Source organism: Candidatus Palauibacter soopunensis (assembly GCF_947581735.1).
In the GTDB taxonomy this organism is placed as follows: Bacteria; Gemmatimonadota; Gemmatimonadetes; order Palauibacterales; family Palauibacteraceae; genus Palauibacter; species Palauibacter soopunensis.
This window is the reverse complement of record NZ_CANPVT010000027.1, coordinates 1-57,671: the sequence shown is the minus strand read 5'-3', so window position 1 is coordinate 57,671 and position 57,671 is coordinate 1. Positions and strand designations below refer to the sequence as shown.

52 protein-coding genes (1 of these 52 running past the window's edge) are annotated in these 57,671 nt (G+C 68.5%); 21 read left to right on the top strand and 31 right to left on the bottom strand.

The window, feature by feature from the left end:
* The 5 genes from RN901_RS08490 to RN901_RS08470 all read right to left on the bottom strand — a co-directional run.
* Positions 1–340: the 5' portion of a hypothetical protein gene (locus RN901_RS08490; RefSeq protein ID WP_310757844.1), read on the bottom strand. It extends 749 nt beyond the left edge of the window; the window shows 340 of its 1,089 coding nt (coding positions 1–340); it begins with the start codon at positions 338–340; its stop codon lies off the left edge, out of view.
* A gap of 142 nt (positions 341–482) precedes the next feature.
* Positions 483–1,658 carry a hypothetical protein gene (locus RN901_RS08485; protein ID WP_310757843.1) on the bottom strand — a complete coding sequence of 392 codons (1,176 nt, stop codon included), beginning with the start codon at positions 1,656–1,658 and terminating at the stop codon, positions 483–485.
* A gap of 16 nt (positions 1,659–1,674) precedes the next feature.
* Positions 1,675–2,421: an outer membrane beta-barrel protein gene (locus RN901_RS08480; RefSeq protein ID WP_310757842.1), complete on the bottom strand. Its 747-nt coding sequence runs from the start codon at positions 2,419–2,421 to the stop codon at positions 1,675–1,677.
* 105 nt (positions 2,422–2,526) lie between these two features.
* Positions 2,527–3,198, bottom strand: a complete 672-nt coding sequence (locus RN901_RS08475; RefSeq protein WP_310757841.1) for a hypothetical protein — start codon at positions 3,196–3,198, stop codon at positions 2,527–2,529.
* 57 nt (positions 3,199–3,255) lie between these two features.
* Positions 3,256–5,322 carry a PQQ-binding-like beta-propeller repeat protein gene (locus RN901_RS08470; RefSeq protein ID WP_310757840.1) on the bottom strand — a complete coding sequence of 689 codons (2,067 nt, stop codon included), beginning with the start codon at positions 5,320–5,322 and terminating at the stop codon, positions 3,256–3,258.
* A gap of 199 nt (positions 5,323–5,521) precedes the next feature.
* On the opposite strand from RN901_RS08470, the gene RN901_RS08465 reads away from it, so the two are divergent.
* Genes RN901_RS08465 through RN901_RS08455 form a run of 3 tightly spaced genes read left to right on the top strand, consistent with a single transcriptional unit; the run spans position 5,522 to position 9,983 of the window.
* Positions 5,522–6,916, top strand: a complete 1,395-nt coding sequence (locus tag RN901_RS08465) for a cytochrome c (protein ID WP_310757839.1) — start codon at positions 5,522–5,524, stop codon at positions 6,914–6,916.
* 8 nt (positions 6,917–6,924) lie between these two features.
* On the top strand, positions 6,925–7,800 hold the full coding sequence (locus RN901_RS08460; RefSeq protein ID WP_310757838.1) for a hypothetical protein: 876 nt from the start codon (positions 6,925–6,927) through the stop codon (positions 7,798–7,800).
* A 20-nt stretch (positions 7,801–7,820) separates the two neighbouring features.
* Positions 7,821–9,983, top strand: coding sequence for a prolyl oligopeptidase family serine peptidase (locus RN901_RS08455; RefSeq protein ID WP_310757837.1), 2,163 nt, complete (start codon positions 7,821–7,823; stop codon positions 9,981–9,983).
* 72 nt (positions 9,984–10,055) lie between these two features.
* Here RN901_RS08455 and RN901_RS08450 read toward each other — a convergent pair whose 3' ends face one another.
* Together RN901_RS08450 and RN901_RS08445 are read right to left on the bottom strand one after the other, a co-directional pair.
* On the bottom strand, positions 10,056–11,285 hold the full coding sequence (locus RN901_RS08450) for a TCR/Tet family MFS transporter (RefSeq protein WP_310757836.1): 1,230 nt from the start codon (positions 11,283–11,285) through the stop codon (positions 10,056–10,058).
* Positions 11,286–11,348: 63 nt separating this feature from the next.
* Positions 11,349–12,356 (bottom strand): DUF6569 family protein, encoded by a 1,008-nt coding sequence (locus tag RN901_RS08445; protein ID WP_310757835.1) that lies wholly within the window; start codon positions 12,354–12,356, stop codon positions 11,349–11,351.
* A gap of 127 nt (positions 12,357–12,483) precedes the next feature.
* On the opposite strand from RN901_RS08445, the gene RN901_RS08440 reads away from it, so the two are divergent.
* Entirely contained in the window at positions 12,484–13,167 is a 684-nt protein-coding gene (locus tag RN901_RS08440; protein WP_310757834.1) for a MerR family transcriptional regulator, read from the top strand.
* 21 nt (positions 13,168–13,188) lie between these two features.
* On the opposite strand, the gene RN901_RS08435 is transcribed toward RN901_RS08440, so the two are convergent.
* Positions 13,189–14,463, bottom strand: coding sequence for an FAD-dependent oxidoreductase (locus tag RN901_RS08435; protein ID WP_310757833.1), 1,275 nt, complete (start codon positions 14,461–14,463; stop codon positions 13,189–13,191).
* Positions 14,464–14,543: 80 nt separating this feature from the next.
* On the opposite strand from RN901_RS08435, the gene RN901_RS08430 reads away from it, so the two are divergent.
* A complete protein-coding gene (locus RN901_RS08430) occupies positions 14,544–15,209 on the top strand; it encodes a DNA-3-methyladenine glycosylase (RefSeq protein ID WP_310757832.1) in 666 nt (221 codons plus the stop codon).
* A 9-nt stretch (positions 15,210–15,218) separates the two neighbouring features.
* Here the strand turns inward: RN901_RS08430 and RN901_RS08425 are convergent, their stop codons facing one another.
* The 8 genes from RN901_RS08425 to RN901_RS08390 are packed head-to-tail and all read right to left on the bottom strand — an operon-like array spanning position 15,219 to position 23,602.
* A complete protein-coding gene (locus RN901_RS08425) occupies positions 15,219–16,025 on the bottom strand; it encodes a tetratricopeptide repeat protein (RefSeq protein WP_310757831.1) in 807 nt (268 codons plus the stop codon).
* Positions 16,022–17,893, bottom strand: coding sequence for a BatD family protein (locus RN901_RS08420; protein ID WP_310757830.1), 1,872 nt, complete (start codon positions 17,891–17,893; stop codon positions 16,022–16,024). Before RN901_RS08420 ends, RN901_RS08425 begins: the two co-directional genes overlap by 4 nt.
* Positions 17,893–18,645 (bottom strand): tetratricopeptide repeat protein, encoded by a 753-nt coding sequence (locus tag RN901_RS08415; protein ID WP_310757829.1) that lies wholly within the window; start codon positions 18,643–18,645, stop codon positions 17,893–17,895. Before RN901_RS08415 ends, RN901_RS08420 begins: the two co-directional genes overlap by 1 nt.
* Complete coding sequence (locus tag RN901_RS08410; RefSeq protein ID WP_310757828.1) at positions 18,642–19,673, bottom strand: VWA domain-containing protein; 1,032 nt, start codon at positions 19,671–19,673, stop codon at positions 18,642–18,644. The genes RN901_RS08415 and RN901_RS08410 overlap by 4 nt, the downstream gene beginning before the upstream one ends.
* 18 nt (positions 19,674–19,691) lie before the next feature.
* Complete coding sequence (locus RN901_RS08405; RefSeq protein WP_310757827.1) at positions 19,692–20,687, bottom strand: VWA domain-containing protein; 996 nt, start codon at positions 20,685–20,687, stop codon at positions 19,692–19,694.
* Entirely contained in the window at positions 20,684–21,712 is a 1,029-nt protein-coding gene (locus RN901_RS08400; RefSeq protein ID WP_310757826.1) for a hypothetical protein, read from the bottom strand. The genes RN901_RS08405 and RN901_RS08400 overlap by 4 nt, the downstream gene beginning before the upstream one ends.
* Positions 21,709–22,584, bottom strand: coding sequence for a DUF58 domain-containing protein (locus RN901_RS08395; RefSeq protein ID WP_310757825.1), 876 nt, complete (start codon positions 22,582–22,584; stop codon positions 21,709–21,711). Before RN901_RS08395 ends, RN901_RS08400 begins: the two co-directional genes overlap by 4 nt.
* Before the next feature lie 28 nt (positions 22,585–22,612).
* Positions 22,613–23,602 (bottom strand): MoxR family ATPase, encoded by a 990-nt coding sequence (locus tag RN901_RS08390; protein WP_310757824.1) that lies wholly within the window; start codon positions 23,600–23,602, stop codon positions 22,613–22,615.
* Positions 23,603–23,758: 156 nt separating this feature from the next.
* Here RN901_RS08390 and RN901_RS08385 point away from each other — a divergent pair, with 156 nt between their 5' ends.
* Positions 23,759–25,081 carry an alpha-hydroxy acid oxidase gene (locus RN901_RS08385; protein ID WP_310757823.1) on the top strand — a complete coding sequence of 441 codons (1,323 nt, stop codon included), beginning with the start codon at positions 23,759–23,761 and terminating at the stop codon, positions 25,079–25,081.
* On the opposite strand, the gene RN901_RS08380 is transcribed toward RN901_RS08385, so the two are convergent.
* The 8 genes from RN901_RS08380 to RN901_RS08345 all read right to left on the bottom strand — a co-directional run bounded on the left by RN901_RS08380 (position 25,040) and on the right by RN901_RS08345 (position 35,079).
* Positions 25,040–25,612: a hypothetical protein gene (locus RN901_RS08380; protein ID WP_310757822.1), complete on the bottom strand. Its 573-nt coding sequence runs from the start codon at positions 25,610–25,612 to the stop codon at positions 25,040–25,042. The genes RN901_RS08385 and RN901_RS08380 overlap by 42 nt on opposite strands.
* Positions 25,613–25,653: 41 nt before the next feature.
* Positions 25,654–26,121: a hypothetical protein gene (locus RN901_RS08375; RefSeq protein ID WP_310757821.1), complete on the bottom strand. Its 468-nt coding sequence runs from the start codon at positions 26,119–26,121 to the stop codon at positions 25,654–25,656.
* Positions 26,122–26,271: 150 nt separating this feature from the next.
* Positions 26,272–28,125 (bottom strand): hypothetical protein, encoded by a 1,854-nt coding sequence (locus RN901_RS08370; RefSeq protein ID WP_310757820.1) that lies wholly within the window; start codon positions 28,123–28,125, stop codon positions 26,272–26,274.
* A 39-nt stretch (positions 28,126–28,164) separates the two neighbouring features.
* Positions 28,165–28,809, bottom strand: coding sequence for a DUF305 domain-containing protein (locus tag RN901_RS08365; RefSeq protein ID WP_310757819.1), 645 nt, complete (start codon positions 28,807–28,809; stop codon positions 28,165–28,167).
* A gap of 25 nt (positions 28,810–28,834) precedes the next feature.
* Positions 28,835–30,484, bottom strand: coding sequence for an amidohydrolase family protein (locus RN901_RS08360; protein ID WP_310757818.1), 1,650 nt, complete (start codon positions 30,482–30,484; stop codon positions 28,835–28,837).
* A 28-nt stretch (positions 30,485–30,512) separates the two neighbouring features.
* Complete coding sequence (locus RN901_RS08355) at positions 30,513–32,726, bottom strand: ATP-binding protein (RefSeq protein ID WP_310757817.1); 2,214 nt, start codon at positions 32,724–32,726, stop codon at positions 30,513–30,515.
* A gap of 17 nt (positions 32,727–32,743) precedes the next feature.
* Positions 32,744–33,922: an ABC transporter substrate-binding protein gene (locus tag RN901_RS08350; RefSeq protein WP_310757816.1), complete on the bottom strand. Its 1,179-nt coding sequence runs from the start codon at positions 33,920–33,922 to the stop codon at positions 32,744–32,746.
* Entirely contained in the window at positions 33,922–35,079 is a 1,158-nt protein-coding gene (locus RN901_RS08345) for a SpoIIE family protein phosphatase (RefSeq protein ID WP_310757815.1), read from the bottom strand. Before RN901_RS08345 ends, RN901_RS08350 begins: the two co-directional genes overlap by 1 nt.
* 231 nt (positions 35,080–35,310) lie before the next feature.
* On the opposite strand from RN901_RS08345, the gene RN901_RS08340 reads away from it, so the two are divergent.
* A complete protein-coding gene (locus RN901_RS08340; protein ID WP_310757814.1) occupies positions 35,311–35,754 on the top strand; it encodes an ATP-binding protein in 444 nt (147 codons plus the stop codon).
* Positions 35,744–36,079, top strand: coding sequence for an STAS domain-containing protein (locus tag RN901_RS08335; RefSeq protein ID WP_310757813.1), 336 nt, complete (start codon positions 35,744–35,746; stop codon positions 36,077–36,079). The genes RN901_RS08340 and RN901_RS08335 overlap by 11 nt, the downstream gene beginning before the upstream one ends.
* A gap of 96 nt (positions 36,080–36,175) precedes the next feature.
* Here the strand turns inward: RN901_RS08335 and RN901_RS08330 are convergent, their stop codons facing one another.
* On the bottom strand, positions 36,176–37,213 hold the full coding sequence (locus RN901_RS08330; RefSeq protein WP_310757812.1) for a porin: 1,038 nt from the start codon (positions 37,211–37,213) through the stop codon (positions 36,176–36,178).
* A gap of 205 nt (positions 37,214–37,418) precedes the next feature.
* Here RN901_RS08330 and RN901_RS08325 point away from each other — a divergent pair, with 205 nt between their 5' ends.
* The 6 genes from RN901_RS08325 to RN901_RS08300 are packed head-to-tail and all read left to right on the top strand — an operon-like array spanning position 37,419 to position 45,379.
* Positions 37,419–38,828, top strand: a complete 1,410-nt coding sequence (locus tag RN901_RS08325; RefSeq protein ID WP_310757811.1) for a hypothetical protein — start codon at positions 37,419–37,421, stop codon at positions 38,826–38,828.
* A gap of 24 nt (positions 38,829–38,852) precedes the next feature.
* Entirely contained in the window at positions 38,853–40,352 is a 1,500-nt protein-coding gene (locus RN901_RS08320) for a circularly permuted type 2 ATP-grasp protein (RefSeq protein ID WP_310757810.1), read from the top strand.
* 24 nt (positions 40,353–40,376) lie between these two features.
* Positions 40,377–41,360 carry an alpha-E domain-containing protein gene (locus tag RN901_RS08315; RefSeq protein ID WP_310757809.1) on the top strand — a complete coding sequence of 328 codons (984 nt, stop codon included), beginning with the start codon at positions 40,377–40,379 and terminating at the stop codon, positions 41,358–41,360.
* Positions 41,357–42,229 (top strand): transglutaminase family protein, encoded by an 873-nt coding sequence (locus tag RN901_RS08310; protein WP_310757808.1) that lies wholly within the window; start codon positions 41,357–41,359, stop codon positions 42,227–42,229. Before RN901_RS08315 ends, RN901_RS08310 begins: the two co-directional genes overlap by 4 nt.
* On the top strand, positions 42,220–42,936 hold the full coding sequence (locus RN901_RS08305) for a hypothetical protein (RefSeq protein ID WP_310757807.1): 717 nt from the start codon (positions 42,220–42,222) through the stop codon (positions 42,934–42,936). The genes RN901_RS08310 and RN901_RS08305 overlap by 10 nt, the downstream gene beginning before the upstream one ends.
* 31 nt (positions 42,937–42,967) lie before the next feature.
* Positions 42,968–45,379 (top strand): efflux transporter outer membrane subunit, encoded by a 2,412-nt coding sequence (locus tag RN901_RS08300; protein ID WP_310757806.1) that lies wholly within the window; start codon positions 42,968–42,970, stop codon positions 45,377–45,379.
* 6 nt (positions 45,380–45,385) lie between these two features.
* Here the strand turns inward: RN901_RS08300 and RN901_RS08295 are convergent, their stop codons facing one another.
* Complete coding sequence (locus RN901_RS08295) at positions 45,386–46,429, bottom strand: DUF3500 domain-containing protein (RefSeq protein WP_310757805.1); 1,044 nt, start codon at positions 46,427–46,429, stop codon at positions 45,386–45,388.
* A 130-nt stretch (positions 46,430–46,559) separates the two neighbouring features.
* On the opposite strand from RN901_RS08295, the gene RN901_RS08290 reads away from it, so the two are divergent.
* From RN901_RS08290 to RN901_RS08270, 5 genes are read left to right on the top strand one after another with little or no spacing between them, the layout of a single operon-like run.
* The gene (locus RN901_RS08290; protein ID WP_310757804.1) at positions 46,560–47,708 is read left to right on the top strand and encodes an ABC transporter ATP-binding protein; all 1,149 of its coding nucleotides are present in this window, start codon (positions 46,560–46,562) and stop codon (positions 47,706–47,708) included.
* A 2-nt stretch (positions 47,709–47,710) separates the two neighbouring features.
* On the top strand, positions 47,711–48,835 hold the full coding sequence (locus RN901_RS08285; protein ID WP_310757803.1) for an ABC transporter substrate-binding protein: 1,125 nt from the start codon (positions 47,711–47,713) through the stop codon (positions 48,833–48,835).
* A complete protein-coding gene (locus RN901_RS08280; RefSeq protein WP_310757802.1) occupies positions 48,825–49,928 on the top strand; it encodes an ABC transporter substrate-binding protein in 1,104 nt (367 codons plus the stop codon). The genes RN901_RS08285 and RN901_RS08280 overlap by 11 nt, the downstream gene beginning before the upstream one ends.
* Entirely contained in the window at positions 49,925–51,127 is a 1,203-nt protein-coding gene (locus RN901_RS08275) for an ABC transporter permease (protein ID WP_310757801.1), read from the top strand. Before RN901_RS08280 ends, RN901_RS08275 begins: the two co-directional genes overlap by 4 nt.
* A 5-nt stretch (positions 51,128–51,132) precedes the next feature.
* A complete protein-coding gene (locus RN901_RS08270) occupies positions 51,133–51,942 on the top strand; it encodes an ABC transporter permease (protein ID WP_310757800.1) in 810 nt (269 codons plus the stop codon).
* 33 nt (positions 51,943–51,975) lie between these two features.
* Here RN901_RS08270 and RN901_RS08265 read toward each other — a convergent pair whose 3' ends face one another.
* Both RN901_RS08265 and RN901_RS08260 read right to left on the bottom strand, forming a co-directional pair.
* On the bottom strand, positions 51,976–53,193 hold the full coding sequence (locus RN901_RS08265) for a serine hydrolase domain-containing protein (protein ID WP_310757799.1): 1,218 nt from the start codon (positions 53,191–53,193) through the stop codon (positions 51,976–51,978).
* Positions 53,194–53,315: 122 nt separating this feature from the next.
* Complete coding sequence (locus RN901_RS08260; protein WP_310757798.1) at positions 53,316–53,681, bottom strand: hypothetical protein; 366 nt, start codon at positions 53,679–53,681, stop codon at positions 53,316–53,318.
* On the opposite strand from RN901_RS08260, the gene RN901_RS08255 reads away from it, so the two are divergent.
* A complete protein-coding gene (locus RN901_RS08255; protein ID WP_310757797.1) occupies positions 53,662–54,240 on the top strand; it encodes an aminotransferase class IV in 579 nt (192 codons plus the stop codon). The two genes, RN901_RS08260 and RN901_RS08255, sit on opposite strands and share 20 nt — an antisense overlap.
* 15 nt (positions 54,241–54,255) lie before the next feature.
* Here the strand turns inward: RN901_RS08255 and RN901_RS08250 are convergent, their stop codons facing one another.
* Entirely contained in the window at positions 54,256–55,416 is a 1,161-nt protein-coding gene (locus RN901_RS08250) for a PQQ-dependent sugar dehydrogenase (protein ID WP_310757796.1), read from the bottom strand.
* Positions 55,417–55,631: 215 nt separating this feature from the next.
* On the opposite strand from RN901_RS08250, the gene RN901_RS08245 reads away from it, so the two are divergent.
* Positions 55,632–56,042: an NAD(P)-binding protein gene (locus RN901_RS08245; RefSeq protein ID WP_310757795.1), complete on the top strand. Its 411-nt coding sequence runs from the start codon at positions 55,632–55,634 to the stop codon at positions 56,040–56,042.
* On the opposite strand, the gene RN901_RS08240 is transcribed toward RN901_RS08245, so the two are convergent.
* Both RN901_RS08240 and RN901_RS08235 read right to left on the bottom strand, forming a co-directional pair.
* Entirely contained in the window at positions 56,002–57,165 is a 1,164-nt protein-coding gene (locus RN901_RS08240) for a site-specific integrase (RefSeq protein WP_310757794.1), read from the bottom strand. The two genes, RN901_RS08245 and RN901_RS08240, sit on opposite strands and share 41 nt — an antisense overlap.
* Positions 57,146–57,574, bottom strand: coding sequence for a hypothetical protein (locus RN901_RS08235; RefSeq protein WP_310757793.1), 429 nt, complete (start codon positions 57,572–57,574; stop codon positions 57,146–57,148). Before RN901_RS08235 ends, RN901_RS08240 begins: the two co-directional genes overlap by 20 nt.
* Positions 57,575–57,671 lie beyond the last annotated feature (97 nt).

Below are 57,671 nucleotides of genomic sequence, written 5' to 3'. Positions count from 1 at the left end.
CCCGGTGTTCACCGCCCGGCGGCAGCGGCCGGTCCGGGTCGACGGGAGCCGTCCGTTCGGCGACGGTCTGCGCCTGTCCACCTTCGATGGCAGCGACTTCTTCCGGGCTCAGCACGGGTCCCTGGCCTTCGGGACGTTCGAAGGGGGTCAGCGTCTGGTTCGTCCAGTTCCCCTGCAGGTCGGGGTGGCCGTGCGCGGTGAGCGGGGGCTCCCAATCGCCGGAGGTGGTCTGCGTGCGGGCCGCGTCGGGGCGAAGGAGTACCGCGGCGGCAGCCGCAAGTCCGAGGACGCCGATCGCGACGTAGGTGAAGGGGCGCGCGGCGGGTCGGTCCACGTTCATCGTTCCTCCTCGGTGCCGGCATCGGAATCGACCGCATCGGCAATCTGCGCTTCGCGAGCTTCGGGCGCGAGACGTGGAACGCGAAAGGGCCCGGAAGACCGGGCCCTTTCGAAGAGCTGTCCGCTGCGTCGGAGAGCGGGACTCAGAGACCTCCGCCGCCGCGCCGCCGCGCCGTCCGTCCCGTCGAGCTCCCCCCGCTCGACCGGCCTCCCGAGGTGCCGATCGACGCCGTCCCCCGCGAAGACCCGGTCGGACGCGTTCCGATTCTGGAAGTTCCGCTGCTGTAGCCGCGTCCGCTGATCACCCGACCGCCGCTGTTCGCGGGCTGTGTGCGGATGATCGTCGGTCCGTAACCATAGCCGTAGCCGTACCCGAAGGGCGAGTAGCCGCCAAAACCGAAGGGCGAGTAGCCGTAACCGTAACGGTAGCCGAAGCGGCCGTAGTAGGGATAACCCCAGCCGTAACCCCCGTAGAACGGGTCGTAGTAACCGGCCGTGCCAAGCCAGGGCCGTTCGCCGCCGTCGCCGCCTGTGGACACCGCGAAACGCTCCGGATAGCTCCGCGCGATCATCATGTCGATGACGCCTTCCGACACGCCGGCATCGGAGAGTTGGACAAGCCGGTCGGCGTCGACCTCCAGAGGCGTCTCGTGTTCGACGATCCAGGCCTCCACCGCGTCGGGATCCACATGAGCCTGCGCCTCGATGATGTCGTCGACCGAATACCGTCCGGACGCGGCGAGCCGCAGCGAGCGCACGGCCATGCTCCGGTCGGCCGCAATGTCGCCCAGGCCGACGGCCTCGGCCTGGCTCTGCGTGGCCAGCCGGTATCGCGTCACCCACGTCAGCTTCTCGCCGCCGACCGTGACGACCCGCGCGTCGATCCAGGCGTTGGATGAGATCATCGCGAACATCCCGCTCGACGATCGGTCGACGCCGCCCTCGCAGACCTGGTCCATGTCCATGAACACCCGGCCCGGGCGCGAGGCGAAGACCGCGCGGCGCGATCCGCTGCAGCCCTCCAGGGTCGCGTCGTGGGGCTGTCCGTCCGCCCGCACGACTTCCCGGCCCGCGATCTCGCCGTCTTCGACCGCGATCATCTCGACGCCGGCCTCGTCCGCGCTCGGCCGGAAGCAGAGCAGCGATTCGGGCGCGTCCGCGCTCGTCGAGGTGCGAACGGGCTGCCAGCAACCCATCCAGGCGAGCCAGCGTTCGTCCATCTCCTGCGCCGCCGCGGTCGACAGCGGTCCGGCCGCGAGCATCATGCCGGCCGCCACGAAAAGGGCGGAGCCGATTCCAGCAGTTCGCTGTTTCATCATGTGACCAACCTCGAGTTTACAGCCGTACCGAGAAGCCGAACGCGGCACGGAGTCCGTTCAGGTCGATGTCGTCGAACCCGATGAACGGCCCGCCCATATCCGCGCTGGCCCAAGAATAACGCGCTTCGGCGGTCAGAATCCACCGCAGCCCGAGCGAGTAGTCGAATCCGGCCGTCACGTAGGCGAGCGACGATCCGGCTCTGGACGAGAAGTAGTCGTAGAAGATGTCCAGCGTTTCGTAGTCGACGAACTCGCCCTCCTGCTCGAATTCGTACCACATGAAGCCGACGCCGCCTCCGACGAAGGGGGCGAACTTGCCCGGAATCCAGGCCAGATCGCTGATCCTCCGTCCCCGCTCCGTGAGGTAGGCTTTCAGTCCGACGGTGAACGGGACGCGGCGGAAAGCCGTCGTCTGCAGGATCGGCAGGTCGTCCGTGCCGATGAACTCGCGGGACTCGGAGTCGATCTCGCTGTTCTCGTACCCGAGGCCCAGCGCAAGATCGATGCGGTCGGAGAGCCGGATGCCGAGGTCGGCGCCGAGCGCCACCGCGTTGAAGTCCTCCTTCTCGACCGTCAGTTCCCTGCGCGTCAAATCGAAGATCTCGCTGTCCGCGCGGGGTATCGCGTACCCGATTCGGGCGCCGAGCGTGACGGAAGGACGGCCGAAAAGGAAGTCCTGCGCCGCGAGGGCCTCGGCCGCCCAGGCTCCCCCGATGACGGCGAGGACGGCCGCCATCGAGGACTGTCTGAATCGGTACTTCACGTTGCCTCCTTCAAGGCGCCTGAGCGGAACTCGTTCGCTTGCGCCCACCGGGTTGTCCGTCTACCACTCCTAACACGAAGCAATCCCCGGACGGGTCACATCCCGCTAGCGGCTTCTCACGACGACCGGCGTCTGCTGCTGGACTTCGCCGCCGTCCGAGTCCTGAGCCGTGACCGTGATCGTCGTGCTCCCCACCGTCACGCCGACCACCGTGAGGGTGCTGCCGGACACCGCCCCCACCGCGACAAGCGTGTTCGCGGTCGTGACGCTGAACGTCAGGTCGTCGCCCTCCGGATCACTGAAGTACTGCGACAGGTTCAGCTGGCGTACCTGCCCCGTGGTCAGGCTCAGCGCCGGGAGCGACTGTGCCGCGACCGGCGGCTGGTTCGGCACCGTGATCAGGAAGTTCTGCACGGCTTCGCCGCCGGCCTGATCGCGAGCGAAGAGCAACCCGGCGGCCCGCCCGGTCCCGACTCCGACCACGGTCATCATGCTGCCCGAGACGGAGACGCCGGCCACGAGCGCGTCCGAGGTCCCCGCGCCGTACGCGAGCGGGTCGCCGTCCGGATCCTGGAAGAAGCCCGACACGTCCACGATCACGTGGTTGCCGGCCGCCACGGTCACCGGCGGCACGACGCCCACTGCGACCGGCGCTTCGTTCGCCGGCGTGGGCTCCATCGTGTCCTCGCTTTCGATGCACGCCCCGGCGACGAGTATGGACAACGCCACGGCGACGCAGGCGCCCGCGCGTCCGGAATTCAGATGTTCACGCAGCATGTTCTTTTCTTCCTTGCTCTCTTGAGAAGGGTTCAGCCCGTCCGGCCCGAGTGGCCGTCAGGGCAGGGCCAGCGCCGCAAGTCCGTCGGTCAACTGAATGATCACATACTGCCTGCCCTCGTGGACCCAGCTCGACATCCCGTAGCGCGTGTTGCCCGGCAACTCCACCTGGCCCACGCGCTCGCCGGTCCGCTTGTCGATCGCGAACAGGTGCGGCGTCCCATCGCTCGTCTGTCCAGACGCAAGAAGGAGCGTCGGAGTTGCAACCATGGCGGAGTGGCCGCGCCGGCCCTGGTTCGGATTCACGTCCACTCCCTCCAGCATCGGGTGGTCGCGGATCACCGCCTGCTGCCGCTCGGGCGCGTCGCCGTGCGGGATCATCCACAGGTGTTCGCCCGTGTTGACGTCGATCGCCGTGATCCGCCCCACAGGCCCCTTCCAGATCCTCAGCCCTTCGACCGTCGCCTGGTCCGCCGTGTTCTCCGTCACGAGGCCGGTCGCGCGGGAGAATTCGGAGTGGGTGACGCCCGTCTGCTCCGGTCCGTCGAGGTCGGACTCGATCCCCGGCGCCACCATGACCGGCGAGCACCCGCTTGTGGATGTGACGAAGACGATCCCGTTCACGGGGTCCGCGGCGGGCGGCCCGGTGATGTTCGCGCCCCCGCCCCCGCCGGGGCAGATGAGCGCCGCCCCCTCGCCATCGGGGTTCCCGACGTGGGTGGGCGGGTTGAAGAGCGGCACGAAGAGGTCGTTCTCCCGCGCGTACTCGAGCGCCATCGCGGCCAGTTCGGGCGTGTAGTCGATCAGGTCCTGCTCCGTGCGGCCCTGCAGATCGTAGGGCAGGGGCCACGTCGGGTGCGGCTGCGTCTCGGCGAGCTTCTCTCCCGGCACCTTCGATTGCGGGACCGGTCGCTCCTCGATGGGCCAGATCGGCTCGCCCGTCTCGCGGTCGAGCGCGTACAGCCACGACTGCTTCGTCGCCTGGAAGACGCCCTTGATCGGCCGGCCGTCTACGACCACGTCCATGAGAAGGGGCGCGGTCGGCGTGTCGTAGTTCCAGATGTCGTGGTGCACGAACTGGAAATGCCAGCGCCGCTCTCCCGTCTCCACGTCGAGCGCAACGATGCTCGTGCCGAACAGGTTGTCGCCGGGGTGGAAACCGCCGTAGTAGTCGATCGTGGCGCCGTTCGTGACGAGATAGACGAGTCCGAGTTCCGGGTCCGCCGAGAGCGGCGCCCACGGGGACACGTCACCCGTCCACTGCCAGGCGTCGTTCTCCCACGTCTCGTGCCCGAACTCGCCCGGCCGCGGGATGATGTGGAACTTCCACTTGAACTCGCCGGTGCGCGCGTCATAGGCGAGAATATCGCCCGGGACCATCTCCTTCCGGGTCTGGTTGTAGCCCTGCTCCGCGGAGTTGCCGACGACGACCACGCCGTTCACGACGATGGGAGGGGAAGACGACGTGATGTAGCCGATCTCGAGCGGCATTCCCTGATCCGGGTCGTATTCCTGGTTCAGGTTCTCCCACGGCCCCCAGCCCTCGATGAGGTCGGCCACCAGGTCCACCGTCCCGGAGGACGGGAATCCCGGCAGCGGCACCGCCTCGCCCCAGTTCTCCAGCGGCTGTCCCGTGTCGGCGTCGAGGGCGTAGAGGAAGAACCCGGGACTGAGGATGTAGACGACGCCGCGTCCGTCGACCTCGGCGTAGGCGACGCCCTTGCCGTACGCCTTTCGCATCGAGTACTCGTGCCGCCAGGTCATGGGTTCGGAGAAGCTCCACAGGAGTCTTCCCGTGGAGGGGTCGAGGGCGATGACGTTCCGGTTCTCGCCCGTCACCGTGATCATCTTCCCATCGACGTAGGACGGCGTGGCCCGCGCCGTGCTCGGCCCGAAGCTCGAAGCGTCCCAGCGCCACGCGACCTCGAGGCTCTCGAAGTTGGAGGCGTCGATCTGCGTCGCCGGCGTATAGCGCGTGTGCCAGGCGTCGCCCCCGAGGTAGGTCCACGCGGCTCCCTCCACGCCGGGGCCCTGCGCCGCAACGGGGGTGCCCGCGATGGCTCCGAAGAGAAGGGGGAGAAGAAGGGCGCTGCTCGGCCGCCAGCTCCAGTGGTTCTTCATCATCCGTCCGCTCTCGCTGTTCTTTCTTCCGCCGTTCGCCGTTCCGTGTACGGCAAGGATAACACCCCATCGTGGACGCGCGTTTCCCGGGACGCAACGTCTCCTTGCACGCAGGCGACGTTTCTTCGCAATGTATCGGTGTATTAAATAAGGAGTCGCCGGCAGCGGCAGCGGAGCAGTTCCATCTGGAGGAGGATGCCTCATGCGTGGATCGCATAGTCACTCGAGCCATGCCTGGTCGCGTGCAGCGGCCATCGCCGTCTTCATCGTGCCCGTTGCCCTGGGGCTCACGTCCGGGGGCCTCGCGGGACAGGGACCGGCGGCGAACGGCGTGAACGGCGCCGCGGCGGAGGTCGACGTCACGTTCTCGAAGGACGTCGCCCCCATCCTCCAGGCGAACTGCCAGATCTGCCATCGAGAGGGATCCGTGGGGCCGATGTCCCTCCTCACCTACCGCGACACGCGCCGGTGGGCGTCTCGCATGAAAGACCTGGTCGCGAAGCGGCTCATGCCGCCGTTTCACCTCGACACGGGCGTCGGCATCCAGAACATCAAGGATGACTGGCGGTTGAGCGAAGAGGACATCGAGACGATCGTCGCCTGGGCCGACGCCGGCGCTCCCGAAGGGGACCCGGCTGACATGCCGCCGCCGATCGATTGGCCGACCGAGCAAAAGTGGCAGCTTGAGGATCTCATCGGCCCGCCCGATCACGTGATCAAGTCGAAGCCGTTCGACGTCCCGGCCGAGGGCGGCGACACGTGGTGGCGGCCGCGGGTGCCGACGGGCCTCGACGAGGACCGCTGGGTGATGGCGTTCGAGACGCGTCCCTCCTTCCCCGCCGGGCGTCAGGTCGTGCACCACGCGATCCCGCGTCTGCTCAGGCTCAACGAGGAAGGGGAGTACCAGCGCATCCAGAGCCTGTCGGAGTACGCGATGGGCAAGGTCGGCGAGATCGTGCCCACGGACGCGGGACGGATGCTGAAGGCGAACGACATGATCGAGTGGGACGCGCACTACTATCCCATGGGGTACGAGGTGCCCGGCGATCAGGTCGAACTCGGAATCTGGTTCCACGAAGAGGGCTACGAACCCGAGTTCCAGCAGGATCTGCGCCTCTATCCTCTGAGGGGAGATATCGCGCTGGCGCCGGGAGGGACCGCGATGACGCAGGGATTCCACCGCTGGGACCACCCGGTGAGGCTCGACAGCTTCCAGCCGCACGGGCATGTGCATCTGCACGCAATGTCGATTCAGGCGCTCTACCCCGATGGCAGGCTCGAGCTCATCAGCATGGTCACGGACTTCGACGCCCGCTGGCATCACAGCTACATCTACGAGGATGACGTGGCGCCGCTGCTGCCGCCCGGGACGGTCCTCGTCATGACCGGGTGGTACGACAACACGGCGGAGAACGAACTGACCCCCGATCCGGAGATCTGGTACGCGCGCGGCTCTCGCACCGGGGACGAGATGTCGCATGCGTGGCTCGCCGTGACGCACCTCACGGAGGAAGGCTACCAGCGGCTCGTCGAGGAGCGGGAGGCGAAGCTCACGACCGACGAGGACGGCGTCGACAGCAACGACAACCGCAACTGAACCGGGGCATGCACAGCGTACGTATCGCGGCCGTCCTGGTCGCCGCACAACTGGCGCCGGCCGCCCCCATGGGGTTGTCGGCGCCCGTTCACGCCCAGCAGGTGCAGCGCCTTCCGCTCGCGCCCATCCCGGCGAAGGGCGAGCCGGTGGCGCCCTTCTTCGAGGGCTGGTACCGGAACGACGACGGCTCCTTCACGTTCTCGTTCGGCTACTTCAACCTGAACCGGGAGGAAGTCCTCGACGTCCCACTGGGCGCGGAGAACCACATCGAGCCGCACCAGTTCGACGGGATGCAGCCGACGCACTTCCCGGTGCGCCCGCGCCGGGACCGCGGCGTGTTCTCGGTCACCGTGCCCGCGACCTACGAGGATGTGGAGCAGCGGATCGTGTGGACGATCACGACGAACGGCGTGACCTACTCCGTGCCGGCGCGCACTTTCTCGCCCGCGCTGCAACTCGACTACGGGCCGCGGGCCATGGGGTCCGTGCCGCCCCTCGTCCGCTTCGACCCCGAGGGAGAGGCGGGCCAGCACGTCCAGGGCGTGTGGGGCGAGCCGCGCAGCGCGAATGTGGGCGAGCCCCTGACGCTGCAGCTGTGGACCGAGGAGATCTCCGTCCGCGACCCCGAGGACATGGTGAACCAGGTGGTCGACGTGGAGGTGACCTGGTTCAAGCACCAGGGGCCCGCCGCGCCGGTGGCGTTCGAGCCGTGGCAGATCACGGTCGAGGGCGGGACCGGCGAGACGACGACCGCGGCGACGTTCGGCGCGCCGGGCGAATACGTCCTGCGCGCGCGCGTCGACAACTGGGACGCGAACGACAGCACCGGGGGCGACCAGTGCTGCTGGAGCAACGCCTACGTCCGGGTGACCGTCACCCCCTGACCGCCTGACAGGAGGCGCAAATGGCGGACTCGACACCCCGCGCCCGCGCCATCGCCGTGCCCGTCGGCCGCGCTCTCCTGACGCTTCGGCTGGCCGCCCTCGCCGTCTGCGTGGCGGCGTGTGAGGCTTGGCCGCCCCCGCCCGAGACCGCCCGGATTCCCGTCGTCGACACCCTGCACGGCGTCGAGTTCACGGACGACTACCGGTGGCTCGAGGACCAGGAAAGCCCCGAGACCCGTGCCTGGATCGGCGAGCAGAACGCGTACGCGGAGTCCATCGTCGGCGACACGCCGTTGCGCGCGGGTCTCGAGGGCAGGCTTCGCGAGCTGATGGACGCGCCCGGGGCGATCTTCCCGCGCCGGGCGGGGGACTACGAGTACTTCTCGTTCCGGAAGCGGGGCCGGGAGGTGGGAGCGATCTACCGCCGCCCGGCGCCGGACGAGCCCGAAGACGCTCCAGTCGATCCCGACGGCGAGTTCGAGGTCGTCATCGACCCGCTCGACCTCCGCGACGACGCCACGACCAGCGTGAGCATCATCGACTTCTCGCCGGACGGCCGCCTCATGATCTACGCCATCCGGGACGGGGGCCGGGACGAGCGGGAGTACCGCGTCCGAGACCTGGAGAGCGGCGAGGATCTGCCCGACCGCCTGCCGACCTACCTGTACGGGAACGTCTCCTTCGATCCGGAAGGGGAGGGCTTCTACTACAGCCGCCGGTCGCGGGAGACCGGTGCGCGGATCCGCTACCACCGGCTCGGGACCGACCTGGAAGAGGACGAGGAGCTGTTCGGGGAGGGGCACGGCCCCGAGAGGTTCGTGGGCTTCTCGCAGGGGGGCGACGGCCGGTGGCACGTCTACACCGTGCAGCACGGCTGGGCGCGGACGGATGTCTACCTGCACGACGTGCGCGCCGGGACGGCGCCCGTGCCGCTCATCGTCGGCGCCCCCGCCCGCTTCAGCACCCGCTTCGTCGACGACGAACTCTACCTGCTCACGAACCTGGACGCGCCGAGGAACCGGATCCTCGCCGTCGACCTGGAGAATCCCGACCCGGATCCGGCGCAGTGGCGGGAAGTGCTGCCCGAGGGAGAGGATCTCCTCACCGGATACCGGTTCATCGGCGACGACCTGTACGCCGATTACCTGCGCGACGTGAGCAGCCGGATCGTGCGCTACGGGCCGGACGCCGCCGTGAAGGGCGAGATCCCGATTCCCGCGCACCACGTGGCGACGCTGCGCTCGCACGGAGATGACGGAAACGAAGCCCTCCTCACGCTGACATCGCTCCTCACTCCCCCGGCCATCCTCAAGCTCGACCTCGAGACGATGGAGACGGAGGCGTGGCGGCCGTCATCCGTCCCCTTCGACGGTTCGGAGTACGAGCTGAAGCAAGTCTGGTACACGTCGGAGGACGGGACGCGGGCCCCGATGTACGTCGCCCACCGCCGGGGACTGGCTCTCGACGGGCAAAGCCCCGCCCTCCTGTACGGGTACGGCGGCTTCAACGTGAACCTGCTGCCCCGCTTCGACGCCCGCGCCGCCGCGTGGCTGGAGCAGGGCGGCGTGTACGCGATGGCGACCCTGAGGGGCGGAGGCGAGTTCGGCGAGGAGTGGCACCGGGCCGGCATGCTCGAGAACAAGCCGAACGTGTTCGCCGACTTCATCGCCGCGGCCGAGTGGCTGGTCGAGAACGGATACACGAACCCGGACCGGCTCGCGATCCGCGGCGGGAGCAACGGCGGGCTGCTCGTCGCCGCCTCCCTCACGAAGCGGCCGGACCTCTTCCGCGCCGTTTACTGCGGCCTGCCCGACCTCGACATGGTCCGCTTCTACCAGTTCACCGACACGAACAACATGCCGGCGCTCCTCGAGTACGGGAACGCGGCCGTGGCCGAGGAGTTCGACGTCCTCCGCACCTTCTCCCCCTACCAGAACGTGCGCGATGGCGTGGACTACCCCGCCGTCATGCTCACCCAGGGCGACCTCGACACGCGCGTGCCCCCGCTGCAGGCCCGCAAGATGGCCGCGCGCCTCCAGGCCGCCTCGAGTTCCGGCCTGCCGGTGATCCTCGACTACGACGAGCGCACGGGCCACGCCGGCGGCCGCTCCTTCACCCGCAACGTGCGCAACGCCGCGATGGAACTCGCCTTCCTCCTCCAGCAACTCGGCGCGTCCGAATAGCGGCGCCGGGTCCGCGAGCGTGCGCGGCGCGGGTCGGCCCGAGGGTGTCCGTACGAACGGGTCGTCGACCGGTTACGCGGCCGGGATGCGGCGGAAGAGGCGGAACACGAGCACGAACGCCGTGGCGTACATCACGGCGCCGAGCAGGAAGGGCGCGCCCGGCAACTCCACTGGGGCAGCGGGTGACGTGAAGTAGCTGAACAGGAGGCTGGTGAAGATCAGGGGGCTCATGATGCTCGTCAGGCTCATGAGCGACTGGAGGCCGCCCTGGACCTTCCCCTGGTCCTGCGGCTCCACGGCTCCCGCTACGAGGCTCTGGAGGGCCGGGCCCGCGACGCCCCCGATGGAGCCGAAGATGATGAAGGCGATGAGCATCCACCCCTGCGTGGCGAGGCCGTAGCCCAGGTACGTGATCACGGCCAGCGCGAGCCCGCCGAGGATGGCGCGGCGCTCCCCGGTGCGTTTGATGATGGGTTGAACGAGTCCTCCCTGGACGATGGCCGCCATGAGTCCCACCAGCGCCAGCGACAGGCCGTTCGCGAGTTCGTCCCAGCCGAACTTGTGACCGGTGTAGAGCACCCAGACGGTCTCGAGGCCGCGCTGCGCGAGGATCATGAACACGAAGGACACCGCGAGCCCGGCCACCAGCGGATACGAGCGCAGCACGAAGAGGCTCCCGATCGGGTTGGCCTTCAGCCAGCTGAAGGCGTCGCGCTTCTCCGGCGGCAGCGATTCGGGGAGGACGAAGACGCCGTACAGCGCGTTCACGAGGGCGAGTCCCGCCGCCGCGAAGAAGGGGAGCCGGAGGTCGATGCCGCCCAGCACGCCCCCGATGGCGGGGCCGAAGATGAACCCGAGGCCGAACGCGACGCCGATGAGTCCGAAGTTCCGGGCCCGCTTCTCGGGCTCGGACACGTCGGCGACGTATGCGTTCGCCGTGGTGATGCTCGCGCCCATCACGCCCGCGATGAGGCGCCCCGCGAAGAGCCAGCCGATGGAGGGCGCGAGCCCCATGATGATGTAGTCGATCCCGAGACCGAACAGCGAGATCAGGATCACGGGCCGGCGCCCGACCCGGTCCGAGAGCGACCCCAGGATGGGTGCGAAGAAGAACTGGGTGACGGCGTACGTCGCCGCGAGCACCCCGAACCAGCGTCCCGCCCGCGCGGTGCTTCCGCCCGTGAACTCCTTGATGAGTTCGGGGAGGATGGGGACGATGATCCCGATCCCCAGCACGTCGATGAAGACGGTGATGAAGATGAAGACCATCGCCGCCTCGCGGCCCCGCCCGGGAGCTTTCACCCGTCCTCCACGCGATCGTTAGCCGGAACGCCGCCAACGCGCTGGCGGGTCGCACCAAAACTACTAGCTCGCGTGCCGCCGGCGGAGGGCGTCGCGCCTCTGGTGGTAATTCGCGTACACCTCCTCTCCGGCGCGTTCGCCGCGGCCGGCCCGGGGGTTGGAGAACCCCGTCAGGTGCACGATGGTGTCGTCCACGACGAGCGCGCCCCCGATGGCGCGTTCGGCGACGATCCCCACATCGCGCCCGAGCCCGACCGCGGAGTGGTCATCGAAGGCTCCCGCTCGCAGGCGATCGAGGAAGTCCCGCGCCGCGGAGGCCGGCGCCGCCGTGTCCTCCTCCGAGCGCCTCTCCAGCGCGTCGACGCCGTAGCTGCGCACGAGCCTGGGGAGGAACGCGGCGAGGGTGGCGTGACGGTCGAAGAGGTCCAGTCCATAGCTGCCGCCCGCCACCGCGAAGACGGCGCCGATCTGATCCCGGGCGGCCTCCACCTCCCGTACGTAGTCGTCCAACGCCGTCGCGTGACGCTCGAAAATCTCGCTCATGGCGCCGGTCTCCGATGGGGCCTCCAGCGCCACGGCCTTGTCGTCGATCGAACTCCACACCCGGCTCTGGTCGGAGCGTCGCATCCCCTCGCTGCGCATCGACTCCTGCACGCTCGCGTATCGCTCGGCGCGGCCGCTCGCGAACTGCAGCCGGTCCGTCACCTGGAACCCGGGGCTGTCGTAGGACCAGCGGCCCTGCTCCACGCAGGAGACCGGGATGATCGTCGTCTTCCCGGCGGGGAGCAGCAGCGTGAGGTTGGCGACGCGGTTCTGCTTGGCGCCTACGAGTTCCTCGCCGTCCACGATGAGGAGGGGACGGTCGGCCCGGTTCTCCACCTCCAGATCGGGGACGCTGCCCCCCATCGACACCTCGCGCACGGTGACCCGGTTCTCGCGCAGCCCATCTCCCAGCAGCAGGTAATCGAGATCCGAGGTCTCCGGGGACAGCAGGGGGAACACCGTGAGTCCGCCGCGGAAGGTCGGCTCGCCGATCTCCAGGTTGGCGATGGCCGTCGTGATCTGGTTCATCTCTCCCCTCCTTGATATTGTCAGTGTTGATACGCTGTTGACAGTAAGGAGGAGGTTCGGGTAAGTCAACGGTTGTCATCTGTAAACGACAGTATACGTCACTCGAACCGGAACGGCGGAAAACGGCATGCGCAGTTACACGGCCCGGGAACTGGAAGAGGAGACGGGGTTCAGCCGCCGCACGATCGCCTACTACGTGCAGGTCGGACTGCTTCCGCGGGTCGGCCGGAGGGGGCCGAAGACCCGTTATCCGAAGCTCGTGCGGGACCGCCTCCTCTTCATTCGGCGGGTTCGCGAGGCGGAGGGGGCGGGGAGGGTGCCCGCGACTGCGCTCCGCGAGATCGGCGCCGTGTTCGAGGGATCGTCGCCGGAACTGATCACGGGCGTGGCGGATGGACGGATCGCGGTGACCGCCGATCTCCTCTCCGCCCGGTCCGCCCGAACGGAGTCTCCGTTACGAACGCAGGACGTGGCGGAACGGCACGAGGCGCCCGTCGCCTTCGCCGCCCCTCGGGCGCGGCATGCCGCGCCCGAGGACAGGCTGATGGTACGGGAGCAGGAACCGGACTGGCCTCGTGAAGCGGCGGCGCCTCCCGCCGACGATCCGGAGTTGGCGGCGTTGCTGGTCGCGCTCCGGGAGCTGGCGGGCTGCCGCGACGATCCCCCGGGCGGGGTGGAGAGATGGGCGCGGATCGAGATTGCGCCCGGCGTCGCCCTCTCGGTCCGCGGCGTCGCGGACGAAGACGCCGCCGTGCTCGAGGCAATCGGGCGCAGGCTTCGCAAACGGCTGGCGGACCGGTTCGGCGACTGACGCGGGGATTTCGACGGGCAGCTAGGACTCGATGTCGAAGAAGCTCTCGACCGGGGGCGGGGTCGTCGGGACGGGATCGTCTTTGAGCGCGTCGCGCAGCGCGGGTGGCCGCGGTACGGCGGCGACCCCGCCGAGTCCCGAGGGGTGGTCCGCCATCGCCGCCATGAGCCGGCCTGCGCGATCCAGCCGGGTCGCGACCGCCTCCTCGATCGGTTCGAGGCTCCAGTCGCCGCGCTCCATCACGTGTCCGAGCGCGATCCCGTCCGAGCGCGGGAGGATCCCGATGCGGCCGCCGCCCGGCGCGCTGCCTTCGAGGCTGTAGTCGATCCCGGGCTGCGGGGCGAGGAAGGTGAGCTGGCCCTTGATGGGGGTCATCGTCTCGTCGCCGAACAGGGCTCGGGAGCCGAGACCCGTGCAGTTGGCGATGAGCGGTTCGTCGAGCGACATGAGGTCGCGGGGGGTCTCGAAATTCCGGATCCGCACGCGTCCCCCGAAGAGGAGGAACTCCTCCATCAATTGGTCGAGATAGATCGACGGCTCGATGCGGAGGGTGGGCCTGCGGAGGGCGTAGGTGCCGGGAAAGGGGTGTTCTCCCGGCTGCAGCACGGTGGCTCCCACGTCGACGTCCGGGTCGAGGCCGCTCTCGGTCTCGTCGAGTCCCGAATCTTCCGCCCGCCGATTCGAGAGGCGGTTCGTCCAGGTGTACGTCGTCATCCACGACACGCCGCGTCCGGCGCCGGCGAACAGTTGCATCTGCTCGTAGGAGGCGCGGACGGCCCGGTCGAACTGAGCGTCGAAGGCCGGAGTCCGTTCCGGGGCCGACACGAGGTTGGAGAGCGGCGAGAACCCCGCGTAGGCCATGTTCGAGGTCGTGTCGGGCGGGAGGGCGCGCGCATGGATCGTCACGTCGAACCCGCGGCGCTGGAGCTGCCGCGCGGTGGCGAGGCCGACGGCGCCGGCTCCGATGACGGCGGCTTGCCGCGAAGGGTGAGGTTCGGCCAGTTCGGACACGAGCCGTCCCGTCCCCCACGAAAGGGAGATCCCCGCGCCGCCGTGGCCGTAGTTGTGGATGACGGTCTTCTCGTCCAGCCGCTCCGCGGCCACGCGGAATCCGGCCGGCCGAAAAGGTCTGAGACCCACGGTGGTCCGGATGACGCGGTCCGGCGCGACGCGGAGTAGGGGGAGGCTCGGGGCGGTGGGGCCCGGCGAAAAACGGCGCCACGCGGGGGAGCACGCGCCGAGGCTCGAGCCCAGCGCCGCGGTCCCCACGGTCTTGATCAGCGTTCGACGTTTCACGCAATAAGACTGACGCGAAGTACCGATATCGGCCAGAGAGCGCGCCGAAACGTTCCCGCGGGAACGGGCGGAGGGACGAAATGCGGGGAAGAACGATAGAAACGCCGGACGATATCGCCGAGGGCCTCGAGGCGCTGGTGCGGATCGACGGACGGCTTGCGGAGGCGGTCGAGAAGGCGGGACCCGTGCCGCTGCGGCGACGGGCTCCCGGCTTCGAGGGCCTGGCCCGGACCATCGTGGCGCAGATGGTTTCGAAGGCGGCGGCCGCCGCGATCTGGGAGCGGCTCGTCGAGGAGGCGCAGGGCTGCGAGCCTGACCGGGTCGTCGCGCTGTCCGATGCGCAATGCCGCCGGATCGGGCTGTCCAGGTCCAAGGAGGCGACACTCAAGGGTGCCGCGGAAGCAGTTCAGAGCGGTCGTCTCGATCCGCAGGCGCTGTGCCTCATGCCTGCCGAGGCGTCCATCGCGGCCATGACGGCCCTCAAGGGGATCGGCGTGTGGACGGCCGAGGTCTATCTCTTGTTCTGCGCCGGCCACAGCGATGTCTTCCCGGCGGGCGATCTCGCTCTGCGGAAGGCGGCGGGACATGCGCTCCGTCTACGGGGACGGCCCGATGAGAAGACGCTCCGCGAGATCGCCGCCCGCTGGCGACCCTGGCGGAGCGTGGCGGCCCGGCTGCTCTGGGAGTACTACACGACGGAAATGCGGCGGCGCGACGTGCTGCCGGCGGGTTCGCGGGATCGCTAGGAGGCGCTGCTAGATCGTATCGAGGTCTCCGGCTCGTACCCAGCCGACCTTTCCGTCTTCAAGGACGATCTCGAGCCAGTCGCTCGATCTCCGGTCGATCCGGACGACGGCCCCCTCGTGAATCGTGAACAACTGCAGCGAAGGGTCATCGGAGGGCGCGCTCTGGACGGCGGCCTCGGTCTGCAGGATCACCCCGCGCTCCGCGCGCCCGATGCCGAACTCGCGGATCAGGAGGTTCGCGCCGACGACGAAGGTGAGCGCGGCGGCGGCCACGGCGGCGGGGCGGGTCCAGTGTGGCGGCCCGGTGGAGAGAAGCCGGTAGAGCAGGATGGAAGCCAGCCCCAGGTAGCCCAGCGCCAGGATCGCGATGAGCCACGCGCGCGGCACGAGCTGCACCGCCCACCTGACGAGGCGGGGCACCCAGAATCCCGGAAGCGGTGTGATCTGGTCGGCGGTCAGAGAGCGCGCGAGTTCCAGGTTCGTGCGCACGCTCTCATCCCGGGGAAGTGCGACCCTGGCGCGCTCGTAGAAGAGGATCGCCCGGCCCAGTTCGCCGAGCCTGAAGTAGGCGTTGCCGATGTTGTAGTGGAGTTCGCCGCTCTCGAACCCGTCCTCGTACAGTCCGAGGTAGGCATCGAGGGCACCCCCATGGTCTCCGGCCTGATAGAGGCGGTTCCCCGCCTGGAACCGGTCGGCGGGGGCCGGGGCGAGCGCGGCTTCCTGTGGAGCGAGCGTGGGCGCGAAAGTGAGCGCCACGGCCGCAACCCCGGCGGCCGCCAGCCCGCGTTGACGCCCGGCGGCTCGGCGGGCGGTCATCGGAGTTCTCCCGCGAGGGCGGACAGCACGGACTCGGCGCGGGCCAGAAAAGCCTTGCGTTCCTCGACCTCGGCGCCGACCGGGGCGAACCGCTGCCGGTCGCAGGCTTCGAGCACGGCGAAGTACTCTTCGACGGTGGGCTCGCGGGCGCTGCGGCGGAGCAGGGCGGCGCGCAGGTCGTCGCGGATCATCCCGGCCGCGGAGGTGTCGAGCTTGTCGGCGACGAACCCCTCCAGCGCCTGGCCGGTCTCGGCGTAGAAGGCCCGCGCATCGTCGCCTCCCGCGAGCCCGGCCGCCCGGGCGAGGCGCTTCTTCGCCACGCGGGCCGCCCGGCGGTCGCGGGCGTAGGCCTGGTCGCCCGCGAGCCGGTCGCGGCGGCGGCGCAGCCCGGCCGCGCCCGCGACCATGCCGACGGGCGCAAGCGCGACGATCCAGAACCATGCCTGGTCGAAAAGCGTCTCGCCCCGGCGGCGGAAGCGCGGCGTATCCATCCGGATGAAACGGATGTCCGAGCGCAGCGCCTCGACGGAGCCGCGCGCGCGTGCTCCGGGCAGTGCCTCCTCGACCGCCCGGCCCGTGACCCGCAACTCGACCGGCGCCGCTGAAGCGATCTCATAGCGGTCCGCCGCGGCGTCGTAGTACCCCATGTCCACGCCCGGTATCGTCAGCATCCCGGGCGCCCGCGGGATGAGGACGTACTCCCAGGTCCGTGCCCCCGAGACGCCCGCGTCCGTGGTTCGCAGACGATCCGACACCTCGGGCGGAAAGGCCTCCACCGTCGGCGGAAAGGCGAGTTCCGGCGGGGCCAGCGCCTTCAGGTTGCCGGAACCCGACACTTCCACACGCAACGTGACCGCCTCGTTCGCGGCCAGGCTGTCCCGGTCGACGGAACTCGCGACTGCCAGATCCCCTACGAGGCCCGTGAAGTCCGAGGGCCGTCCCTCGGAGGGGAGCGGAAGCACTTCGATCTCGACCGCACGAGAAGCGGCGCCGGTCGTCACGACATCGCCGAACAGCGAACTGCGGTTGAGGAGCCCCCCGAACACATCGTCGAACGGATCGCGCGAACGCCGCTGCAAGCGGACCTGCGCTTCGATCGCGAGCGGTTCGAGCGTCTTCGTGCCCGGCCCCGTCGGATACAGCGCCACCTTCCGGATCACCGCGGTCGCGTACGCGACCCCGTCGCGCACGATCTGTTCGACCTGCGGCTGTTGCGGGAGTTCGAACTCCTCGACCCAGAAGCCCGCCGTGCCGGGGAGTCGCGTGACCCCGTACGAACTCACGTTGACGCGCGTGAAGAGTCGGTATTCGACGATGACCGGCTCGTTCTCCCGCACGCGGCGCTTGTCCGGCTCGGCGACGATGAAGAGGTCGTCCGGGCCGATGGTCCCCGGATCGGAAGGCTGCCCCGCGGGCGCTCCCCCCGCTCCCGGCGCCGGCTGGGGAGCCGACGACACGCGCAGGCTCAGCGGCTCCGTCGTCAGCGTCGCCCCGCCTGCCTCGACCGTCACCGGCCCGATCTCGAACGTCCCCTCCGCCGTCGCCTGGAACCGGTACTGCACCGTGAGCGACACGGTCGTCCGGCCGTTCACGATCCGGACCGAGGTCTGCGTCCCGCTGCTCAGGAAGGCGGCGAAGGCGCTCATGTCGGGGAGGGCCGGGTCCTGGTCGAAGCGCTGGACGCCTTCCAGGACGACGTTGAGCGTGAAGGTCTGCCCTACGCCGACTTCCCCGCGGTCGAGATGCGCCGAGGCCGTGACCTCCTGCCCCGACAGCGTCCCCGGCGCGAGCAGGCCGCCCATGAGCCAGCCGAGCGCGGCGATCCTGGCCGGGTGCCCGCGGCGGGCCGGGAGTCGAAGGCGTCGCATCACCAGTCCCTGCGCGGCCTCGTGCCGCGTGTCGGCGTGCGCGGCTGGCGGTTCACCTCATCCTGATCCTCACGGATCGCGTCCAGCAACCGCTCCGCCTCCTCTCTCGTCATCTCGCCCGGAGGCGGCGTTCCCTCCTGCGGCTGCGGTTCCGATTCGTCCGGCTCCTGCTCGGGATTCGGCGGGTTCCGCGGGTCCTGGTTCGGATCCTGCTCCGGGTCCTGTTCGGGCTGATCCTGCGCGTCCTGTTCGGGGTCCGGGTTCTGCTCGCCGTCGCCCTGCTGTTGCTGCTCCTGCTCCTGCATCTGTTCGAGCACGCGTTCGAGGTTGTGCTTGGCGTCGGCGTCCGCCGGATCGGCCCGCAGCGCCTGTTTGAAGGCCTCCAGACTCTCGGGGAGCGCCCCCTGCCGGTAGAGCGTGTTCCCGAGGTTGTACCAGGCGGCGGCCGCCAACTCCGGGTCTCCGCTCTCCACCGCGGCGCGGAACGACTCCAGCGCGGACTCGTAGTCCTCGCCCCGGTAGAGCGCGTTCCCGTCGTTGAACCGGATGATGGGGGAGTCGGGGGCCTCGAGGAGCGCTTCCAGGTACTTCTCGTGCGCCTCGGCGAAGCGTCCCTCCTCATAGAGGCGGTTCCCCTCGCGCGCCTCCGCGCGGCCCGCCTGTGCGCGCGCTTCGGCGGGCGTCGCGGCCGCGAGGACCGCGATAACCAGGGGCAGCCACAGCCACCCGATGCCGCCCCGCGTCGTGCTCACGAAAACCTCCCTCTCCAGACCCTCACCGTCTTCTTCCGGTCCGTCCACAGACCTTCCAGGAACAATAGGAGAATCGCCGCGCCGAGGAATATCTGGAACTGCTCCTCGTACTGGGTGACCTCGCGTGCGTCGATCTCCCGTCCGCCCAGCTCCGCGACCTCCTCGATGAGCGCCGTCAGCTCGCTCGCTTCGGGGGTGCTGCGGTAGAGCTGTCCGCCTGTTCGCGTCGCGATCCGCCTCAATGTCGTCTCGTCGAGACGGGTCGTGACGACGGCCCCCGCTTCGTCCCGCTTGAACCCGGACGGGCGGCCCGCGGCGTCGTACTCCGGAATCGGGACGCCGTCCGTCGAACCCACGCCGACCGTGTGGATCGTCACCCCGGCCTCGAGCGCGCGATCCACCGCCGGCTCGATGCCTCCCTCGTGGTCTTCGCCGTCGGTGACGACGATGATGATGCGCTCCTCCACCGGCGCGTCGGAGAAGGCGTCGAGAGCGAGTTCGAGCGCGGCCCCGAGATCCGTCCCCTGCACGGGCACGAGGTCCGTGTCCATCGCGTTGAGGAAGAGGCGCGCGGCCCCATAGTCCGAGGTCAGCGGGCTCTGGACGAAGGCTTGGCCGGCAAAGGCGATGAGACCGATGCGGTCCCCGTCCAGCCGCTCGATGAGGCGCTGGATTTCGAGCTTCGAGCGCTGCAGACGGTTGGGGGCGAGGTCCTCCGCCAGCATCGAGGTGGAGAGGTCGAGGGCGACGACGATGTCCATCCCCTCGCGGCGGACGGTCTCCACGCGCGAGCCGAACTGCGGGCGGGCGACGGCGACGACGGAGAGTCCGACTACGGCGAGGAGTCCGATGGCCTTCCAGGCGCGGGCCCGCGGGTTCACGCTCCGGCTCAACTGGCGGACGAGCGCGAGATCGCCGAAGCGGCCCAGCGCCCGCCGCCGGTGCGCCGCGCCACGCCACATCAGTCCGGCGGCCAGCGGGATGAGCGCGAGCCCGAAGAGCGCCGTGACGAACCCGAAGCGGAACACGATCTCGCCTCCCCCGCGCTACGGCAGTCTTCTCAGGACCGTGTGCGCGAGCCCGATCTCGAGCAGCAGCAGTCCGAGTCCCGCCGCGAGCGGGAAGTGGAAGAGTTCGCCGTACCGCGTGAAGCTCTGCACGTCGATCTCGGTCGTCTCGAGGGCGTCGATTTCCTCGTAGATGCGCTCGAGGCTCTCGCGGTCCGTGGCCCGGAAGTAGCGACCGCCGGTGACCTCGGCCACTTCCGTGAGGGTCGGTTCGTCGACATCCACCGGAATCGAGACGAGGCGCCGCCCGAAGACCGGATCGTCGACGGGAACCGGGGCCGTCCCCCTCGACCCGGCGCCGATCGTATAGACCCTGACCCCCAGCGCCCGGGCCATTCGGGCGGCGGTCGCCGGATCGATCTCGCCACGGTTGTTCCGGCCATCGGTGAGGAGCACGATGATCCGCGATTCGGCCTGGCTGGACTCGAGTCGCTTGAGCGCGGTCGCGAGTCCGAGTCCGATCGCGGTCCCGTCCTCGACCATCCCCACCTCCAGTTCGGCCATCACCGCGGAGACCGCCGGGTGATCGATCGTGAGCGGCGCCTGCGTGAACGCCTGGCCCGCGAACACGACGAGCCCGATCCGGTCGTTGCGCCGGCGCTCCACGAAGTCCGCCGCGACCTCCTTGGCGGCCTCCAGCCGGTTGGGTGACAGGTCCTGCGCGAGCATGGAACTCGAGATGTCGACGGCCATGACGATGTCGACGCCCTCGGTCGACACGTCCTCGCTCGTCGAAGCGGATTGGGGGCGGGCGAAGGCGATGATGAGCGCGCTGAGGGCGAGAAGCCGCAGCGCCAGAGGCACATGGCGCAGGCGGCCGGTGCGCTCGGCCCCCGCGTGGCGGAGGAGCGCGAGGTCCGGGTAGCGCAGGGCGCCGGCCTTCCGTCCTCCCTTCGCCAGGTGCCGGTAGGCGAGGGCCGGGACGAGGAGAAGCAGGAGCAGGAGAAACGCGGGATCCGCGAACCGGTGGATCATGGGACGGCCGCCTCGGTCCGGTCGTCGGCCGTCGCTTCGGCTCCGTCGGCCGCGGTCGCCTCGGACTCCGCGGCGGGCGGCGGGGGCACGAACTTCGTCCGCTCCACCAGCGTGCGCGCGTCGGCGAGAATGCTCCTGCACGCCGCGTCATCCGGCCGCCATTTCGCGAACTTCACGAGGTCGCAGGCGTCCAGGAAGCGCTCGAAGGCCGAGCGAATCCCGGGGTCCACGCCGGCGTGTCCCAAGCTCGAGATCACGTCCGGCGTGACCATCTCCAGGGCCCAGATCCGGTAGCGTCCCTCGACGTACGCGCGGATGATCCGCGACACCTCCACGTGGTACGGCTTGATCTCGCCGCGCTCCAGGAGAGGGGACGCCTCGAGCCGGTCCAGTGCCTCCAGCGCGATCTCGTGCGGCGGACGGGCCGGGACCGGCGGCCGGGAGCCGACCCGGTCGGGGCCGCGACGCCGCCGGCGCCCCCACCAGTACCCGAGGCCGGCGAGGGCCACGGCGAGCAGGAGCCACGGCCACAGGAGCAGCCAGTTGCGCGCGATCGCGCGCGGGCCCTTCACGTCGCGGATGTCCCCGCTCTCGTCGAGTCCGACCGTGGTCACGCCGATGACCACCGGATCCGTGGAGACGGTGGCCGTCCCGTCGCCACCGTCCGTGAGTTCGAGGGTAAAGGACGGGATCTCGAGTTCCCCGAGTTCGAAGGCGGTCACGTGAAGCACCGCCGCGGTGCGGGCGCCGTCCCCCGAGGCCTCGGGCGGGCTCGCCTCGAGCGCCAGCGCCTCGAAGGGACCCAGCGAGAGCGAATCGGGCCAGCGCACCGCGAGATCCGCCGGGTGCTCGACGGAGAGCCGCAGCGCAAGCGGGTCGCCCACATGGATCTCCGTCGTGTCGGGCTCGATCGTGACCCGCGGTGCCTGCCCCCGGAGGTCTGCGCCCGCGCCGAAAGTCCCGCACGCCAGCAGGAGGCCCACGATCGCGGCACGCCGGTTCCCGTTCCCCGATCCGCGACTCATATGCGCCGTCCCCGCTCCTCGAAGAAGCGCATCAGCGGGCGCAGGTAGGGGCGTCCCGGACTGAGGTCCACGACGTCGACCTTGCTGCGCCGGAACGTCCGGTCCTGTCCCGCCCGCGCCTCCTCCCCGCGGCTCGCGAACGCGGCGCGAAAATCCCGGTTCGAGGTGTCGACGACGAGCCGTTCTCCCGTCTCGGCGTCCTCGAGTTCGACGAGTCCGATGGACGGCAGTTCCGATTCCCGCCGGTCCCTCACTCGGAGGGCGACGACGTCGTGCCGCCGGCCCGCGACGCCGAGCGCCTTCTCGAACGGTCTCGACACGAAGTCGGAGACGACGAAGACCACGGCCCGCCGCCGAATGATGCGCGACAGGTATTCGAGCGCCGCGCCGAGGTCCGTCGTCCGGCCCGCGGGCTCGTGGTAGAGCATCTCGCGCAGGACGCGCAGCACATGCCGGCGGCCCTTCCGCGGCGGGACGAACTTCTCGACGCGGTCGCTGAAGATGATGAGCCCGACCTTGTCGTTGTTCTTGATCGCGCTGAAGGCGAGCAGGGAGCACACCTCGACGGCGAGATCTCCCTTCATGCGCTCGCGCGTGCCGAAGTCTCCGGACGCGCTCACGTCGACGAGGAGCATCACGGTGAGTTCGCGCTCTTCCTCGAAGATCTTGACGTGGGGCGTTCCGGTGCGGGCGGTGACGTTCCAGTCGATCGTGCGGATGTCATCGCCGTAGTCGTATTCCCGGACCTCGGCGAAGTTGATCCCACGCCCCTTGAACACGGAGTGGTATTCGCCCGAGAACACCTGGTCCACGAGCCCCCGCGTCGTGATCTCGATGCGGCGGACCTTGCGGAGGATCTCCCGCGGAATCATCCCTCGATCCCTCCGGTTCCCCGAACCCCTACGGGACCTCGACGCTGTCGAGGATCCGGTTCACGACGTCTTCGCTCGTGACTTCCTCGGCTTCCGCCTCGTAGGTGACGAGCACGCGGTGCCGCAGGACGTCGAGGGCGACGGAACGCACATCCTCCGGCGTCACGTAGCCCCGGTGCCGCAGGAAGGCGTGTGCCCGCGCCGTGCGCGCGAGGCAGATGCTGGCCCTCGGTGACGCGCCGTAGGCGATGAGGTCGGCGAGGTCTTCGAGTCCGTGGTCGGACGGCGCGCGCGAGGCGAAGACCAGTTCCACGATGTACCGCTCGACCTGCCGGTCCATGTAGATGAGGTCGACGGCGCCGCGCGCCCGGAGAATCTCGTCCGGCGTGACGACCGTCTGCGGCTCCGGCGCGGACCCGACGCCCATGCGCCGCATGATCTCCAGCTCTTCTTCCTTGTCGGGATATCCGACGGAGAGCTTGAGCATGAAGCGGTCCACCTGCGCCTCGGGGAGCGGGTACGTCCCTTCCTGCTCGATCGGGTTCTGCGTCGCGAGGACGAGGAACGGGTCGTCGAGGGGGAAGGTCTCGTCTCCGATCGTCACCGTCCGTTCCTGCATCGCCTCGAGGAGCGCGGACTGGACCTTTGCGGGCGACCGGTTGATCTCGTCGGCGAGGATGATGTTGGAGAAGATCGGACCCTTCCGGGTCTGGAACTCGCTCCGCTTGGGGTCGAAGATCAGCGTTCCGATGAGGTCGGCGGGGAGGAGATCAGGCGTGAACTGGATTCTCTGGAAACCGGTGTCGATCGCTTGTGAGAGCGTCCGCACCGTGAGCGTCTTCGCCAGTCCCGGGACCCCTTCCATGAGCACGTGACCGTCGGCGAGCAGGCCGATGAGGAGCCGCTCGACCATGGTTCGCTGCCCCACGATGACGCGCCCCACCTCGTCGACCAGCCGCTCCACGAAGGCGCTCTGCTCGCGGATCTTCTCCTGTATCGCTTCGATGTCGTGACTCACCGCGGTGCGTTCCTCTCCTCTCGAATCGTCTCTCGAATGGTTTCGCGCGAAGACCCGGCCACCCGTGGTCGAACCGCCCCGGGCGCCCAGCACCGACAGGGATCGGCGTTTGAAAGACATTTTATCGAATTTCGGCGTTGCCCGGACGGACCTGCGTTGACGCGGGCCGCGGCGGCGGGCACCGTGAATCCGGATACGCAATCACGGAGCGCCAACCGGGAGCGCCGCATGTACGACACGCCGGAGCCGGGATCGGAATCGAAGGCCGTCCACCGTCGTGACCTCCTCCGCTGGCTTGCCGCCAGCCCGCTCCTGACCGCCTTCGCCGGCTGTGACCTGGGCCTCGTCGAACGCGCGATGGCGCAGGAGGCGCCGGCGCGGTCCCTCGACGACCTCGTCCAGTCGGCCGAGCAGGCGCTCGACGTGTTCGACCTCGAGAGGGTGGCCGCGCAGACGGTCCCGACGGCGCACTGGGGATACATCAAGACCGGTGTCGACGGGGAGGGGACGCAGGCGAACAACCGGGCCTCGCTGGAGCGGATCTACATCCGCGCGCGCCGGCTCGTCGACGTCTCGAACCTCGACATGCGCGTCTCGATCTTCGGGCGGGAGTGGCCGACGCCGCTCATGATCGCGCCGGCGGGTAGCCAGGGCGCCTTCCACCGCGACGGCGAGCTGGCGACCGCGCGCGCTGCCGCCGCCCGCAACCACCTGCAGACGCTCTCGTCGGTGAGTTCCACGGGGGTCGAAGCGGTGAACGAGGCGCGGGGGGAGCCGGTCTGGTATCAGCTCTATGCGCCCCGCCACTGGAACGCGACGGTCGCGCTCGTGAACCGCGTCCGCGAAGCCGGCTGCCCCGTCATCGTGCTCACGGTCGATCTCCTCGGCGGAAGCAACCGCCTCACGCTGGAGCGCTACCGGCGCATCGACGACCGCAACTGCGAAAGCTGTCACCGGAGCGGTGGCCGCGCGGATCCCGTCAAGCCGATGTACGAGGGGCTGCCCCAGGGCCCGCCGGACAGCGGCGGCCCCACCATGACCTGGGACTACGTGCACCGCCTGCGCGACATCACGGACCAGCGGATCGTCGTGAAGGGGCTCGTGACCCGCGAGGATGCGGAACTCGCGCTCGAGCACGGCGTGGACGGGATCTGGGTCTCGAACCACGGCGGCCGTGCGGAGGGCAGCGGCCGCGCGACGATCGACGCGCTTCCGGAGATCGCGGAAACGGTGGCCGGCGAGGTACCGATCATCGTCGACGGAGGCTTCCGCCGCGGCACGGACATCTTCAAAGGCCTCGCGCGCGGCGCCACCGCAGTGGCGATCGGGCGTCCCTACCTGTGGGGTCTCGGGGCGTTCGGCCAGGCGGGCGTCGAGCGGGTGCTGGAAATCCTGATCGAGGAGTTGCGGATCACGATGGGCGCCGTCGGAACGCCGTCACTGGCCGACATCGGCCCCCACTCCATCGGCGTCGACTGACGAAGCGGAGTTGCGAGCTGCAGAGACGAACCGCGTCCCCGTGATCGCCCCGTACATCGCTCCGAATCCACCACCGTCCCCGACGAGCAGTCCCAGCACGCCCACGCCGAGGGGGCCGGCCGCGACGAGACCCGCGACGCTTGCCGCCACCCACCAGCCGGCACGTGCGACCCGCCGGAGAATCAGCCATTGGACGGTGCCGAACGCGCCCAGTCCCGTGAGCGTCCCCAGGATGGCGCCGAGGGTTTCATTCCCGTTCCCGGACAGAGCGTCCAACAGGCCGAGCGCGACGGCTCCCCCGACGAGTCCTCCCACGACCTTTGCGGTCGCCCACCGGGCGGCCCAGGACAGCCGCCGCCGCATGATGAGCCACTGGACTGTCGCGATCGCGCCAAGGACCCCGCCCAGGGCGACGGCCCCGAGGACGGCCTCGCCCATCGCCGTACCGATGATCCTCGCCGGGACGACGCCCACGGCTCCGCCGACTCCGCTCGCCAGCACCCACACGAGCCAAAGGCTCCATCTCGACACGCGCGACGCCGGCATGGCGCCGTTCGTCGCCGCAGCGGCTGTCAGAGGATTCCGAAGAAGTTCAGGATGAACCCGATCGTGAGAGGGATGATGGGCAGCAGCGTCACTCCGACCGCGACGGTCACGCCTGCCCGGAAGAGGAGGGGGCCGGTGGGAAGGAGCCGTCGACCGAACAGCTTCTCGAGCGTGATCTCGGCCACCGGACCCAGCGAATAACACACATTCGCCCACACGGCCCACCAGATCGCCGCGCGGAACATGTCGACCGGCTGCAGCGTCGCGACCACGGCCGTGAGCGCCGCGCCGAACGTCATCGTCACGAGCCCGGTCCCTCCGACGATGAGGTTGTAGGGGAGGCGGCGTTTCTCCCACCAGCCGATGATCGCCCCGACGCGGCGCTCCGCCGGCTCGGGGTAGAGGAAATCCGCGAGGACGGTGCCTCCCGGGACGATGCCGCGGGTCAGTCCGCCTGCGGGAATCGCGGAGTCGGTTGGGGAATCGTGCTTCATCGCAGGTCCGCTTCGAGGATGGGACGGCTGTCGGTCAGGCTGTCATACGGTTCCGCGGCCCCCCCGGTTCCCCCTCCGGGCCGGGCCCGCAACGCGAAGCGCGCTCCGGGGAGACGGCGCGGCCCCGGAGCGCACCTCGAAAGGCTTCGTTCAGCGCAGAGAGGCCGTCAGGTCGCGGATCGCGTCGGCCAGCAGCGCCAGGCGCCGGGCATCGCCCGGCCCCGCCGCGTTGGCGGCGCGACGCGCATCTTCATCGAGTTCCGCTGCGACCGCGTTCAATTCATCGAGCGTAGCGTTCCGCTCGGCGCCGGACTGGCTCTCCGCCATGTCGAGCAGCGACGCCACCCGCTCCCCGCGCTCGGCCCGGATGCCGCTGCTGCGCTGCATCTGGATCAGGTACGACCGCGCGACCGCGAAGCTCGCGGGCCAGTCGAACCGCTCCTGGTTCTGCACGTTGGAGTCGCCGACCATCACGGACATGGCCGCGTCGATCTCCGCCTGGGACAGGTGCTCGCTGGCAGCGAGCTGGAACACGTCCACGCCTCGCGCGATTTCCGCCCCGTAGATCGAACCGTTGTGCCAGTACGCCGACCAGTAGCCGCCGCTCAGCATCTCCACCGCGTCGAGAGGGCCGCGGTCGAAGTAGGCGATCTCGAACGGATTCTCCGGATCCGTGAAGTCGAAGATCGAAAGACCGCCCTGGTACCAGCCCTGCACCATGATGTCGCGGCCGGGCACCGGAATCATCGAACCGTTGTGGGCGACGCAGTTCTCCTGCTCCGTCTGCGGCACCGGCAGCTTGTAGTAGCCCGCCAGCTCCATCTTGCGGTCGCGGATCGTGAAGATCGCGTTGGCGCCCCACGTTTCCGGATCGGAGCCACGGCAGCGCGGCGCTCCGCCGCCGCCCCATTCGTCCGTGAACACGATCGCCGTCCCGTCGTTGTTGAAGGTCGCCGAATGCCAGTAGGCGAAGTTCGGATCGACGACCTGGTCGATGCGGGTCGGGTTCTCGGGGTCGGAGATGTCCAGCAGGATGCCGTTCCCCGCGCAGGCTCCGGCGGCGAGGCCGAGATCCGAGCGCACCGTGATGTCGTGGCACTGGTTCGTGAGACGGGACGACTGCGTGCCTTCACCGTGGTCGCCTCCCGACCACAGACCCGCGATATCCCCCGTCTCGGGATCGGCGAAGATACGCGGCATGTTGACGACTTCGGCATTCTCCGGCGCATCCACCGGCACTTCGATGATCTCGATCCGGAACAGCGCCGTGTTCTCGTCCTCCTCGGCCGGCATGCCGGAGCAGCCTTCGAGTTCGCTTCCCGAACGGACGCGCCCCGTGCCCGAGACGTAGATGTAGACGTGGGAGTCGTCGTTGGGATCCGTGACGAGCGTGTGCGTGTGAGAGCCGCGGCACGTCTGCACGGTCTTCACCTGGCGAGGATTCCCAATGTCGGAGATATCGAAGATGCGGATCCCCTGCAGGCGCACGGTGCTGACGCTGTCCTGGACCCCTTCCGTGCCGCAGTCGAGCCGGGCCGACGCCTGCTGGACCGACATGAAGAGAAGGTTCTCGTGTACGCTGACGTCACCCTGTCCGCCGGGGCACACGACCGCGACGACGAGTTCCGGCTGGGCGGGATCCGAGGCGTCGAACACCTGGAAGCCCCAGTAGCTGCCCTGGAAGACCAGATCTCCCTGGAACGCGATATCCGAGTTGGTCGGCCCGCGTCCGCCGGCCTCGTCCGTGAGGAACGGATCGGGTTTCGGGAGGCTGACCAGCCGCTCCAGGTTGCCGATCGCCATGCCGGCATCGTGGAGGCCCGGCGCGAGCCCGATGCGCGGATCGTCGGGGTCCCACTCCCAGACGGCCTCCGGAGGGGGTGGCGGCGGGTCCTGGGCCGCCAGGGCATCCGCGCCGGCGAACCAGCCGAACGCCAAGGCGGACAACGCCACTGCCGGGCCGCCGATGCGCCGTCCCACGATCAAGGTCTCTCTGCGTGACATCTTCCTACCTCCTGCCTGCCGTGAATCGCCGATGAGCGCTCATGGAATCGCGTTCAACATGTCGCTCATGCGCAGGATCTCCATGTCCTGGTCCGCGTCCACATCCGCCGCGAACCGGAAGATCTCGGTCTCCTGGCCTCCGCCAGGACTGTCGAACAGTTCCGCCACCATCATGAGCGCGCCGTGATGATGCTTGATCATGCCTTCGAGGAAGAGCCGGTCGAACTCGGAGCCGCGCGCCGCGGCGAGGGCGTCCATTTCCTCGCGCGACAGCATTCCCGGCATGAGTTCGCCCTCGCCGAGTCCGTGCGCGTGTCCGGCCCCCATCATCGGAGCCGTCTCGCCCCGGCGCTCGAGCCAGCGCGTCATCCACGCGATCTCGTCCCGCTGGGAGATCTCGATCCGGCGCCCGAGCAGGTGCAGTCCCTCGTGATCCGTCCGCTCCCGAATGAGCGCGGCCATCTCCAGCGCCTGGGCGTGATGCGGGATCATCCCCTGCATGAAGCGGACGTCCGCCTCGGTGTGCGTGATATGCTCTAGGGATGCGGCTTCCTCCACGGTCAGGACGCGCGTGGCCTCGCCCGGCGCGCCGGGCTGGACCGTCCGCGCCTCCCCCTCGCCCGCTTCGCCGCCGCAGGCGGCAAGCGCCACGAGCAGGGGCCCGATCCCGCGCGTGAACTTCATTCCACGACCCTCCGTCCGCCGAAAGCTACCCTTCGTCCTCGGTCGCGAGTTCGGCCTTCGCCGCCCGCACCATCTCGCGCACGTCGGCCAGCAGTTGCTTCGCGTCGTACACGATGCCGTCCTTGATCGTGTACTTGATGCCGCCGACGCGCTCGGTCTCGCCGGTCTCGTCGTTGAGTTTCACCGCGCCGTTGCCGTAGAGGACCTTGAGGTTCTGCAGCGGGTTCTCCTCGACGACGACGAAATCGGCCTTGAGTCCCGCGCGGATCATCCCGAAATCGGGCGGGAGCCCCTTGGGATCGTTCAGCTCCTGCGCCCCGTGCAGGGTGGCCGAGCGGATGACCTCCACCGGGTGGAACCCGGCCTCGCGCAGCAGTTCGAACTCCCTGATGTAGTCGAAGCCGTACAGCTTGTAGATGAATCCCGAGTCCGAGCCCGTCGTCACGCGGCCGCCGCGGTTCTTGTACTCGTTGAGGAACTGCATCCACACCTTGAAGAAGTTCCGCCACGCGACCTCTTCCTCCGTGCCCCAGTAGAACCAGTACGAGCCGTGCGCGGCGCGGCTCGGCTGATAGAAATCCCACTGGCTGGGGAGCGTGTACTCCTCGTGCCAGTCCGCGTTGCGGGCCGCCATCACGTCCCGGCTCGCCTCGTAGATCGTCATCGTCGGATCGATCCCGAACCCGATTTCGAGGAAGCGCTCCTGCAGCGCGTTCCAGCTGTCGGAGCCGGGGCCGTCGACCTGGTCCCAGAGGCGGGCCACGTTGCCGAAGCGGTGCTGCTCGTTCTGGTAGTTGTAGTCGAGCGGCCAGTCCTGGACGCTGTAGTCGGACAGCATCGACTCGAACAGGCCGTAGTAGTGGGTCATCATGTCGAGCCCGATCTCGGCAGCGTCGAGCGCGGTCATGCGCCCCACGCCCATCTGGCCGAGGTGGGCCACGGTGCCGAGGCCGTGCTGGTGCGCCTCGTCGATGAGCGCCTCCATGATCGGCGGGTCGTACGAACCCAGCTTGAGTCCGTCGATCTTCTGTCCCTCGACCTCCTGCGCCGCGGCCCAGCGCACCCACTCGCGCGCTCTATCGGGGGTATTCACCGGCCCCTGGTCCCAGGCCTCGCCCGGCCGCACGTAGGTGTACATGCGCGGCGCGACGATCTCGTTGCGCACCGCCTTCGCCTTCTCCCCGAGCGACCACATCATCGGTCCGTGGCCGACGCCGCGGGAGGTCGTGATCCCGTGTCCCATCCACAGCTTGTAGACGTACTCGGGCTGCGGCGCCTTGGGGAAGCCGCCGGTGTGCGCATGCATGTCGACGAAGCCGGGCATGACGAAGTGCCCGGAGAGGTCGATCTCGTGCACGTTCGCGTCGGGATTCTCCTCGATATCGAGGTCGGGCCGGCGATCCTCGTTGATGTCGAGTCCCGGGAAGCCGACGGTGCTGACGGAGGCGATGCGGTCGCCCTCGATGACGATGTCCACAGGGCCCTGGGGCGGCGCGCCCGTTCCATCGATGATCGTGACGCCACGAAGAATCAGGCGGTCGTAGGGGCCGTCGCCCTCGTCGTCGCCGCGTGGAGTCGTTTCCGGGCGTCCGTCCTGCGCGAGCAGCGACGCCGCGCCGAAGAGGAAGACCCCGGCCATCGTCAGAGCGCGCCGGCAATACAATTTCGTTTTCATGATCCCTCCATGATCCATGCGGCGAACCTCATGTCACGGCCGCCGCCACTTCTGAGATGTTGCTCTCGCGGAGCAGCTTGACCCGGAACTCGGTGAACTCGCCCGGCTCGCTCTCCACCTCGAGTTCGCCGCCGTGGCCGACGACGATGTCGCGGGAGATCGACAGCCCGAGTCCGGTCCCCTGCGTCCCCGACTTCGTCGTGAAGAACGGTTCGAAGATCTTCCGGACGATGGAGTCCGGAATACCGGTGCCGTTGTCCCGAACCGACACGATGACGTGGTCTTCGTAGCCCCTCGTCTTGAGTGCGACGGTCGGCGAATAGTCGGCGTCCTCCTCCTCCTCCTCCTCCTTGCGGGCGGCCGTCGCGTGACAGGCGTTGGTCACGATGTTCAGGAAGACCCGGCTCAAATCGCGGGCGATGCCGGTGACCTCGCCGGCTTCGTCATCGAAATCGCGGTCCAGCGTCACGTTGAATGAAGAGTCCGTGCCGCGCAAACCGTGGTAGGCGAGCTTCGCGTACTCGTCGACCAGCTGGTTGACGTCGATGGTCTCCGCGGCGCCGGCTTCGTCCCGCGAATGAGCCAGCATTCCCTCCACGATGCGGTCGGCCCGGCCCCCGTGCTCCCGAACCTTGGTCACGTTCATCTCGAGGTCGCCGAGGACTTCATCGATGAAATCGCGGTCCAGCTCCGCGTTCCCCTCCGCGACCTCCTTCATCTCCTCCTGCAGTTCCTCGATCAGTTCCTTCGAGAGCACCGCGAAGTTGTTCACGAAGTTGAGCGGGTTGCGGATCTCGTGGGCGACCCCCGCCGTGAGGGCGCCGAGCGAGGCCAGCTTTTCCTGGGTGATGACCTGTTCCTGCGTACGCCGGAGGTCGTCGAGCGTCTGCTCCAGCGCCTCGTTCTTCGTCTGCACCTCCTGCGCCAGCTTCTCGACGAGGTTCAGCCGCTGCACCTCGAGGGCGTGCTTGCGGAAGACCTCCAGCGCGTGCGCCATGTCGGTGACCTCGTCGTTGCCCTCGACCTCCACCTTCACTTCGAGGTCGCCCTCCGACATGCGCCGCGTGGTCGCGAACAGGCTGTTCAATCGAACGATGAGCGAACGGCCGAACGTCTTCCAGGCGACGCGGGCCGCGCCGATGGTGAACAGGATCACGGCGAGGAGGAACCAGAACCCCAGCTGCACGAGAAACTCGGAGCGGCCGGCCGCATCCCGGGCGGTCTCCTCGACGCGTTCCATGAGCGTCCGGACCCCCATGTCGAGTTCCGCCGTGGTCTGCCGGTTGCGCTCGAGCAGTTCCTCGGCCCGGCCGACCTCCTCCAGTTCCCGCCGCCGGGTCTGGAAGATGCCGGCGGAGCCTCCGTACAGCTCGCTGGGGACGCTCACCGCGTCGGCCAGCGTCTCCCTCAGCAGCGGGCGGATCCTGGGCAGCGTCGCCCGCACATCGCGGAGGGCGGTCTCCACGCGCCCCTGGTTGGCGAGCAACTGCTCCCCATCGGTCTCGGTGAAGGCCTGCTGGATGAGCGTGATCGCCTGGTTCTGCGACGCCTTGAAGTTCAAGAGGCCGTCGAGTTGCTCGATTTCGTCGGATGCCTGGCGCTGGGAATTCGGCGCCGGAACGTCCGTCAGCTGGCGGAGCCCCGTGCGCATGAAGAAATACTGATCGTCGATCGCCTCCTCGAGCACCGACTGGAGGCGGAGTCCGGTCTCCTCGACCGTCGCCGCCATCTCGGCGAGCCGGGCAGCGTAGGTCATCCGGTTGTTGACCGACTCGTAGATCTCGTTGATGTTCGCCACCAGGCCTTCGGCCAGGCCCGCGACATCCGCATCCATGCCCGCTCCGCCGCCGACCTCTTCGACCCAGTACTGGAGGCTGTCCTGCTCCAGCAGGACGGCGGCCCGGACATCCGCCAGCGTCGCGGGGTCGGCGGCCGACAGGAGCTGCGGGGATGCGCGCAGGAGCGCCTCGCTGTGCTGGGTCACGCGATGGCCCGCGAGGAGCGAAGGGATCTGTTCCTGCGTCACCTCGCTCTGTCCCCGCTCCACGATGGTCATCAGCAGGAGCGCGAGGAGGATGGCGCTGATCGTCAGGAGCACGCCGCCGCCCAGTCCGACGACGATCTGGCTGCCGATGCCGAACCGCCCGCCGGTCGCGTCCCGTGCCCGCACCCCGAGTCGGCCGGGGAGCCGCGCCAGCGCCCACTCGAAGGCGCGGTGGATGCGCTCGTCGCTCTGTTTCACCGGAGGCCCCGCGGTACTCACCGGGAGAGCCGGGTCACGGGAACGAACTCGCCCTCCCGAATCACGGTCAGAAACACGAGGTCCGAGCCCTGGTTGTCCTCCACGCCGTATTCGACCGTGAATCCGCCGAGGTCGATGGGGCCGGATTCCGTCAGCGTGCGGAGGAAGGCCTCCCGCGTGGGCCGAACATCCGGATCGCCGGCCGCCAGCGCCTCCACGACCAGCCGCCCGGCCAGATAACCTTCCAGCGACACGAAGCCCGGCCGGGCGGAGGGATCGACCGCCCGCAGCGCGGCCTGATAGCGCGCCACCACGGGGACGCTCGGGTCGCGGGGGAAGGGCACGACCTGCGTCACGACGACGCCGTCTCCGGCGCGGCCCAGCTCGTCGAGGAGGGCGTAGCTGCCGACGAAGGAGATGTTCACGAACAGGGCGTCGAGGCCGATCTTCCTCGCCCACCGGATGAAATGCGCCACGGGGATGTACGCGCCGATGATGATGACGGCCTGCGGGTTGCCGGCCTGGATGTCGAGGAGCCCGCGCTTCACGGCCCGCGTGTTCCGCATGTAGGGGGCCTCGCTGACGAGTTCCATGCCGAGCGCGTCCATCGCGTTGCGGACGCCCGTCAGGCCGGCCAGCCCGTAGTTGTCATCCTGGTAGAAGACCGCGATGCGCCGGAAGCCGAGGTCCCGCACGAGGCGTTCCACCATCTCCTCGGTTTCCTGGTCGTAGGACGCGCGCAGGTTGACGACGTAACGCTGGTCCGGGCGCCTCAGGAGGCCGGCGCCCGTGAACGCCCCGATGTAGGGGACGCCCGCGCCGCTCGCGCCGGGTTCCGCGGCGGCGGAGGTCGGCGTGCCGACGGCGCCGATGAGGCCGAACACGCCGTGCTCGATGAGTTCCTGCGTGTTGGCGACGGCGGGTTCGGGTTCGTAGCCGTCGTCGCGGACGATGAGGCGGAGGGCGCGCCCGTGCACGCCGCCCTCCCGATTGGCCTCCTCGAACGCGGCCCGGATGCCGAGGTTCATGTTGCGGCCCAGTTCGCCCGCGGGCCCTTCGAGGGCCGCGGACTGGCCGAAGACGATGGAATCGGCGTACACGCCCTCGGGCGCGGCTTCGCCCTGCTGCGACATGGCGGCGCCGGGCAGCGTGCCGGCGGCCACGACGGCCGCGAGCGCGAACCACCGGCGCTGCATCAGGAGGGCGCCCCCAGGTACCGAAGCGTCAGGCAGGTGATGTCATCCGACTGGTCCGCCTCTCCGGCATGTTCCTGCACTGCCCGTATCACATGGCGGTTGATGTCCTCCGCGGACGAGCCGCCGCATTCGCCCAGCACCTCGGCCAGCTCTTTTTCTCCGAGTTCGACGCCATCCTCGTCCATCGCCTCCGTCACGCCGTCCGTGTAGAAGAAAACGGCATCGCCCGGCTCCAGGGTGATCGATCCCCTGGGGAAGTCGACCCCGGACATGATTCCGAGGACGAGTCCCGGATCGGAGACGATCTGCTCGACCTCTCCCGAAGCCTTGATGAGGAACGGAAGATTGTGCCCCGCGTTGGCGAACGTGGCCTTGCCGTTCGCCGGATTGAAATTGGCGTAGAAGAGGGTCACGAACATCGACTCCTCGTTCTCGTTGATGAGAAGCTGGTTCACCTCGTCGAGACAGATCGAGGGGTCCGCCTCGCCGATCGCCGTCCCCTTGAGCAGCGTGCGGCTCACCATCATGAAGAAGGCCGCCGGCACGCCCTTGCCCGAGACATCGGCCACGACGATCGCCATGTGGTCTTCCTCGAGGCGGAAGAAATCGTAGAAGTCTCCTCCTACTTCACGGGCCGGCGTCATCCAGGCGTGAAGCTCGTAGCGCGGGTCGCTGGGGTAGTTCGTCGGCAGAATCGACTCCTGCATCCTCGCCGCCACACCCAGTTCCTGTCGCAACGCCACCAGCGCGTCCCGGTCGCGAAGCGCGGCTCGCATCACCGCGAGGTGTTCGAGGGTCTTCGCGATGGTGGTTTCCAGGTCCCCGAAGTCGATCGGCTTGGTGACAAAGTCGAAGGCACCGCGGTTCATGGCGGTGCGGATGTTCTTCATGTCCCCGTAAGCCGTGACCATGACGGCACGGAGGTCGCGGTCGAGTTCGCCCAGCTGCGCCAGGAGTGTGAGGCCGTCCATCTCGGGCATGTTGATGTCGGAGAGCACGACGTCGACATCGTTGTGGTCATCGAGCTGCGCGAGCGCCTCGACCCCGTTCTGGGCAAAGATCAGCGTGAATTCGCCCGAGCGGATCCGGCGCCGAAACTTCTGCCGGAGGAGCAGTTCCAGATCGGGCTCGTCGTCTACTACCAGGATCTTCGGCATCGAAGCCTCGGTTGAGGTGAATCGTCGGTCATGGGTTCCTGCCCTTGTCCGAAACGGCGTCCAGTCGTCATCGTCCGTGTCGATTTGCGCGGGGGGCCCGGCGCGACGTGCGGGAATCTCCACAACCGGGGACCGGCCGCGCAATATGTCAAACCTCGGGAGTGAGCGTAGTTTCGGCGCCGAAGGCGCCTGGAACAACGAGTGGGCAGCCAGCCAAGGAGCGGACCTGGAGTGCGGATCGCCGTCAAGCCGGACCCGAGCGAGCCACGTCGCGTCGTGGATGAGGTCGAGCGCTTCTGCCTCGAGCGGGCGCTTTCGCACGACATCATCTTCCGGTTTCAGCTCTCGCTGGACGAGCTCCTGACGAACATCATCTCCTACGGATTCGAAGGAATCACGGAGGATCCGGTCATCACGGTGGACATTCGTCTCGGAGACGCCGACATTGAGATCACGATTCGAGACAACGGCCGACCCTTCAACCCACTTGAGGACGCGGAGATTCCCGACATAAGCCTTGCAGCGGAAGATCGTCCCATCGGGGGGCTTGGCATCCACCTTACGAAGTCTTTTATTGACACGCTTGCGTATGAGCGGGTCGAGGGTTTCAACTGCCTTACCCTGACGCAGCCGCTGGGGGCTGCCGGAAGCGAGGAATCGCCAGATGAACATTGAGACCAGCTATTCGGGAGATACCGCCGTGGGCGTGGTCAGCGGGCGCGTAGACTCCAGCAACGCCAAGGACTTCGATGGCGAGCTCTCCGGCATCATCGATGGGGGGGCGACCAACCTGGTCCTGGACTGCGGGAGCCTGCGCTACATCAGCAGTGCCGGGCTACGGGCGCTGTTGATCGCCATCCGCAAGACCAACCAGGCTGGCGGAGGGCTCGCCCTGTGCCACGTACCGGAGAATATCCTCGAAGTGTTGGAGGTCAGCGGTTTCGTGCGGCTGACCAAGGTCTTCGATACGGTCGAGGAAGCTCAGGCGAGCTTCAAGTAGAAAAAGACCGGAAGCAAAACAGGGGGCGCGCCGGCGATCCGTCGCGCCCCCTGATCCGTCGCGGCCCCTGATCCGTCGCGGCCCGACCGGGCCCGATCAGAAGAAAGCGAACGCCTGGACCTTCCAGGACCAGTCCGACCGGCCGCCCGAACTGTAGAAGTCCACGTTCGTGGAAATCCCGTTTCGACCCGTGAAGTACACCATGACGCCGGGCGTGACCACCGTCCCGGTGACCTTTTCCGGATTCTCAGCGCCTGAATCGACCCAGCTTACGCGAAGCATCGGCTCGATCCCCGAGAACTGCGACTCGGGCGCCATGGGCAGATACCAGAAGGCCATGAACTGGAAGGCGGAGAACTTCGCGTCATCGTTCAGCTTCCAGTTGCGGCCCTGCAGGACGTTGGCGATCAGGTGGGGACCGCCGAGCCAGGTGCCGAGTTCCACCTCGGCCCCGACTGCCGGGACGCCCATCGTCTCCTCCCGGCTGTTCAGCGTCTCGTCCAGGGCGAAGTAGGCGGACACCCGCGTGTTCCCCCCGGTCGGGAACAGGGAGAGCTGGCCCGAGGCCGACTTCCCGGTGTTCACGTCCTTGTTCCCGATCCCCTCGCCGTTGGTGAGCGTGAAGCGGTAGCCGAAATGCGGGCTGACGCGCCCCTGCGCGAGGATGCCCGGCTCGTAGTTGTCCAGGCCCAGCGCGCCGGTGAGACGGCCGAAGGTGCATACGCTGCCGACGCCGGGGCAGTGATCCACGCCGGTGACCCTGGCGTCTCGTTCGATGATCGGGAGCCAGGAGTTGGGCACCAGCCAGAAATACGACATCCCCTTCTTGAACTGCCCCAGCTGGATCTCCAGCGCCTCGCTCGGTGTGAGTTCCAGATACGCTTCCAGAACCGCTGCGCCGTCGATGTTGAACTGCGCCCTGGCTCCGACGAGATCGTTGAGTTGCCCGTCGATCGTCACCCACGCGCGGCGGATGAAGAAGGACGAAGGCGCCTCGTCAACGCTCGAAGCCTCGTACTGCGCCTGGACTCGGGCGCCCACCGTGACGGTGGAGCCGCCACGCGCCCGGATTTCCTGGGCAAGGAGGGGGTGGACTGCCGGAAGCGTCAGTCCCAGCCCAAATGCGGCGACCACTCCGATGGAGCGTTTCCACATAGCGATATGCCCTCTCGTCGAAGATTCCGGTGTAGCCCGGTCACACCCGAAGATAATCGGCCGCCGCCGTTCGGCTACCGGCGCCCCGAGAACCCGTTGCGCGATGCCGAGCAGGCACGCAACCTAAACCGCGAGTCGCGAAGGGCCATGATCGGACGAAAAACCTGTTGAAGAAGGAGCCGCCGTGAGCACCCATCAGGTATGCTGGTCCCGCCGGTTCGCGGCGGGAAGGAACCTCGCACCCGCCGCGCTGCTCTCCGGCGTGGGCCTTCTCCTGGCGCCGGCCCTCCTCGCCGCGCAGGACGTTGCCGGAGATCTCGGGTTCGTCCTCAACACGTACTCGTTCCTCGTCTGGGGCGTGCTCGTGATGTGGATGTGCGCGGGCTTCACGATGCTCGAAGCCGGTTCCGTGCGGTCCAAGAGCGCGTCGATGATCTGCATGAAGAACATCGGGCTGTACGCCATCGCGGGTCTCGCCTACTACGTCATCGGCTACAACCTCATGTACGTCGACGTCGGGAGCGTGATCGGGTCGATCAGCTTCTTTTACGGCCCGTCCGCCGACGAGGTCGCGCTTATCGGCGGGAACGAAGGCGCGGCCGCCGCGGTGGCGGAGAACGGCTACTCCGTGATGTCGGACTGGTTCTTCCAGATGGTCTTCGTCGCCACGACCGCCTCGATCGTCTCGGGGGCGCTGGCCGAGCGGGTCAAGCTGTGGACCTTCTTCGTCTTCGTGGGCGCGCTCACCGCGGTCATCTACCCCATCGTCGGCGCCTGGACGTGGGGCGGCGGCTGGCTCGGACAGAGGGGCTTCACGGACTTCGCCGGCTCGACGATCGTGCACTCGACCGGCGGCTGGGCGGCGCTCGCCGGCGCGCTCGTCGTGGGTCCGCGCTGGGGCAAGTACCGCAAGGACGGCTCCATCAAGCCGACCCCCCCGTCGAACATCCCCGCCGTCACGCTGGGGGTGTTCATCCTCTGGATGGGCTGGTTCGGCTTCAACGGCGGCTCCGAACTCGCCCTCTCTGGCGTCGTCAACGCGGTGTCGATGAGCAACATCCTCGTGAACACGAACCTGGCCGCCGCGGCCGGCGTCATCACGGCGCTCTGCCTGTCCCGGTCGATCCTGGGCCGGGTCGACCTCTTCGCCACGCTCAACGGGGCGATCTCGGGCATGGTGGCGATCACGGCGGGACCGAACATCACGAACTCGCTGTGGGCGATCCTGATCGGCGCGGTCGGCTCCCTCCTCTGCATGTTGGGGCTGAAGCTGCTGGAGGTGCGGCGGATCGACGACGTGGTCGGGGCCGTGCCCGCACACCTGTTTGCGGGAATCTGGGGCACGCTCGCCACGTGCATCGCGGCCGGCGGCAATTTCTGGGTGCAGTTGACCGGCGTCGCGGCCATCGGCGCGTTCGCCTTCTTCGTCTCCTGGATCCTCTGGACGGTGCTGGACAGGACGATGGGCGTTCGCGTGTCGCGGAGCGTCGAGAGCATCGGCCAGGACGCGGCGGAACTCGGGATCGATGCCTACCCCGAATTCGTCCTCATGGTGGATCCGGACGACGACAACGACTTCCGCGACGCGGACTGAGCGTCCGCCCACGGGTAGCGTTCAATGTCGGCGGTGAAGTTCGTCGATCACGGCTATGCCGACCCGGACCCCGCGATCTCGGCGGGGTCCGGGCCTTTCCGGCACTACGAGCTGGATTCCGCTTTTCACGACGAGTTGTTCAACGAGGACGGCACCCCACGGGCGCGGGCCCGCCGACTCGGGGCCGCCCTCTCCAAAATCCCCCCGGAAGACCTGGAACGGCTCCAGGACGGCGTGTATCGCCGTTTCGTCCATGAGGGGATCACGTTCACGGTCCTCGGCGTCGAGGATGTCTCGGAGCAGATCATCCCCATCGACTGCGTGCCCCGCCTCATCACCGCCGAGGAGTGGGATCACATCGAGCGGGGGCTGAAGCAGCGCCTCACGGCCCTCAACCTGTTCCTGCACGACGTCTACCACGACGGGAAGTCGCTGCGGGATGGCATCGTTCCCGTCGACCTCGTGCTCGGCTGTCCGCAGTACCGTATCGAGATGCGGGGGATGAAGGTGCCGCACGACGTGTACGTTGCCGTGTGCGGGACGGACATCGTGCGCGCGGGTGACACCTTCTCGGTGCTGGAGGACAATCTCCGGGTCCCGTCGGGCGTTTCCTACATGCTCGCCTGCCGCACGGCGATGAAATGGGCCTTCCCCTATCTGTATCGGGCGTATGGGGTCCGCGAGGTGGCCGACTATCCGGAGCGCCTCTACTCGACGATCGCGTCGCTCTCGCTGACCGCGGAGACGCCCCGCATGGCGGTGCTGACGCCGGGCCGGTACAACTCGGCCTACTACGAGCATGCGTTCCTGGCCGGCGAGATGGGCGTCGATCTGGTGGAGGGGCGGGATCTCGTTGTGCACGACGCGACGCTGTACGCTCGCACGGCCGCGGGTCTGCGGCGGATCGACGTGCTCTACCGACGGATCGATGACGATTTTCTCGATCCGGTCGCCTTCCGGGAAGACTCCGTGCTCGGGGCCGCCGGCCTCTTCCACGCCTACCGCGCCGGCAACCTGGTGCTCGCCAACGCGCCGGGCACGGGCGTGGCGGACGACAAGGCGCTATACGCGTACGTCCCGCGCCTCATCCGCTATTTCCTGGATGAAGAGCCGATTCTGGCCAACGTGGAAACCCATCTCTGCCGAGAGCCGGACGGTCTCGCCTACACGCTGGACAACCTCAAGGAACTCGTCGTCAAGGAGGTGGGAGGGTCGGGGGGCTACGGGATGCTCGTGGGCCCGCATGCCACGAAGGCCGAGCGGAAGGCGTTCGCGGAGCAACTGCGGAGCGACCCGGCGAACTACATCTCGCAGCCGGTGCTGCCCCTTTCCCGGGCGGGCTGCTTCGTGGACGGACGCCTGGAGCCTCGCCACGTGGACCTGCGCCCCTTCGTCCTCCAGGGGAAGGAAAAGCAGCACGTGGTCCCCGGCGGCCTGTGCCGCGTCGCGCTGCGCAAGGGAAGCCTCGTCGTGAACTCCAGCCAGGGCGGAGGCTGCAAGGATCTCTGGATCCTCCGTGAGTAGCGGGCCGGAGAGGGGCGACGGACGATGCTAGCGCGGATGGCGGCGAACTTCTACTGGCTTGGCCGCTACGCGGAACGGACCGAAAACACGGCCCGTCTGCTCGAGTACCAGCTGACCCGGCTCGTCGATGCGGATGCCGACGAACTCGCCCTCGGGTGGCGGGTTGTCTACCGGGCACTGAGTCAGTCCCCTCCGCAGGCGCCGGCCGATGTGGACGAGGCCGAAGCCTTCCTCATCGCGGATGCCTACACGTTGACGGGCGGCCTCGTCGAAGACACGACGAACCCGGCATCGATGATTTCGTGCTGGGGGATGGCGCGGGAGAACGCCAGGGAGATCCGGCCCCGGCTGCCGCTGCGCGTATGGGTGTGCCTGAACCAGGGGTTCCTCTGGCTCCAGGAGACGGAGTTCGCCGACGCCTGGGGCGAGGGACCCGCGGCCCTGGTGAGCCAGGCGATGGACCGGCTCCGCCTCCTCGCCGGCGTCGTGGACGCCAGCATGGCGCGTGACGATGCGTGGCGGTTCCTCGAACTCGGCCGCTACGTCGAGCGGCTGCAGCAGCAGGTCGTGCTGCTCGACGTGTGGAATCGGATCGCGCGGCCGGAGGGTGACGGCCTCGTCCTCTCCTGGGCCGATTTGCTGCGCGTGTGCGGCGCCTTCGAGCCCTACCGCCGGGACCGGTCGCTCGCCTTGCACCGTAGCTCGGTGCTCGGCTTTCTGATGCGGAACCCGGAGGTTTCCCGTTCCCTGCGCTACGCGACGGACCGCATCGAGTCCGCGCTGCGCGGAATCGACCCGGCGGGCGGACGCCCGCCGCTCGCCTCGCCACACCGCATGGTGCTTCGCATGGCCGCGGCCCTCGAACTCGACCCGGGCGAGGCCGGTACCCCACCCGGTGCCGCGTCCGGGGAGGTCTTCGAGTCTCTGACGCGCGACAGCCGGACCCTGCACAGCCTCGTGCAGGCCACGTACGTCGACTACCCGGTCGCCGCGGGGCTCCCGTCATGATTGCGCGCTACACCATCGAACACGCGATCGAGTTCGTCTACAGCGCCCCGGTGCAAGTGTCCGTCATGACGCTTTACCTGCACCCCGTGCAGGACCGAAGGCAGGTCGTGCGCGGGTTCACGATCGAGACGGACCCGTCCGGCTCCGTATTCGAATTCGAAGGGCCGTTTCGCAACCGGGGCCACTTCTTCAATCGCCCCGGGAAGCACCGCCGTCTCTCGATCGTCGGACGTTCGACGGTGGAGGTGGGGCCGATACCGGAGACGCCCCTCGAGGTCGGGGAGGACGCGTGGGTCCGGCTCGGCGCCGAGGCGAGCGCGCCCGAACTCGGGCTGATGCTGCAACCGAGCCGTTTCGTCCGCTCCTCGCCGCTCCTCGCCGATTTCATCACGAACTGCGGCCTCGAACGCGGGGACGATCCGCTGGCGACCGCCACGGCCCTGTGCAGCCGGCTCCACGAGTCGTTTGATTATATTCCAGGTACGACCGCCGTGGATTCGCCGATCGAGCGCATCCTCGAGAGCCGCGAGGGCGTGTGCCAGGACTACGCTCACGTCATGGCCTCGATCCTGCGGGGCTGGGGGATCCCGACCCGATACGTGTCCGGCTATCTGGGTCCGGACGGCGAGAACGGCGGTAGCGCAACGACGGGTGAAAGCCACGCCTGGGTCGAGAGCTGGTTCCCGGGCATTGGCTGGATCGGCTTCGATCCGACCAACGACACGCAATGCGATGTGCGCCACGTGCGGGTCGCGGTGGGCCGCGATTATGCCGATGTTCCGCCCACTCGCGGCGTTTTCCGGGGTTCGGCGGAGTCCATGCTTCGCACCCGGGTCACCATTGGGAGAGGAGAAGAATCGTGCCTGTGATCCGCGTTGATTCGTTCCGGTTGCGGGGCCTCCGGCTCGCCACTGCCGTCGCGGCCCTCTTCGCCTTCGCCGTCCCGGTGTGGGGCCAGTCCGCCTCCATCGGGGCCGATGTCGTGAGCCGCTATGTTTGGCGCGGCGTCGACTTCGGCGAATCCATGGCCGTGCAGCCCGCGATCACCTTCGGGGCCGGAGGGCTCGAGTTCGGGGCGTGGGGTTCGTACTCCATTTCCGCGTCGGGGGCCTCCGCCAACGAGAACGACCTCTGGGCGACCTACACGGTGACGGCCGAATCGGGCCTCTCCGTCGCCGTCGGAATCACCGACTACTACTTCCCCTCGCCCGGCGCCGACGCGGGTTTCGGGGCCGGGGCGGCGCACACCGTGGAGATGTCGCTCGCCTTCTCGGGTCCGGAGACCTTCCCGATCTCCCTGTTCGGAGGGGTGCTTACCAAGAGCAGCGTGCTGTACGCGGAGGTGGGCGTGCCCTTCGAGATCTCCGGAGTGGGCGTCGGGCTGCACATGGGGTTTGTGGGCGGCGAGAGCGACTTCTACGGCACCGACGAAGCGGCCCTGGTGAACCTGGGCGTCACGGCGAGCAAGGATCTCGCGATCACCGAAACCTTCGCCGTGCCGGTGAGCGTCGCGTACATCCTGAATCCCGACCAGGACCGCGCGCACCTGGTGTTCGGCTTCAGCATCGCGCCCTGAGCACGCGATGACGCCCACGGGAGCACCGCGTGTGACGAAATGGCCGGGGGTCGCCCCGCTGCTGCTTCTCTCCGCCTGTTCGCTGGCTCCGGGGCCGTCCCTTCCGGAGCCGGTGGCGGAGATCCCGGACGATTTCTCGGCAAGGCTGCAGCCGGGGGCGTACGAGCCGCTGGAGTGGTGGACGACGTTCCGGGATCCGGTGCTCGACGCCGTGGTCGATTCCGTACTCGCCTCCAACTTCGACCTTGCCGCGGGCGTTGCGCGGGTCCGCCAGGCGCGCGCGAGGGCGCGCATCGCACGGGCCGACCTCTTCCCGAGCGTGGGGGCGAGCGGAAACGTCACCGATACCGACACGCCGACGGACGCCGGCATCGGCGCGCAGATACAGGCCCTCGGTCTGGGCGGTCCGGGGGATTCGATCGCCGGGTTCGCGTTTCCGGACAGAATCGAGCTGACGACGTATTCCGTCAGCGCGGATTTCGCCTGGGAGCTGGACTTCTGGGGACGCGCACGCAACGACGCGCGGGCGGCGGGGTCGGAATACCTGGCGTCGGAGTCGGATTTCCATGCGGCGCGGATCGGCATCCTGGCCGAGACCATTACGACGTATTTCGACATCGTCAGCCTGCGGCAGCAGACCGAACTGGCCGGCGAGACGGTGGAGGTGCTGCTTGAACGAGAGTCGTTGGCTTCGACCAGCTACGACCGCGGCCTGATCGATTCCTGGACGCTGTCCCAGGTTCGCCAGGACCTCAGGAACACTCAGGCGGGGCTGCCGCGACTCGAGACGCAGCTCACGAGCGCCGAGGCCCGCCTGGCCGTTCTCCTGGGCGGCTATCGGGAGGACGTCGAGGCGATTCTGCCCGACGCCCTCGCGCCGCAACTCGCGGCAGATCCCGTCCCCGCCGGGATTCCGGCCGACCTCCTGTACCAGCGGCCCGATGTACGGGCGGCGGGCCAGCGGCTCGACGCGGCCCGCTACAGCATCGGCGCGCGTCGGGCCCAACTGCTTCCGTCGCTCTCGCTGTCCGGTTCCATCGGGCTGGCAAGCGCGGATGCCGGCGAACTCTTCAACGCGCAGCAGTGGTTCACGAATCTGATCACGAACCTCACCGCGCCCATCTTCCAGGCCGGCCGGCTTCGGAACAATCTCGCGCTCGCCGAGGCCCGCTTCGATGAGGCCGCGAACGCGTACGGACGGACGGTCGTGACGGCGGTGAACGAAGTCGAAACCGCGCTCGCCGGTCTGGAGAACGAGGCCCGGCGGCACGCGTTCCTCGCCTCACAGCGCGACGAGGCGCTGGCTACAATGGAGCTTCAGTCGCAGCGGTACGAGTCGGGGGTCGTGGGCTACACGGACTATCTCGACGCCCTGCGCACGCTCCTGAACGTCGAGGCGGCGCTGGCGGGCGCGACGCGGGATCTGGCCCTGGCGCGGCTCGCCGTCCATCGCGCACTGGGAGGCGCGTGGGCTTCGCCCGAGGCGGTCCCCGAGCCGCGCATGGTCCCGACGTCCGGGAACAGCGAAAACCTCTTCGATCCGAACTACCTCGGGACCTACTCCATCATCGGGCGCGATCCGGCGACCGGCGAACTGGGGATGGGCGTGCAGTCGAAGGCGTTCGGGGCGGGGAACCGCGCCATGCACGCGAAGGGCGGACTCGTGATTATCGCTCACCAGGCCGCCGCGAACCCGATGTACGGGGCGATCGGCATCCAGCTCCTCCAGGCCGGCTACTCACCCGAGGAGGCCCTCGAGATGATGGTGGGGAGCGACGAGGGCCGGGATCGCCGCCAGGTTGCGATCCTCGACCAGCAGGGACGGACGGCCGCCTGGACGGGCGCCGGCGCGAGCGACTGGAAGGGCCACAAGTGCGGCGTGGACTACTGTGCTCAGGGGAACATCCTCACCGGCCCCGAGGTCGTCGACGCGATGGCGGCCTCGTTCGAATCGTCGACGGGACCGCTCGCGGAACGGCTCATGGACGCGCTCGACGCCGCGCAGGCGGCAGGCGGCGACGCCCGCGGCATGCAGTCCGGCGCCATCCTCGTCGTTGCTCCGCGTGTCAACGGCGGCTACAGCGACCGCGTTGTCGACATCCGGGTGGACGACCACGACGAACCGCTCGCCGAACTGCGCCGGGTCCTCAACATGTACCGTTCGGGCCAGATGCTGCGCGAAGCCTCGCGGATGAGGCAGGACGGCGATCTGCAGGGCGCCCTGGCGCTGGCGCGCGAAGCCTCGGCCAGGTCGCCGGAGAACGACAACGCGTGGGTGACGCTGGCCGCGATCCTGCTCGCCGACGGACGCGAAGACGACGCCTTCGACGCCCTGGAGCGGGCGGTGGAACTCAATCCCGGCCGGCGGCGCACCCTGCCGGGCGCGGACGATTTCGAGCGGGTGCGCGAAGATCCCCGCTTCCTGAGGCTCATCGGCCGCTAGCGCCCGCTAGTGGTGGTCGGACTCCTCGTAGTGGCGCGCCAGCGCGTCGCCCCCGAAGTCGTTCTCCAGGTCCCGCCACACCGAGTGGACGTGGTTCGCGTCGTTCTGCGTATTGTCGTACTCGATCAGGAAGACCGGAGCGTGGACGCGGTAGTAGTGTCCCTCGCCGGGGTCGAGCGGCCCGGCCCAGGCGAAGTGGATGTCGCTCGCCGGAATCTCGTTTTCGACCCGCGCCATCCAGTCGGCGCCCGTCGTCGCGTTCCCCGCGTACTCGTGCACGATCTCGAACAGGATCGCGCGCTGCTCCGCGGTCATGGCGTCGGCGGGAAGGCCCTCGAACGCGTCGAGCCGGGCCTCGCGGTCGTTCCCGGTGAGGATGTCGCTGGGGGCTTCGGTCGCGATCGTCGCCCGCTCGCGCTGGTCCGGCGTGAAGCTCCGCATCAGCGCCCGGGCCAGGTCTTCCTCCCGCCCCAGCGGCCGCCAGCCCGCCTTCGGACCCGATGGCACGCGGGCCGGGTTCGCGCCCATGAACGCGGGTCCCGTCACCGTGAGCAGACCCGAGGGCGACGAGAAGTTGAGGGAGAGGTGATGTCCTTCGAAACGCCACGCCCAGGGCCCGTCCGACGCGGGGTCGCCGAAGATCGAGACATAGTAGTTCTCCGGGTCCCGGCGCTCGGGCCGTCCTTCCAGGAGTCCGAGGATGCGCTCCAGTTCGATGATCGCGCTGGCCTTCAGAAAGCCCTGGCTGCTCATGGCGGCCTGAAGGAGATCGTGCGCGGCGCCGCGCTGCGCGGTCGTCATGTCGGCGAGCGGCAGTCCGTTCCGGGCCCTCGGGACGAAGTGCCAGTTGAAACGCTCCTCGTCCTCGAGGGAGAAGAGCGCCTTCTCCCGTCCCGCCTCGTCGAGCAGGGAGACGAAGGCCTGTGCCGCGGAGGCCGAGTCCATCTTCGCGCCCGGTTCTCCTCCGACCGCAAGCGCGAACGCGGCCACGGGCGCGAGCAGGCAGGTGGCCCACGTGACCCGTCCCGCCGTTCGATTCCTGATCTTCATCGTTCCTCCTCCGCTCGAAACAGCCACGGCCGCGTACCCTCGCGGATTGGCGCCGCCGGTTTCAAGTTGGTCGGCCCCATCCGGGGCTGATCACCATTTCATATTCCGAAAAACAAGGCAGAATCGCCAGATGATCGCGGGTCCCACCGGCGCGGAGAGCGACCGTCGCAGTCAGGCCACGCACGTGGAGTTCGAGGACGTGAGCAAGAGCTACGACGGCCGTACGCTGGTCGTCGACGATCTCAACCTCGGCATCGGCAAGGGCGAGTTCGTGACCCTCCTCGGTCCTTCGGGTTCGGGGAAGACGACCATCCTGATGATGCTCGCGGGCTTTCAGACCGCGACGTCCGGCGCGATCCGCATCGGCGGACGCTCCGTCCAGGACCTTCCGCCCCGCAAGCGGGGGATCGGGATGGTGTTCCAGAACTATGCGCTCTTTCCGCACATGACGGTCGGCGCGAACCTCGCGTTCCCCCTGGAAGTGCGAGGCATCGCGGAGGAACAGCGCCGCGAGCGCGTCGAACGTGCGCTCGACCTCGTCCGCCTCGGTGGCCTCGAGGACCGGCGCCCCGGCCAGCTTTCCGGCGGCCAGCAACAGCGCGTGGCCATCGCGCGGGCCCTCGTGTTCGAACCCGACCTCGTGTTGATGGACGAGCCGCTCGGCGCCCTGGACCGCAGCCTGCGCGAGGAAATGCAGTATGAGATCCGCTCCATCCACCAGAGGCTCGGTGTGACCGTCGTCTACGTCACGCACGACCAGCAGGAGGCGATGGTGATGTCGGATCGGATCGCCGTCCTCAATGGCGGCCGGATCGAGCAGATCGCCGGCGCGGAGGGGCTCTACGAGGAGCCCGAACGCGCGTTCGTCGCCCGCTTCATCGGCGAAAACAACCGGCTCCACGGCCGGGTGGCGCTCGTCGAGGATGACCTGTGCGAAGTGGATGTGGGGGGCGAGCGGATCCGTGCCTTCCGGATCGCCCCGTGCGGGGTCGGCGACATGGTCACGCTCTCGATTCGCCCCGAACGGATCGCGATCAAGCCCGAGGACGGTCTGTACCACAACGAGGTCGAGGCCGTCATCGAGGACATGACGTTTCTCGGCGACCACCTGCGCGTCCGGCTGGCCGCCTGCGGGCACCGGGATGTCGTGGCCAAGATCCCGAACATCGTGGGACACGGCGCCATGATGGTCGGCGACGCCGTTCGCATCGGATGGACCGTCAACGACTGCCGCGCGCTGGACTTCGAAGGGGACGAGGAGGCTCGGAGAAACGCATGAACATGAAGAAGAGATCTGCAATCCACGCGTCGCGCGGTGTGGCGCTCGTCCTGCTCGCGGTCGCCGCGGTGTTCACGCTCGGGTGCGGGCCGCAGGCGCCGGAAGGTCCGGCGATCACGGCCGTGTCCTGGGGAGGCTCCTACGGCCGCGCGTACCGCGGGGCGATCCAGATCCCGTTCATGGATGAGACCGGGATTCGGGTGGACATGGAGGACTACAACGGCGGCCTCGCCCAGATCCGTGCGCAGGTCGATGTCGATGCGGTCTACTGGGATGTCGTGGACCTGGAGATGGCGGACGCGATGCGGGGCTGCGACGAAGGTCTGCTGGAGCCGATCGACATCGACATGCTACCGCCGGCCCCCGACGGGACGCCCGCGAGGGATGACTTCTATCCGGAGCTGCAGGGTCCGTGCGGGGCCGGGATGCTGTTCTATTCCACCGTCTACGCGTACAACGCCGACCTCTTCCCGGATGAGAAGCCCGCGACGATGGCGGATTTCTTCGACCTGGAGAGGTTCCCCGGGCGCCGCGGCATGCGTCGCGTACCGCAGGTGAACCTCGAGTTCGCCCTCATCGCCGACGGCGTACCGCTCGACGACGTCTACGCCGTTCTGCGCACCCCGGAGGGGCTGGACCGGGCCTTCGACAAGCTGGATACGGTCGCGGACCAGGTCATCTGGTGGGAGGCGGGCGCCCAGCCTCCCCAGATGCTCGCGGACGGCGAGGTCGTGATGAGCACCGCTTACAACGGCCGCATCTTCAATGCGCAGGTCCTGGAGGAGCAGCCGTTCGTCATCGTGTGGGACGGCCAGGTGCTCGACTACGGCCAGCTGAGCATCGTGGCGAGGACGCCGCGGCTGGAAAACGCACTCCGCTTCCTCCGCTTCGCGACGACGGGCGAGTCGCTGGCGGCGGTCGCGCGCCGGATCTCCTACGGTCCGGCCCGCCGGTCGGGAGAACCGCTCGTCACCACGCACCTCGCAACCGGCGTCGAGATGGCACCCCACCTGCCCACGAGCCCGGAAAACGTGGCGCGCGCGCTGCGGAACGATTGGGAGTTCTGGGTGGACAACCAGGACGCGCTGAACGAGCGCTTCAGCGCCTGGCTGACCCGTGGGAACTGACCCGCTTGCGCGTGCCGCGGCGCGCACGTCCGCGTCCGCCGCCGCTCTCGTCGCGTGTTTCGCCGCCCACGCCACCGCCCAGTCGATCACCGCCGTCTCCTACGGCGGCTCGTACCAGAAGGCGAGTACGGAGGCGTGGTTCGAGCCGTTCACCGACGCCTCCGGCATCCGGGTGGACGTCGAGGACTTCACCGGCGGCCTGGCTCAGATCCGCGCCCAGGTGGAAGTGGGCAACGTCTATTGGGACGTCGTGGACCTCAACGTGTCGGACGTCACGCTCGCCTGCGACGAGGGGCTGCTGGAGTACATCGATGCGGAGATGCTGCCCCCCGGAGCGGACGGGACGGCGGCGGCGGAGGATTTTGTGCCGGGGACCCTTTCGGACTGCGGAGTCGGGGTTGTCGTCTGGTCCACGATCTACGCGTTCGATGCGAGCCGTTATCCGGACGCCGCACCGGCGACGATCGCGGACTTCTTCGATCTCGAGAAGTTCCCCGGGCGCCGCGGGATGCGCCGTGTTCCGATGTTCAACCTCGAGTTCGCCCTCCTGGCGGACGGTGTGCCGGTGGAGGAGGTGTACGCCCTGCTCGACACGCCGGAGGGCCTGGATCGGGCGTTCCGTAAACTCGATACGATCAAGGATCACGTCGTGTGGTGGGAGGCGGGCGCCCAACCGCCCCAGATGCTGGCCGATGGGGAGGTCGTGATGAGCACGGCCTACAACGGACGGATCTTCAACGCCCAGGTGCTGGAGAACCAGCCGTTCGTCATCGTCTGGGACGGGCAACTCCTCGACATCAACCAGCTGGCCATCGTTGCCGGCACGCCGCGGGTGGAGGAGGCGATGCGACTCGCGAGCTTTGCGAGTACCGCCGAGGCGCTCGCGGCGCTCGGCCGCCGAATCTCGTACGGCCCCGCCCGGGCCTCGGCCGCGCCGCTGATCACGACCCACCTCGAGACCGGTGTGGAGATGGGGCCGCATCTGCCAACGCATCCTTCCAACATGGCCCGAGCGCTGTGGAGGGACTGGGCCTGGTGGGTGGACAATCAGGACGTGCTGAACGAGCGCTTCAGCGCCTGGTTGGCGCGGTGAGAGGCGTCGGGCCGCCTCCGCGCGAGCGGCTGCGGGCGATGGGGCTCGTGCTGCCGCTTCTGGTCTTCCTCGGCGTCACCTTCCTGGCCCCGCTGGGGACGATGCTGTTGCGGAGCGTCCACGACCCGGTTGTGGCGGACGCGCTGCCCGCGACCCTCTCCGCGCTGCGCGAATGGGAGGGGGAAGGGCTACCTCCCGAAGCGGCATACGAGGCGGCGGCCCGGGAACTCGGGTCGGCGCGGGAGGCGAGGACGCTGGGGCAGGTCGCCGGCCGCGTGAACCGGCTGCAAAGCGGGCTGCGCAGCGTGTTCACGCGCACCGCCCGGAACCTCGAGGACGTGACCGACGGGCCCTGGCGCGAGGCGATGGCGGGCATCGACTCCGCGTGGGTCGACCCCGGGACCTGGCACGCCATCCGCGCGGCGGGCGAGCGCTTCACGGCCCGCCACTACCTCAACGCCGTCGACATGCAGCGGCTGCCGGACGGCTCGGTCGCCCGCCAGCCCGAGGAACGGCGCATCTACCTGCCGCTGCTGTGGCGCACCCTGCTCGTGAGCCTGGCGATCACCGTGTTCTGCCTCATCCTCGGTTACCCGATCGCGCATCTCATCGCGCACGCGCCGCCGCGCCGGGGCAACCTGTTGCTCGCTCTCGTTCTCGTGCCCTTCTGGACGTCGCTCCTCGTTCGCACCACGTCGTGGATCGTCCTCCTCCAGACACAGGGGGTGATCAACGACGTGCTGGTGTGGATCGGGCTCGTCGGCGACGACGGCCGGCTCTCCATGGTCTACAACATGACCGGCACGCTCGTGGCCATGACGCACGTCCTGCTGCCCTTCATGGTCCTGCCGCTGTACTCGGTGATGCGTTCGATCCCACCGCTGCACATGCGGGCGGCCGCCTCGATGGGGGCCACCCCCGCGCAGGCGTTCCGACGGGTGTACTGGCCGCAGACGCTGCCCGGCGTGGGGGCCGGGTCGCTCCTCGTCTTCATCCTCGCGATCGGCTACTACATCACCCCGGCGCTCGTGGGCGGAAGCAGCGGCCAGTTGATCTCGAACATGGTCGCGTACCACATGCAGACGTCGCTGAACTGGGGGCTGGCGGCGGCGCTGGGCGCGCTTCTGCTCGCGGGCGTGCTCGTTCTCTACCTGCTCTACGACCGACTGGTGGGCGTCGAGCGCATGAGCCTGAGTTAGCGATCGTGACCGGAGTCCGCATCGGCCGCTTCGCCCACCTCGCCTTCTGCGTCCTCGTCTTCATCTTTCTCGTGGCGCCGATCATCGTGATCGTCCCCCTGAGCTTCAACGCGGAACCCTACTTCACCTTCACCGACGGGATGCTTCGGCTCGACCCCGAGGCGTGGTCCCTGCGCTGGTATCGGGAGATCCTCGAGAACGAGGCGTGGACCCGGAGTCTCGTGAACAGCCTCGTGATCGGTATCTCCGCCACGCTGCTGGCCACCGCCCTGGGCACGCTCGCCGCCCTCGGACTCTCGAGCCCCGCGATGCCCGCCCGCCGCTTCATCACGGGACTCCTCATCTCGCCGATGGTCACGCCCGTGATCATCTCCGCGGCCGGGATGTTCTTCTTCTATACAAATGTCGGCCTGGCGCAGACGCACCTCGGACTCATCCTGGCCCACGCCACGCTCGGCATGCCCTTCGTCGTCATCACGGTCGTCGCCACGCTGGCGGGCTTCGACCGCAACCTCACGCGGGCCGCGGCCAGCCTGGGCGCGGGGCCGGTGCGCATCTTCCGGACCGTGCAGTTGCCGCTCATCGCGCCCGGCGTGATCTCGGGGGCCCTGTTCGCCTTCGCCACGTCGTTCGACGAGGTCGTCGTCGTCCTCTTCATGGGCGGACTGGAGCAGAGGACGATCCCGCGCCAGATGTGGGCCGGGATCCGGGAACAGATCAGCCCCGCGATCCTGGCGGTCGCGACCTTCCTGGTCGTGTTCGCCCTCGGCCTCCTCCTGACCGTGGAATGGCTCCGCCGGCGGGGAGCGAGATAACGCCGGCGGGCGTCACGCCCGGGGTGGCCCCGGTCAGTTGCCTTCGAGCGAGAGGTTCACGAGTTCGCGGAAGCGCTCGAGGCGGGTTCCGCGGTTGTCGCCGCGCGGCGTCTGCGTGAACACGATGCCGATGATCTCGCGGTCGGGGTCGAGCCACGCGTTCGTGCCGTCCGATCCCCCGTGGCCGAACGTGCCGTCGGCGAGCCGCCAGCCGTATCCGTAGTAGCTCGCCTCGTCCCCCTCGCCCGCGATGTGGATCTTCGGTGACGTCATGAGTTCGACCGACTCCGGCGTCAGGATCTCGGCGCCGTCATAGGTCCCGCCGTTCAGGAAGGTCTGGGCGAAGACCGCGTAGTCCCACGCCGACGAGATCATCCCGCCCGAGGCGCGCGCGAACGGGAAGGCCACCGGACCTCCCGGCGTGCCCCCGGGCATCCAGTCGCCGTCGGGGCCGCGCTGGTAGTAGACGGCGCCCATGCGGTCGATCTTCCCACCGACGGGGTGCTCCGCGTGGTGGTTGTAGCTGTCCGCCATCCCGAGCGGTCCGTACACCGTCTCCATGAGCCGGTCCTCCAGCAACTGGCCGGAGGCGATCTCGACCAGCGCGCCGAGCGTGTTGTAACCGGGATTGTTGTAAGAGTACGTCTCGCCCGGTGTCACCTCCGCCCCGATCGCGCCGAAGCGGGCCGACTCGCTCTGCAGCGTCGGGTTCTCGCCCAGCGGCTGCAGGAAGAGCGTGGGGATCCGGAGCCCGCTGCTGTGGGACAGGAGGTGTCCGACCGTGATGAACCCCGCGCGGTAGTTGTCCCACTCGGGGATGTACTCCCGGACGAGGTCGTCGTATGAGAGCTTGCCCTCCTCGACGAGCTGCGCGACTGCCGTCGCCACGACGGGCTTCGTATTCGAGGCCATGCGGAACATCGAATTCCGCTCCATCGGCAGCCCCCGCTCCTTGTCGCGCATGCCGACCGCCTCGTGAAGGACGATCTTTCCCTTGCGCGCGACCAGCAGCACGGCGCCCACGATGTCTCCCCGCTCCACCGCCTCGTGGTACAGTCCGAGGGCGCCTTCGAGGACGGCGCGGGACATGCCGACCTCTTCCGGATCGCCGTAGGAGAGCGTACGCGCTTCCTGCGCCGCCAGCGCCGGGTTGAACCCCGCCGCGCCCGCGAGGATCGTCGCGGGCAGGATGATCGCCAGGAAGAGCCACCGAGCGGCAGGGATGCCGCGAACTCGCCGCGAAACCTTCATCAGTCCTCCGGAGGCAGAAGAAAACGGGCCGATAGCGGGACCCGCCCACTGAACGCTAACGCGGCGCCCGAGCGTGAACCAGATCGCGACCGACCTTGCCCCCCGGGGCTCGACACGGACATCTAGTGGGCCGGCTGGCGGCGCGGCACGACTGCCGGCGATTCCAGAGAGCGGAGGCGTTGCAGACCATCATCGTCTATCTGAACGGAGACTACCTCCCCGTCGGCGAGGCGCGGGTCTCGGTGAACGACCGGGGCTTCCTGTTCGCGGACGCGGTATACGAGGCGATTCCGGCGTACATGGGCCACTGCTTCCTGCGCGAACGCCACCTGGAACGGCTCGCCTGGGGCCTCCGGACGCTCCGGATCGAGGCGGACGTGGCTCCCCTGGCCGCCGTGGGCGACGAACTCATCGCGCGGAACGACCTCGTCGCGGCGGAGTTCTCCGTCTTCTACATGCAGGTGACGCGTGGCGCCGCCCCCCCGCACGCACGCCTTCCCGAAGGAGGCGGTCCCGCCCACGGTCTACGCCTTCGCGAAGGAACTCGTCCGCACGACGCCGGAGCGGTGGGAGCGGGGCTTCGGCGCCATCACGCTGCCCGACCAGCGCTGGGCCCGCGCCGACATCAAGACGACCGGCCTCCTGCCCAACGTCCTTGCGCAGCAGGCCGCGGTGGAGGCGGAAGTCGAGGACGCGATCTTCATCCGCGAAGGGATGGTCCAGGAGGGAACGCACAACAACGTGTTCGCGGTTCTCGGCGGAGAGGTGACGACGGCCCCGGCCACGAACCACATCCTGCACGGCGTCACCCGCGCCTTCACGCTCGAACTGTGCGCGGGACTGGGGATCTCCGCCCGCGAGCGCGCCTTCACGGTGGACGAACTGCGCGATGCCGACGAGATCTTCTTCACGGGTACGACGACGGAGGTGCGGCCGACCGTGGAACTGGACGGACGGCCCGTGGGCAGCGGTCGCCCGGGCGAGATCACCCGGGCGCTGTCGGAAGCCTACCGGCGGGCCGTGGCCCCCGAAGGATCGGCGGCCTAGGGCTGCCCACGGCTGCTAGCGCGTGGCGACCGGCTCCATCCGCACGATCGCCGTCGGTTCGCCCCGCCGACCGTCGATGGCCAGGTAGATGAGCCCGTCCGGACCCTGCCGGACGTCGCGGATGCGGCCCAGTCCCTGAACGAGCGTCTCCTCCCGCACCACGTCCTGCCCGTCCAGCGTCAGGCGCGCCAACTGCTCCCCGGCCATCCCGCCCACGAACAGGTTCCCCTTCCAGTGCGGGAAGCGGTCGCCCGTGTAGAAGAGAAGTCCGGAAACCGCGATCGACGGCACCCAGACGTGGGCCGGCTGCTCCATCCCCTCCTTGTGGGTCCCCTCGTGGATTGCGGTGCCCGAGCCGTAGTTCACGCCGTAGCCCACGATGGGCCAGCCGTAGTTGAGCCCCGGCTGAACCAGGTTGAGTTCGTCCCCGCCCTGCGGACCGTGCTCCGTGGCCCACAGGTCGCCCGTCTCCGGGTTCATGACCATCCCCTGCTGGTTGCGGTGCCCGAAGCTCCAGATCTCCGGCTGAACGTTCGGGTCGTCGAGGAACGGGTTGTCCTCGGGAATCCCGCCGTCGTCGTACACTCGGCTCACGGTGCCGTGATGGGTCGAGGGATCCTGCGCGGGGTGCGCGTAGAGATCGCCGCGGGTCGAGGCCTGGCGATCGCCGACGCTGATGAAGAGGTGCCCCTGTCCGTCGAAGACGAGACGGGACCCGTAGTGCCCTCGCCCTTCCGATACCGCCAGGAAGATCTCCTCGATGCCCGTCAGAGCGCCGTTCTCGTAGCGTCCCCGGATGACCGCAGTCGTCCCGCGCTCGGTCTCGTCCGGCTTCGAGTAGCTGAGGTAGAGGAGCCGGTTGTCCTCGAAGTCGGGGTGAGGCACGACATCGAGAAGTCCGCCCTGTCCGGCCGAGATCACCTCCGGCACGCCCTTCACGGGCTCGGGAAGGAGCATCCCGTCGCGCACGACGCGAAGCGTACCCGCCTTTTCGGTGACCAGCATCTCGCCATCGGGCAGGAACGCGATCGACCACGGGCGCACCAGCCCTTCCGCCACCGGGACAAGCCTGTAGTCGTGGTACGCCGACTGCATGACGTCCTGGCCCAGCGCCGGAGTCGCGGTCGACAGAAGAAGCCCGGCGGCGAAGATCGCCAGTGGGGTCCGCTTGATCATCTTGTCTCCAGGGAAAATCATGACGTCCATCTCGTGGTTCATGGGTTGGCGAAGCCCGAAAAAACTGTTGCCGGTGGCCCCCGAACAGCAAGGCTCGCCGGCCGCAGCGACCGCCGCGCGCACCGGCGGCGTCCGCATTGTGTGAACACGCACGGGCGCGGCAACGTTTCCGGGGGGCGGGGAGGATACCACCACCCCGCGGGAAGGGGAGACCGATGAAGAACATCGCCATCGTCGGCGGAGGCGTCTCGGGCCTCGGGGCCGCATGGGCGCTGCATCACGATTCGGACCGATTCGATTTCCGGCTGTTCGAGGCTCGGGAGCAACTGGGCGGGAACGCCGTGACCGTCGACATGCCGCAGGAGGACGGCAGCACGATCCCCTTCGACATCTCCGTCACCGCCTGCATCCCTTCCGTCTATCAGCACTTCGTGGTGCTGCTGAAACAGTTCGGCATCGACCTGATCGACACGAGATTCAGCTACAGCGACGGGATCAGTCAAGATCACAACATTTTGTGGGAATTGACCTTGCGGTACTCTAACCTCGTGTTCCCGCCTTTTGGTTCCCGCCAATCGACTTGGGTCAGGCGCGAACTCTCGGGCGGCTCTCCAAAGCCTTCCTGAGCTGTCCAGCGTCGGCCTGCTGGTAGCAGCGCAGCACCGTCTGGGCCTCCTTCCAGCCTCCGAGCTCGCAGAGCACCTTCAGCGGAAGCGCCATGAGATCGGACGCGAACTTCCGCCTCAGCGAGTGCCACCCCCGACCGCGCTTCGGTTCGAGCCCTGCCAGCTTCTGGGCTTTGTCCCACCAATACCGGACCGCCGACAGGCTGGCGCACCGCGAGGTGTCCCTTGGAGCAGGTAACACCGGAGAGTCGTTGGCATCGGGATAGCGGCGTTGCGCAGCCTCTTCCAAGGCAACGACCGCCTCGTCGGTCATCGGCGTGACGTGCTCGTAGCCCGTCTTCTCATGCTCCGCCCGCCAGACGATGGTCCTGTCCTCGAAGTCGATGTCGCTCCAGCGAAGTTGGCGAATCGCGCCGATGCGGTGCCCCGTTTCGTGCGCGAGCACGAGCGCGACATGGAACCGCCAGTCGACCTGCCGGGAGACTCCGAGCAACGCCCCATACTCCTCGTCGGAGAGGACGACCCGGGTGGGGTTCTTCTCCTTGGGCGTCTTCAAGCCCCTCAGCGGATTCGAGTCGAGAAGGAGCCTCCCGTTCTCGTCCCGGGACTTCGACGCCCAGTTGAGGACCGCGATCAGGAATCTCAGGTCGAACTCGACTGTCCGGTCGGACACGGGTTTGCCGCTGGGTCCAACCTTGCCGACCCTCCGCGCCCGGATGAAGCGATCCCAATCGCGCTGCGACAGGGTCGCCGGATCGCGGTCGAGTCCGAAGAACCCGAGGAACATCCTCATCGCAACCCGGTCGTATCGCCGCGACCTGTCGGCCTTGGTCGGCGTCACCTCCTCACCGTAGATGTCAAAGAGCGTTCCCAGCGTTAGCAGCTCGGCCTCGGCTTCGGCCTTGCCGTTGGGGTCATGTACTGCGAAGCCCGCAGCGGCCTCGTCGGCCTGCCGCTTCGCGCGGGTCCAGTCACGGTGCCCCAGCGACCGGGTGAGCCTGCGCCCGTTCTCGCGCCACTCTATCTGGTAGAGGCCAGTCTTCGGATCAGGGAACACCCTCACCCGGTTGCGGCCCCATTCTCCGGCGCTGTACGAGCGCCGGTCACGTTTCGTGCGTGCCATCTTCCATTCCTCTCTGGATGATGGACTGCACGATCTGCCTGTTGGAAAGCTCGCGGCGCGGGGCGTCCCGCGCCAGTGGCGGGGCGGCTAGCGGCGTCGCCTTCCGGGGCAGGTGGATGCGGGCGATCCTGGGCGCGTTGAGCCTCCCGGCGTTGGGGATCTTTCCGTCGCGCACGAGGCGGCCCAGATGTTCCCTTGAGTATCCGCTCTCGCGGGCGGCCTCGACGAGCGACAGCGTGGTTTCGTCGCGCTCGCGGATCGTGGTTTCGAGATCTTCGGCACAGAGGTCCAGCACGAGAGCCGCGGTCTCGCTCCCGTACCGCCGGAGCGACTTGGCCTTCCCGCGCCAGTCGTCGGGCAGACCCTCGACGGACGCGGGCTTGGTCTTCCGTCTGGACTTTCGGGTCATTTCCAGTCTCCTTCCTCGTCCTGCCGTAGCGAGTCCGCGAGACCGGCATCCCCTTCGCCGCGCCTCACGGACCGTTCGGCGAGATCGACTCGCCGTC

Coding starts and splice junctions, on each gene's coding strand:
- RN901_RS08400 (WP_310757826.1), bottom strand. CDS start 21,712: ATGAGTCGCGGATCGGGGAACGGGAACCGGCGTGCCGCGATCGTGGGC.
- RN901_RS08295 (WP_310757805.1), bottom strand. CDS start 46,429: ATGAAGATCAGGAATCGAACGGCGGGACGGGTCACGTGGGCCACCTGC.
- RN901_RS08395 (WP_310757825.1), bottom strand. CDS start 22,584: ATGATTCCGCGGGAGATCCTCCGCAAGGTCCGCCGCATCGAGATCACG.
- RN901_RS08345 (WP_310757815.1), bottom strand. CDS start 35,079: ATGCCGAAGATCCTGGTAGTAGACGACGAGCCCGATCTGGAACTGCTC.
- RN901_RS08250 (WP_310757796.1), bottom strand. CDS start 55,416: ATGATCAAGCGGACCCCACTGGCGATCTTCGCCGCCGGGCTTCTTCTG.
- RN901_RS08235 (WP_310757793.1), bottom strand. CDS start 57,574: ATGACCCGAAAGTCCAGACGGAAGACCAAGCCCGCGTCCGTCGAGGGT.
- RN901_RS08430 (WP_310757832.1), top strand. CDS start 14,544: ATGCGGGGAAGAACGATAGAAACGCCGGACGATATCGCCGAGGGCCTC.
- RN901_RS08365 (WP_310757819.1), bottom strand. CDS start 28,809: ATGAAGTTCACGCGCGGGATCGGGCCCCTGCTCGTGGCGCTTGCCGCC.
- RN901_RS08470 (WP_310757840.1), bottom strand. CDS start 5,322: ATGATGAAGAACCACTGGAGCTGGCGGCCGAGCAGCGCCCTTCTTCTC.
- RN901_RS08375 (WP_310757821.1), bottom strand. CDS start 26,121: ATGAAGCACGATTCCCCAACCGACTCCGCGATTCCCGCAGGCGGACTG.
- RN901_RS08485 (WP_310757843.1), bottom strand. CDS start 1,658: ATGATGAAACAGCGAACTGCTGGAATCGGCTCCGCCCTTTTCGTGGCG.
- RN901_RS08290 (WP_310757804.1), top strand. CDS start 46,560: ATGATCGCGGGTCCCACCGGCGCGGAGAGCGACCGTCGCAGTCAGGCC.
- RN901_RS08240 (WP_310757794.1), bottom strand. CDS start 57,165: ATGGCACGCACGAAACGTGACCGGCGCTCGTACAGCGCCGGAGAATGG.
- RN901_RS08315 (WP_310757809.1), top strand. CDS start 40,377: ATGCTAGCGCGGATGGCGGCGAACTTCTACTGGCTTGGCCGCTACGCG.
- RN901_RS08245 (WP_310757795.1), top strand. CDS start 55,632: ATGAAGAACATCGCCATCGTCGGCGGAGGCGTCTCGGGCCTCGGGGCC.
- RN901_RS08310 (WP_310757808.1), top strand. CDS start 41,357: ATGATTGCGCGCTACACCATCGAACACGCGATCGAGTTCGTCTACAGC.
- RN901_RS08455 (WP_310757837.1), top strand. CDS start 7,821: ATGGCGGACTCGACACCCCGCGCCCGCGCCATCGCCGTGCCCGTCGGC.
- RN901_RS08420 (WP_310757830.1), bottom strand. CDS start 17,893: ATGCGACGCCTTCGACTCCCGGCCCGCCGCGGGCACCCGGCCAGGATC.
- RN901_RS08360 (WP_310757818.1), bottom strand. CDS start 30,484: ATGAAAACGAAATTGTATTGCCGGCGCGCTCTGACGATGGCCGGGGTC.
- RN901_RS08370 (WP_310757820.1), bottom strand. CDS start 28,125: ATGTCACGCAGAGAGACCTTGATCGTGGGACGGCGCATCGGCGGCCCG.
- RN901_RS08475 (WP_310757841.1), bottom strand. CDS start 3,198: ATGCTGCGTGAACATCTGAATTCCGGACGCGCGGGCGCCTGCGTCGCC.
- RN901_RS08445 (WP_310757835.1), bottom strand. CDS start 12,356: ATGAACCAGATCACGACGGCCATCGCCAACCTGGAGATCGGCGAGCCG.
- RN901_RS08265 (WP_310757799.1), bottom strand. CDS start 53,193: ATGAAGGTTTCGCGGCGAGTTCGCGGCATCCCTGCCGCTCGGTGGCTC.
- RN901_RS08440 (WP_310757834.1), top strand. CDS start 12,484: ATGCGCAGTTACACGGCCCGGGAACTGGAAGAGGAGACGGGGTTCAGC.
- RN901_RS08320 (WP_310757810.1), top strand. CDS start 38,853: ATGTCGGCGGTGAAGTTCGTCGATCACGGCTATGCCGACCCGGACCCC.
- RN901_RS08350 (WP_310757816.1), bottom strand. CDS start 33,922: ATGCAGCGCCGGTGGTTCGCGCTCGCGGCCGTCGTGGCCGCCGGCACG.
- RN901_RS08405 (WP_310757827.1), bottom strand. CDS start 20,687: ATGATCCACCGGTTCGCGGATCCCGCGTTTCTCCTGCTCCTGCTTCTC.
- RN901_RS08335 (WP_310757813.1), top strand. CDS start 35,744: ATGAACATTGAGACCAGCTATTCGGGAGATACCGCCGTGGGCGTGGTC.
- RN901_RS08285 (WP_310757803.1), top strand. CDS start 47,711: ATGAAGAAGAGATCTGCAATCCACGCGTCGCGCGGTGTGGCGCTCGTC.
- RN901_RS08460 (WP_310757838.1), top strand. CDS start 6,925: ATGCACAGCGTACGTATCGCGGCCGTCCTGGTCGCCGCACAACTGGCG.
- RN901_RS08425 (WP_310757831.1), bottom strand. CDS start 16,025: ATGACCGCCCGCCGAGCCGCCGGGCGTCAACGCGGGCTGGCGGCCGCC.
- RN901_RS08465 (WP_310757839.1), top strand. CDS start 5,522: ATGCGTGGATCGCATAGTCACTCGAGCCATGCCTGGTCGCGTGCAGCG.